We start from the raw sequence: 55557 nt of genomic DNA, 5'->3' as shown, positions 1-55557 counted from the left end.
TGCGGATCGAACCGGCCGCGCAGCGACATCGAGGGATGATGTCTATACCCGTCATCGACTGATGAATCTGATCGCGATCGTGCGTTCGATCCTGCGGCGTACGCAGGACAACGGTCATTCGATTGATGAATTCCTCGCGCATTTCGAAGGGCGCTTCACCGCGATCGCCCGCTATCAGGGGGTGATGTCGCAGGGCCGGGGGCGATCGGTCGATCTGGAGGAGATCGTCCGCGACGAACTGGTGACCAGCCAATGCCTCGACACCGGCCGCTGCGCGATCGCCGGGCCGCCCTGCTACATATGCGACGACAGCATCGAGGTGGTGGCGCTGGCCGTGCACGAGCTTGCCACCAACGCGGTCAAATATGGCGCGCTCAGCCAGTCGCGCGGCATACTCCAGGTGGGGTGGACACGGGGCAAGGACGGCGCGCTCCACTTCGCCTGGAGCGAGGGCGGCGTGTCGATGGTCGCGGGCGCGCAACAGGTGCGCGGCTTCGGTCGCCATTATGTCGAGGAGGGCCTGGCCTATCAGCTCGGCGCGACGACTGCCTTCACCTACCGGCCAGGCGGCATATTGTGCGAGATGCACTTGCCCGCACCCTGTTTCCGGATCGCCCCGTGGGTTGCGGAACAGGACGACGCTGCGGACTGACCCGACGCGGCCGCTGGATTCCGCCTGAAAAGCGCAGGCAGGTGTTGGCTTCCGGCCGCTGCTTTGATAGCGGACGTCCAGGGCCGGTTTAGCTCAGTTGGTAGAGCAATGCTTTTGTAAAGCGGAGGTCGCGGGTTCGAGTCCTGCAACCGGCACCACTCTCATGAAATCGCACCTCATAGAGGACAAATGCCGGCACCAGCGCGCGGGGTTGTCGTATCGCCAGCTCGACTTTCTGTTGAGTGTTCTACATATGTTCTACCTTGCAATGTCAAGGCGGGGCAGCATGATCAAAACCTCTGGCGGCAAGCAATCGAGCGCTTTTTCATGGTGGCTGCGAACCGGCAAGCTGCCGCCTGCGCTCAGTCCTGACGGTCTCGAACTCAAATTCAATCCGTGGCACGATCCGGAGGACGGCCGGTTCACATTTGCTGGCGCGGGACGCCATTATGGTGCGAGCGGGACCGACGCGGTTAGCAGTGAGAAACGCCGGGCTCTGAACAGTTCTAATCCCGCCCCTGTTCTATGGGATCGTAGCAAGTCGAGGAATTCAGCATTGCCGAAGGCCGGAACGTCACGTGCCGAAACGGCGGCGGAAGATGGCCAGCGGCCGGTGAATCGTGCGTCGCCCAAAGTAAAGCCCGAGCCCGTTGAGGGATCGCGGCCCGGCAACCAGCCGAACCCTGTCACCGAATTCGTCGGTGGCGTAGGCGAAGGACTTTACGACGTTGGGATGCAAACGGTGGCAGGAGTCCGCGCTGCGCTGACGACGAATCCGGTCGCCACCGTTCGCAACGCCGGTCGCGGTATCGCGGGTATGATTGATGCTGCGATCGCTGCCGAGGATACGCCCGCCCGTATCCAGGCTTCGCGTGCGGCAAGCGCCGTCGCCAATGCGTCGGCGCGGGATATCGGTCGTGTAACGGGGACAGTTGCCGGGAACGTTGCGCTGGCGGCAGCGCCGGGGGCGGCGCTCTCGAAGGCGGCTGTATTGCGTCGACTACGCATGGCGAGGCCGCGCACGACCTTTGATCCGCCGCAGATCGGCTGGGTAACGGAGACGACCAAGTCGCAAAAGCCCTGGAAGGCTTGCAACGACGCTGCGACGGGTGCCCAGCCCGGTCGGGCGACGACGCTGATGCGAACTATGGCGGACGGTTCGAAGCGGCCAGTCAAGTTCGACGGCATTCAGGGCGATTACGTGATCGACCGGAAATGGAAGGTGGTCGATGCTCCCCACGCCCGAGCCCAGCTCTTGCGACAATCGGAGGTGCTGGCAGAACATCGCCTGATAGGTACGTGGGAGGTTCCTACTCCTGTTCAGAAAGCCAAGGCACTGAAGTTGTTCAAGAAGATGAAAGTCGCCAATATTCACGTGAAGGTAGTCAAGCCGTGATTGCTATGCAGGTTGCGAGTTTGATCGCAGAACATTATGTGTTCTTGACGTTGACTGGTGAGGAGGAACTCAATCTCGACACTGCCGTGAAGATGACCGAATCGCTCGCCGGCCATCTGGAAGAGATGGACAAAGGATTTCTCCGCGAGCTGGTGGATGCGTTTCCGATTATAGCAGAGGGATACAGTGGCGAAGCGCAGGAGGTGGTGCGCAATATCGCCCATAGCTTGTATCTTGAAGAGGCGCTGGCAGCTGACGATCCCGTCAAACTGGCCGAGTTGGAAGCGCTGCGCGACGCGAGGGACTGAGCGCCGGCTGGAGTTGTAAAACAGCGTGATCATGGCCTCCTTCATTTCTATTACCGGCGACTGATCGAAATTTTTCCAATGATCTAAGTGCCAAGTTTTGTCCCCCGTGGGGCACCACCCTTCGCAAGTGGCTGTTTCGGCTGCGGAAAGCACAGAAAACAGCCATCTGATGCGGTTGTCTGCTGCAAATGTGGCAAGGACGAAGGCATGGGCACGCACCTATATCGGCGCGAAGGCGGCACCTATTATTTCCGTCGAGTCATTCCGGCGAGGGAGCGAAATCGATTCGCCGGTAAGCGTGAGTGGATAGAGTCGCCCTGTTGTCGAGGGTCGGCGTTGAGAATGTCGTGATCGCGGCGACGGTGGCGGACGCCTTTGAACGGATACGAACCTGCGCCCCCGCCTTGGCGATCCTGGACGTCGCTATCGGGGAGGCCGACAGCCTTCCGATCGCCGATCATCTGCTGAGGAACGGCATCCCCTTCATGTTTGCGACAAGTTATGGCGAGCAGCTTCGCCTCCCCGAGCGGCACGCCCATGTCCCGGTCCTCCAAAAGCCTTACGGTGAAGCCGCGTTGATCTCGGCGCTCATCGCAGTCTTTCCGGGCGATCGGCAGGTGCCCGGGCAACATGTCGATCCCTCGTATTAATTCCTGGCTTTCAGCCATGGCGAAACGTCGGCCTCATCGCCGCCGGCATCGACCGGCACGCCAGCGATGAAGGGGGCCGGGCTCCTTCTCAATCGTTCACCCAATCGGCCGTGATCCCGCCCCTATGCCCCTCCGGCGCCAGTGCGGCGCGGAGGGCGTCCAGTAGCGGTGGCAGCTCTTGAGTGAAGGCATAAGGCGGATTGACGATGAAAAGCCCCGCACCGTTATAGAGGCCGGGCCGATCGGCATCATAGAGCCAGTGCTCGACCGACAGGAATTTCGGAATGCCGAGCCGTCGCAGATCGTCCTTCCACCGCCGATGCGTCGCCCGGTCTTTCAGCGGGTACCAAATGACCGTCACGCCATGCGCCCATTTGCGGTGCGCCGCCGCGAGGGTGGCGGTGATGCGGTCGCGTTCATCGGTCTGCTCATAGGGCGGATCGACCACCACCACGCCGCGACCGGTGCGGGTCGGCAGCATCGCCAGCCAAAGCTCATAGGCATCGCGCTCATGCACGGCCGCCGGCGTGCCGCGCATCGCGCCGCGCAGGGCGTACACGTCCTCGGGATGCTTCTCATTGAGGATCAGCACGTCCTGCGTGCGCAGGAGCTGTGCCAGGAACCGCGGCGAGCCGGGATAGAGGCGTGGCTCCGCCCCGACATTCACCGCCCGGACCGCGGCACGATAGTCGTCCAGCAAAGGGTTCGGGTCGGCAAAGGCGCGCACCACGCCCTGTGCGGCTTCGCCGGTGCGTTGGGCCTGCTCGCCGCCCAGGTCGTAGAGCCCGCAACCGGCATGGGTGTCGATCAGGGTCAAAGCGCCCTGTTTCTGCTGCAAGGCCCGGACGAGGGCGATCAGCAGGCTGTGCTTCACGACATCGGCGCTGTTGCCGGCATGGAAGGAATGGCGATAGTTCATGGAAATCCGAAACCCTGCCTAATGGCCTTTGTGCACGCGAGGGGGCGGGAAAGCCGATTGCGAGACGCTGCAAGCGTCCCGTCCGAAGCGACGCCTCAAACCAGCTTTCGCGGTCGGCGGCAATCGGCGGTGGGGACGGTTCGGATCTACATGCCCGCCAGCCCTTTTCCCTCTACCCGCCGGACAGCGTCTCGAACCGGCCCGGCGCGATCCCGGCGACGGACCAGTCGCCGATCGACCAGCGGACGAGCCTCAGCGTGGGCAGGCCGACCGCCGCCGTCATGCGGCGCACTTGCCGGTTGCGGCCTTCGCGGATCGTAATCTTCAGCCAGCAGTCGGGGATGAGCTTGCGCTGGCGGATCGGCGGATCGCGCGTCCACAGGTCCGGCGCGTCGATACGGGCGACATCGGCCGGCAGGGTCATGCCGTCCTTGAGCCGGACACCCTGGCGCAAGCGTTCCAGTTCCGGTTCCTGTGGATCACCTTCGACCTGCACGAGATAGGTCTTGGGCATCTTGAAGCGTGGATCCGCGATCCGCGCCTGCAACCGCCCGTCATCACATAATAGCAACAGGCCCTCGCTGTCCCGATCGAGCCTTCCGGCCGGGTAGACGCCCTTCACGTCGATGAAGTCGGACAAGGTCGACCGAACCGTCGGCGATCCGCGATCCGTGAATTGCGACAAGACCCCGAAGGGTTTGTTGAACAGTAGCAGACGGGCCATGCCGCGCTCATATCGTCCGGCTGCGTCCATGTCTTCTGGTGCTTGTCCCCGCCGCAGGGCCATCAAGATCATAGCGTGGCGCTACGTCCACCTGACGCAGGGCCCAATCAATCCCGGATCATCATCCTCGGCGAGGACGGTGGGACGATTAAAGCCGGCGTGGCGACCGATGACCTTGCTGTTCCGGCCTCTGATCGGGCCTTGCGGAACGCGATCGTCAACGGCGCGTGCAGGCGAGGACGATCCATCGCCCCGTCTGCCGGACGATCCTGATCCGCCACGGCCGGCCCGTCTGCGCCAGGAAGATGCGGTGCAAGTCGGCGGCATGTTGGACGAAATCGTGGAAATCGACGCGATGATGCGCCAGCACGAGCGTGCCGCCGCATCGCAGCGCGCGGCCGGTGTCACGCGCCGTCCGGCGCATCGCTTCCGGCGACAGATAATAGAGCAGTTCCGCGATCACGATCGCGTCATACCGGGATCGGGGGAAGCGGCCCGGCACCGTCAGCCGGATCGCATGCGCGCGACGGGAGGGGGACAGGGCCGCCTCCACCAGCCGGATACCGGCGGCGGTGGCCTCGGTCGCGTCGAGGCGGAGGGATCGCGTCGCGAGCATCCGGCTGTTCGAGCCATTGCCCGCCGCGATTTCCAGCATGCGGCCGTGCCGCGCGGGGCCGATCGCATGGCGGATGGCACGCCGCTTGCGCGCTTCATCGTCGCTCGTGAAGGTCCGCCACGGATCGGGATCGGCCGCGAACACCCGCTCGAAACCGTCCAGGGCGATCGGCTTCATCGGCCGACCCTGGGAGCGAACACTTCCTGTGGACGCGAGAAGGCGGCGATCTGCCGGGGGGACATGGCGAAACCGCTCGGATCGTCGGTGATCCGCCCGCATTGCGTCCGATAGCTACGGATCGCCTGACGTTTGGCGAGGCGTTCCTGCGCGGAGAGCGGCAATGACCGCGCGCCGTGCAGGCGCTGGCCCGCCGGCCAGACCGGATAGGTCCACCATGCGATGCCCGCCTGACGCCGCGCCGCCGCCGCGACGACGCGATGGTCGGGATGCGCGTCGCTGGGGGAGGGGGTGAGCGCCAGCACCGGCGCGGGCAGGGCGCGCGCCGCTCGGCCGATGTGACGCCGGACCGCGTCCGCATGGTCGAACAACCGGCTGTCCGGCAGGTCGAGAAAGCGGATCGCCGCCGCGTGGACGCCGATCCGTCCCATCGCGCGACGCGTCTCGCGCCGTCGTTCCCGGACGAGCCGATCGCGCGGCCACATAGGGCTGCTGGGATGCGATGCAGCGCCGTCGCTGACCACGATCACCCGTGTCAGGACGCCGCGTCGGCGCAGCCTGGACAGGAGTGTGTAGGCCGCGATGGTCTCGTCATCGGCATGCGGCGCCACAACCAGCAGCGATCGCGGCGACCGTGCGCGCGGGATCACAGCGCCACCCGCAGGATCCCCGCCGCCACCGCCGCGCCGACCTGCATACGCTGCGCATCGGGTCCGGGTTGCCGCAGGTACATCGACAGATCGGTGATGGTCGCGGCGAGGGGGTGGTCGAGGAACAGCGACTGGACCCCGATGGCCTCCTGTACCAGGATCAGCGCCTCGCCGCCGGCGGCATAGACGGCGGCCCGCGCGGCGGCGACGCGCGGCAACCGGGCGTCGGCGTCGGTGAACCAGTTTTCGGCCGCCGCCCGCACCGCCGCCGTCGCCGCCTCCGCCAGCGCGTAGAGACGGGCCAGGCGTCCGGCCTGATGTGGATCGTCGGCCCGTCCCATCGCGACCAGATGATCCCGCGTGCCGTCGACCAGCCGCGCGATGCCACCCGCCTGTACGCTGGCGAAGCGCAGCGCGCCGCCGCTGAACCAAGGCTCGCGCACATAGTCGCCGGGCGCGCCCACCAGGGCGTCGTCTGCGACCGGAACGTCGCTCCAGCGGACCAGATGGGTCTCGGATCGCTGCATGCCCACGACCCGCCAGATGCTGCGATCGATCACCGGCGGCGTGGTGGCGAGATCGAGCAGCAGGAGCTGTCGACCTCCGGGCCGGTCGATGGTGACAAGCACGTGGCTGATCACCCCGGCACCGGAGGCGAAGCTCTTGCCGCCGTTCAGGCGTCCATCCACCAGCCGCATCGGCTCGCCCGGCAGGTCGGCATTCCACATGCCGAGCACCGCGCCATGGGCGACCGCGTCGACCAGCCAGGCCCGCTGTGCCGCCGTGCCATAGCGACTGACGATCTGGGCGGCATCGACATGCCCCTCGAACAAGCGGCCGAGCGGCAGATCCTCGCGCCCGACCTGGTAGAGCGTGCGCAGCAGGTCCAGCAGCGACGCGGCATCGCGTGGATCGGCGAGGTCGGATCGTTGCTGCGCCAGCGCCGCGATCCGTGCGCGCATCTCGGTCATGCCGCCCGCGCCGGCGGGGCGGTCGCGCACAAGGCGGCAAGCGCCGTCTCCGCGACGGCCAGGGGCACCTGTCGCATCCCGCCCGGCGGTATAGGGACGGCGCGCATGGCAAAGGCTTCGGCATTCGGACAATCCCGCGCAACGCCGAGCAGATGGTCCGGCGTCAGTCCGACCGCGTTCGATACTTCCATCATGCTCCCGGTGTCGAAGGCGAGGCGGGCAAGCGCATGTGCCCGATATTGCCAGGCCTGGTCGACCGGGTGCGCGACGCGAATGCCGTCGAGCCCGTCGCGATCGCGCAGGCGCAGATTGGCGGCGAGGCCGTCCTGCGCGCGCCCATGGCGCCGCGCCGAGGTATGGACCACGCTCGCGGCATCGTGGCGGACGCGAAAACCCGCTCGGGCGGCGTCGTCGACCAGCCGCGCGTCCTCGCCACTGGCCAAGGGGGGAAAGCCGCCGAGCGCCGCATAGACTTGGGTCCGCATCGCCATGTTCGCGCCGCTGGCGTGATGATGCATGTGCGCGGCTTCCCATGCCACCGGATCGCAACGCCGCCGGAAGGCGAACAATCGCGCATAATAGAGCTCGACCCGGTCCTGCCCGTTATCGATAGCGTGGCCGCCACGGACCACGTCGCCGACGATCAGGTCGGCATGGTGGAGCGCGGCCATCGTCGCCCCCAGCCAGTCGCTCTGTGGCCAGCTATCGGCATCGGTGGTCAGCAATACGCCACCGCCATCGCCCAGCACCGTGGCGCCGAGCTGCATCGCGCGATGCCGGGCGATACCCGCATTCGCGTCGCATCGCTCGACCATGGCGATATGGATGTCATGCCGGCTGCGACGGGCGTAATCGTCGGCGACCGCCGCACTTGCATCGGTGCATCCATCGAGCAGCAGGCACAAGGACAATGCCGTACCAGGAGGAAGCAGAAGCCCCTCGATCGCATCGAACAGTCTTGGCAGCCGATCGCTCTCGTCACGGGCCGGAACGCAGATCGCGATCCCGGTAAGGCCGTCGCCCGATCCTGTCGATGCGATCAAGCGCGGATCTCGCCTTCGTCGCCGCCGTCCCAATAGCGGATTCGCTCTGCCTCGACCTTGATCATCACCACGCCCGGCGTGTCGATCCCCTCGGGGAAGTAGCGATCGAGATCCTTGGTCCAATGGGCCTCGAACTGCGCCTTGTCGTCGATCAGCACTGCGCGCCCGTCGACCGAAACGAAGAGCGGCGGACCGCCCAGCATTCCCGCCGCACCGGTGTAGCTCAGGACGACTTGGGGCCGCGCCGCGATGTCGTCCACCTTGCGCGAGTTCCGATAGGCGAAGAAATAGCTGTCGCCATGATATTCGACATCGCCATTGTTGCTCATCGGGCGCGCCGTCATCGTGCCATCGGCGGCTTGGGTCGCCAGCATGGCGAAATCCAGCTTGGCCATTTTCTTGGACAATGCGGGCAGGTCCATTTCGGCCATGGGGTGATCCTTGATGAGGGGAAGCGCCGGAGCGACCGCCTAAAGGCAAATGTCAGTCGTCTTCGGGCCGAACGGTCGCTTACTATATCAGTTCAACGTTGCCGATTGTGGCGAGCCCTTGCGAAAAAAGGCCGCCGGTTTCCCGGCAGCCTCCTGTCTTCGACCAGCGAACGCGTTCAGGCGTAGCGGACGTTGGTCGAGCGCTTGCGATAGCGTGCCGCCGCACCGACCATGACGAAGCCGACCATCATCATCGCCCAGGTGGCGGGCTCCGGGATCGTCGGCACGAAGCTGGCCTGGCCGCCATAGGCACCGTTGCCACGCGAGAAGCCGGTGACGGTGATCGTGTTGAGCTGCCCGGCCGTGATCGGGATCAGGTTCTGATAGGCGGACTCGAACACGCCGCCGCCGGCGGTGAACAGTTCCGCTTCCACGCCGTTGATCAGAACGGAGGTGAAGTCGAGATCGTTGGCGCTGCCCAGGAAGTTGGCGCTCGTCGTCACCGTGCCGCTGCCGAAACCGTCCGTCGGCAGGGTGAAGGTGAAGGTGTCGGTGAACGTACCCGCCGCGATGCCGGTGTTGAAGAAGGCGCCGGCGAAGGTGCCGTTCGGGCCGGGCGACGCGGTGAAGTTGGGGCTACCGACCGGGAAGGTCGCCGCCTGGGCAGACGGTGCAAGAGCGAAACCCAGGGCCGCGACCCCAGCGGCGAACAAAGCGTTCTTCATACAGACCTCCCTGTTGGCGGTTGTTGCCGCCATGATGGTGAATGCGGAACGCGACGCCCGGCCAACGGGTCCACGAGATTAACCCTATGTTAACAAGTTTTTTTCCGGAGTGCATTTTCTTGGCTGAGAGGGCGCTCGCCGATCTTGCGCAGCGATGACGGACGCGACGGAACCCGACGCCCGAGGGACGGCGAGGGGACATGATCCGCGACCGTGAAGCGCTCGTTCCCAAGCCGCAGCTCGGTGCGATCGAGCCGGGAATAGATGTCGTCCTCTTCCTGCGGACGGAAGAAGAAGGGGTAGAGCGATCGGACCGAATGCGACGACCCACCATGCGCCAGATCGTCGATCGATCGCCGGATCGCGCTGATCGGCAGGTGCATCAACTGCGCCGGCGCATCGACGCCTTCATGATGCCGGATCTCGCCGACTGCTTCGAAGCCGAGCATCGCCTGGTAGAAACGCCGGTGTCTGGGATTCACTTCGATGAACAGGTCCGTGCAGCGATAGCGTCGATAGCCGTAGATGAAGACGCTGTGGAACAGGGCGGCGAGCAGTGCCTGGGAGGAGTCCGGTACGTCGAAGGCCAGCTTGGTCAATTCGCAGATGCGGGCGTTCGTGCGGGACCGATAATGGTCGAGCTGGTCGCGGAACAGCGTGTCGGCCGCCAGTCGATTATGAGTGTCGACCGCCAGGGTGATCGTGCCGGCGGCCTGGCAGCAGAACAGCGCGTTGAACGTCACATGGTCGGGTGAGGATGGAATGACATGGTCGCTGCCATAGCCGCGCCAGGCATACATCCGGTTGATGAGGTCGGTCGCGGCCTTGCGCTGGTCGTCGGTCGCCGCGATCCGGATCGAGGCGCCGGCCGGAGCGCCGGAACAAAAGCCGTCGCCGCCCTTTGTGCGGCATGAGAAGGAGTGGCTTGCCCTCCCTGGATCGTAATGCGTGTGGGATTCCGGTAAAAAGCTATTCGGATGCGGTTGATACATAGCTGTCTAGTCCAGAATTCGATGCATGGGACACCGGTTGCCGGGCGATGGGGGTTTATGCCACCGTCCGCCTTATCAGCGGGTTAAGTCATTGAATTGACAAAGCGTGACCAGCTTTGTGCCTCGGCGGACCGCCGAGGTCGGATTCCCTTTCTCGCCCTGACGCGTCTTTTGTTTTGCCGGCCGCTTTTGCGGTTCCTGCTTCCTGATCAAGCTCTTGAAGGCTGTTCCTCAGCGAGTCCATAATTGGGACGGTGCAACGCGGCGAACCGGTGCCGGTGCAAGGCCATGTGTCTGCCCGCCCGTCACGGACCTGCTGGCAAAATCAATCGCTTATGCGCTGCGTGCGCGGCGCCTTTGTCATGCTGCATGATCGGCATCACGCTTTATGTCCTGAAATGAGACAGATCAGAAAACATGGTTAAATTGCCTTATTTGTTTCGTTTTAAGCGGTTATGAGCACTTCCTCAGGGCGGGGGCCATGACGAGGAATCAATGATGAAGCGTATTATCTTTTCGGCCGTGACGGCCATGGCGGCAATTGCTGCGGCGCCGAGCGCGCAGGCGGCGACCTTCCCGGTCGGTGGTTCGAACTTCACCGCCACGCCCGGTCCGAACGGCACCTTCTCCGGTGCGTTCTTCAACACCGGGATCGCCGCTGGCACGTTCACGGACGTCTTCACCTTCACGCTTCCCGCCAATGGCCTGGGCAGCGGCACGGTGACGACCAGCACCAATTTCGTCGGCGCGCCGAACGATCTGGATTTCACCTCGGTGCTGATCAACGACACGGCCGCTTCGATCACCCGTCTCGGTAACGGCGCGTTCGAGTTCGCCTTCACCAACATGGTTCCGATCATCGCCGGTCAGCTGAACACCATCACCGTCACCGGCCTGTCGCGCGGCAACGGCGCCTATGGCGGCCAGGCGTCGTTCATCCCGTCGGCGGTGCCGGAGCCGGCGACCTGGGCGCTGATGCTGGTCGGCTTCGCGATGGTCGGTGCGACCGCGCGCTTCCGTCGTCGCTCGACCAAGGTCGTCTACGCCTAATCGACCGCTCGCCGCCCTGGTCCTCGTGGCGCAAGAAGCGCTCGCGGGCGGGGGCGGTACGGTTCGTCATGATGGGCCGCCGGCGTCTCGCCGGCGGCTTTTTCATGGGCGGTAGTCACGCGTCGGTGTCGTGCCGCCAGCGCTCGACGGCGCGGTTATATCGGGCTTGCGCCACGTCCAGCGCGGCTTGAAGGTTCTTGGCCTCCCGGTCATGTTCGCGTTGCAATTCTCGCCGCCGACGCTCCGCCTCGGCGACGCGCGCCTTGGCCACCGCATCGTCGTGGCGATGGCGCTTGATGGCGGTGTCCAGAGCAGCCTTGGCTTCGTCCAGCGCGTGTGGCGACGGGCGAGGCTGCGGCTCGGGTGGCGGCTGGCGCGCGATCCGTTTGCGGTTCGCCGGGGCTGTTTCCCCGTCGGAGAGCGCCGCGAACTGTTCCGCCGCCGTGCCGCGCGACCGACGGATCACCGTACCCGGTTCGGCCAGCGGTGCGCGGGTCAGCGCCGGATCGGTCACCTCGCGCGCCATTTCCCGGGCGAACAGGTCGCGATCACTGCCCCAGGCCCGCAAGGCCGCCGCCCGGCTGGGCGCCGCGACATAAACGTCGTGAAACCCGATCGGGGTGGTGAACACCTTCAGCTTCGCCATGCTCGTCTCCCGCCGCCATGAACCCGCCAAGGGGCTCGCACGTTGCTGATCCAGCAGGGAGAATGTGACATGGCCGCGCGCGCCTATTGGCAGGGACAGATCAGGCTCGCTCTGGTGAGCATCCCCGTGGAGATCTATTCCGCCACCCGATCCGGCGCGACGGTCGCGTTCAAGCAGATCCACGAGCCCAGCGGCCAGCCAATCCATTACGAAAAGGTCGTCACCGGCATCGGTCCCGTCGACAAGGACGAGATCATGAAGGGCTATGAGGTCAAGAAGGGCGAATATGTCCTGCTCGAACAGGATGAGATCGACGCGGTCAAGCTGGAGTCGAAGAAGACGCTGGAGCTGACCCAGTTCGTCGATGCCGATGCGATCGATGTCCTCTACTATGAAAAGCCCTATTTCGTGGTGCCCGCCGACGATCTGGCGAACGAGGCGTTCATCGTGCTGCGCGAGGCGTTGAAGCGGACCAAGAAGGTCGGGCTGGGCCAATTGGCGCTCAGGGGCCGCGAATATATCGTCAGTCTCAAGCCGTCCGGGCGGGGCATGGTGCTGGAGACGCTGCGCTATGCCGACGAGATGGAGAAGGCGCAGGGCTATTTCCGGGAAATCCCGGACGAGGAGCCCGAAGCGGAATTGCTCGACCTGGCGGAGGCACTGATTGATCGGAAAAGCGGGCCTTTCCATCCCCAGGAATTTCACGACCGCTATGTCGATGCCTTGAAGGATCTGATCGAGCGCAAGCGCAAGTCGCGCGGCAAGACGCTGGTCGCGCAGGATGACGCGGCGGGTGCGCCCGCTGCGTCCAACGTGGTCGACCTGATGGCGGCCCTGCGGCAGTCGATGGATGGGAAGGGCAAGGGGGGCGGCAAGCGCGGGGCCAAGTCCGCCTCGATCAAGGCACCTGCGGCCCGCAAGCCCGCGACGAAGAAACGTGCCTGACAGGCCCGGAAGCAAGGCCGGCGATCCGCTGGCCACCTACAATGCCAAGCGCGATTTCGCACGCACGCCCGAGCCGGCCGGATCGAGGGTATCCGGCCAGACTTCCCGTTTCATGGTCCAGAAGCACGACGCCACGCGCCTCCACTGGGACTTCCGGCTGGAGGTCGACGGCGTGCTGAAAAGCTGGGCGGTGACGCGCGGGCCCAGCCTGGACCCGGACGAGAAGCGGCTGGCGGTTCGGACCGAGGACCATCCGCTTGCCTATGCGACGTTCGAGGGGGTGATCCCCAAGGGCGAATATGGCGGCGGCACGGTGATGCTATGGGACCGGGGCACATGGTCGCCGGTCGCGGGCAAGTCGGCCACCGATCTCGAACGGGGGCATCTCCACTTTCGCCTCGATGGCGAGCGGATGCGGGGCGAGTGGATGCTGATCCGGCTGAAGCCTCGCGGGCGGGAAACGCGCGAGAACTGGCTGCTGCGCAAGGTGCGCGACGATCAGGCCGGCGCGACCGACGCCCTGGCGGAGGGGGCGTTGACCAGCGTCGCGACCGGCCGGACCATGGCCGAGATCGCCGAGGGCAAGCCCGCACGGACGCGCCCTGCACCGGCGAGGCGCAAGCCGGTACGAACCGGACGGTCTCGGGTGGAGGCCGTGCCGGCGTTCCGGGCGCCGCAGCTATGTACCTTGCAGGACGTGGCGCCGACCGGCGGCGCATGGCTGCATGAGATCAAGTTCGACGGCTACCGCGTACTGGTGGCCGTCGGCGGCGGCAGGGCCAGGGTTTTCACGCGCACCGGACTCGATTGGACGGATTCTTTCCCGATCATCGCCGAGGCGGCGTCGGCCTTGCCCGGCTATGCCCTGATCGATGGCGAGGTGGTGGCGTTTCGTGACGGCCGGCCCGACTTCTCGACGCTCAAGGCTGCGATCGCCCAGGGTGGCGACATGGCGCTGATGGCGTTCGACTTGATCGAGCAGGACGGCGAAGACCTGACCGCCCTTTCGACGCTCGACCGCAAGAAAAGGCTGCGCGCCCTGTTGCGGCACGCGCCCGAGCCGATCCGTTTCTCCGAGCATGTCGTCGGGCAGGGCGAGGCGCTCCTCGAACAGATGTGCCGCGACGGGCTGGAGGGCGTGGTCTCCAAGCGGGCCGACGCGCCGTACCGGTCCGGGCGTACCCGCGCCTGGATCAAGGTGAAGTGCGTCCGGCGCGGCCGGTTCCGGATCGTCGGCTGGCTGGCGTCGGACAAGCGTCGCGGCTTTCGCTCGCTGCTGCTGGGGCAGGAGGGGGCGGACGGCCTTGTCTATGCCGGTAAGGTGGGCACCGGCTTCGATCAGGCGATGATGGAGGGGCTGCGCACCAGGCTGGAGCGGTTGGCGCGCAAGACGCCGACGGTCGCGGCACCGCGCGCCATGGTGCGTGACGCGCATTGGGTGACGCCCAGCCTGTCGGCGGAGGTCGCCTATGCGGAAACGACGCCCGACGGGCTGTTGCGGCACGCCAGCTTTCTGGGTCTGGTCGATGGCGAACGGCAACAGGAACCCGTCGTGCCATCGGTCAGCGCGGTCAGCGTGACGCACCGCAGCCGGGTCATCTTTCCCGACAGCGACCGCACCAAGGGTGACCTTGCCGATTATTATATGGCCGTGGCCCCGCTGATGCTGCGCTTCGCGGCGAACCGGCCGGTGAGCCTGGTTCGCTGTCCGCAAGGGCGGGCGCGGCGTTGCTTCTTCCAGAAACATGATGCCGGCAGCTTCGGCGATCATGTCCACCGCATCGCCATCCGCGACACGGCGGGGCAGAGCGACGACTATCTCTATGTCGACGATGCGGATGGGCTGATCGCCTGCGTGCAGATGGGGGCGATCGAGTTTCACGGCTGGGGATCGTCGGTCGCGGCGATCGAGACGCCCGACCGGATGGTCTTCGATCTCGATCCGGACGAAGCACTGGCCTTTCGCGACACCTGCAAGGCGGCCGAGCATCTGAAGGAGCAGCTCGCGGAGATCGGACTGACCAGCTTCCCGCTCCTGTCAGGCGGCAAGGGCATCCATGTCGTGGTGCCGCTGCGACCGCAGGCGGACTGGGCGACCGTCAAGCATTTCGCCGAGCGGTTCGCGCGCGCCCTGGCGACGATGGAGCCCGACCGGTTCGTCCCGACCATGGGTAAGGCGCGGCGCGGCGGCCGCATCTTCATCGACTGGTTGCGCAACCAGCGGGGCAGCACGGCGGTGATGCCCTATTCCGCCCGAGCCCGGTCCGGCGCACCCATCGCGGCCCCGCTGTCCTGGTCGGAACTGCGCGATATCGACACCGCCGCTCCGTTCGGGATCGGAGATGCTTCCCTTCTGGCCGAGCGGGCCGGCAGCCCGGCGCTGGCGGGCTGGGGGATCGCCGACCAGGGTCTGCCGGACCTTTGACGGCTTCCCGACGCCCCGACTGGTCTGGCAGCAAGCTTGTCATACCTCCGCCAATGAATTAGCCCCGTGCGATAGGACCAATTAAGGACCGGGGAGGTCGAGCGATGCGACAGGGCGGCAGATTGAAGGCCTTGGGCCTTTCCATGGCGAGCGTCGTGTCGCTCTCCGCCCCGGCCGGTGCGGACATGGTCGCGCGACCAACGCTGTTCCCGGAACCCGCCGCGCTCGACCTGGGGCACGGCGCGGTCGCACTGGGGCGGTCCGTGACCCTGATCGTCGCGCCGGGCACCGAGCCCGGCACCGTGGCGCTGGTCCGCCAGATCCTGACGGCGTCGGGCGTGACCGCCATCGCCGAGACGAAGCGCCTGCCTGCGATCCCCGACCGCGCCACGATCGTGCTCGGTCGCGACAACAGTGCCGTGGTGCGCCAGGCGCTGGCCCGCGCCAAGGCCATGGCGGACGGTCATGCCGAGGGCTATGCGATCGCCAGCCAGGCGATCGGCGGGACAGGGGTGATCACGCTGGCCGGGCATGACGCGGACGGGGTGTTCCATGCCGCCCAGACCCTTCGCCAACTGGCCCGGACGGGCACGATCCCGGCGCTGACCATCCGCGACCATCCGGCGATGCCGATCCGGGGGACGATCGAGGGCTTCTATGGCAAGCCATGGACGCATGACGACCGGATCAGGCACCTCGACTTCCTCGCCACGATGAAGGCGAACACCTATGTCTACAGCCCGAAGGACGATCCTTATGCACGCGCGCGGTGGCGGGACCCTTACCCCGCCGCCACGCTAGCCGAGCTCGGCACGCTGGCCGCGCGTGCGCGGGGCGACCATGTCGACTTCGTCTATGCGATCTCGCCGGGACCGACCGTCTGCTTCTCCAGCCCGGCCGATGTGCAGGCGTTGCAGCGCAAGTTCGACGCGTTGCGCGGGATCGGCGTCCACAGCTTCTATGTCGCGCTCGACGACATCGAATATACCAAGTGGAATTGCGATGCGGACAAGGCGGCATTCGGTCCCCCGGGCGCCCAGGCGGCGGGCGTGGCGCAGTCGCGCTTCCTCAATGCGGTGCAGGCCAGCCTGCTGGCGCGCGATCCGTCGGCACGACCGCTCATCATGGTGCCGACCGAATATTACGACGCCAAGGAAACGCCCTACAAGGCGGCGTTGCGGTCCGATCTCAACCCGCGCATCGTCGTGCAATGGACGGGCACCGATGTCGTGCCGCCCGCCATCTCCATCCCCGATGCCAAGGCGGCGGCCAAGGCATTCGGACGCAAGACGCTGTTGTGGGACAATTATCCCGTCAACGACTATGCCCAGACCACCGGCCGGCTGCTGCTCGCTCCCTATGCCCGGCGCGAGGCGGGGCTGTCGGGCGAGTTGAGCGGCATCCTGTCCAATCCGATGAACCAGGAAGCCCCCAGTCGGGTCGCGGTGACGGGCGTCGCCGCCTTTGCCTGGAACGATCGCGGCTATGATCCGGATCGCACCTGGCTGGCGGCCGCTCGCGCACTGGCGGGTGACGACGACCGGGCCACGCAGGCCCTGCTTCGCTTCTTCGACACGCAGCATATGGCCCCGACCTTCGGCACCCAGCCGTGGCAGCCACAGGCTCCCCGGCTGAAGGCGGAACTGGATGCGGTGCGCGACGCCCTGGCCCGCGGCGATGCGGCGGAGCGCGGGGCCGCGCTCGCCAGCCTGACGACCACGGCGGACGAACTCGCGGACGCGCCCGACATCATCCGGTCCGGGGTCGCCGATCCCGCCTTCGCGGCGCAATCCGCGCCTTGGCTTGACGCGATGCGGCTCTGGGGCCGGGCGTTGCGGCTGAGTGCAGCCGGACTGTCCGCGGCCGAGCAGGGCCAGGACGCCGCACCCCGCTATTTCGCCGAGGCCAAGCGGCTGGCGGCGGAAGCGGCGGCCGTCCAGTCGATCCCCGGTGCGACTCGATTCGACGGCCCGATCAAGATCGCCGACGGGGTGCTCGACCGCTTCGTCGCGGACGCGCCGGGGCTGATCGCCCAAGCGAACTGACCGTCGGGCACCATCCCCTCATGCCAGTTGGTATGAAAGAGGTATTTCATAGACCTGAAACAAAAACCGTTGCACCGCTAAAGCTTAGGTATTAACCCGGTCAGCTATTAGGACATATTGGTCCTATTGGTTGACCGGCGGATCGACATGCCGGGTCTAGAGGGGAACATGATGCTCGTTCACTCGGTATCGCGGATTGCACTGCTCGGCGCGCTGGGCGTCCTTGCCGTTCCGGCCGTCGCGCAGGAGGTTCCCGCGACGCAGGATTCCGCCGCTGCCGCACCGGTCCAGGCCGATCCGTCCGTCACCGCCGATCCCGCCGCGCAGGCCGATGTCGCCTCCGAGCAGCGGTCCGCCGCGATCACGGGCCAGCCGGCCGCCAGCCCCGGCGGCGACATCGTCGTGACGGGCACGCGCATCAACCGCCCCAACGTCACTTCCGCCGCGCCGATCACCTCGGTGACGCGTCAGGACATCCAGGCGCAGGCGGCGGTCAATGTCGAGGACGTGCTGAACCGCCTGCCGCAGATCGCCCCTGACAACCAGCAGACCTATAATGACTCCGACGGTCGCCAGCGCATCAAGCTGCGCAGCCTGGGGTTCGAGCGCACGCTGGTGCTGATCGACGGCAAGCGGCTGGGCACGCAGAACGGCCAGGACGTGGGCATCATCCCGACCTCGCTCCTAGAGCGGGTCGACGTGCTGACCGGCGGCGCATCGTCCGTGTATGGCTCGGACGCGATCGCGGGCGTCGTCAACTTCGTCCTCCGCAAGGATTTCGAAGGGCTTCAGCTCGACGCCAATTACAATTTCTACAATCACAACAACAAGGACACGATCGTGTCGCCGCTGGCGCGCGCCGCCGGCTTCGGTAGCCAGACCGGCCTGACCAATGACGGTGGCCGCGCCGACATCACGCTGACCGCCGGCAAGAAGCTGTTCGACGGCGCGCTCAGCGTCAACGGCTTCGTCAACTATCGCAAGACCGAGGAAGTCGGCCTGACCGACCGCTCCAATTCGGGCTGCTACCTGACCCAGTTGCAGCGCAACGGGCCGCTGTCCTGCGGCCTGACGCCGAGCAGCTCGACCAGCGGCCTGATCACGCCGCAGAGCGGGGCCAATCAGGGCGCGCAATATGTCAACAACCCGGACGGGTCGCGCAACTTCGTGCCGTTCGGCGCGGGGGCGGGCAATGCGTCCAACTATTTCAGCGGCTATGCCTATCAGCGGCCATCGGAGCGGGTGAATGCCGGCGGCTTCGTCACGCTGAAGCTGGCGCCCGAAGCCGAGATCTATGGCTCGGGCATCTGGTTCCGCGACAAGTCGTACAACAATTATCCGACGATCGCGGGCGGGTCGGTGCAGGTCAACTGCAACAACCCCTTCCTGTCGGCGAGCCAGGCGACCGCGATCTGCGGCGCGGCGGCGGGCACGGCGGCGCTGGCGCCGATCGACCTGCGCTATCGCCTGGGCGAGAATTCGGACCGGCCGGATCGCTATCTCAACACCGGCGTCCGCCTGACCGGCGGCGTGCGGGGCAAGGTGGGTGACGCCTGGACCTATGATGTCGGCGGTGTCTATGCGCGCAACCGCCAGGATTATACGCCGAGCTTCGGCATCCCCGGCCGGTTGCAGAACGCGATCAATGTCGGCGGCACCCGCGCCGCGCCCACCTGCGCGACCACGAGCGATCCGGCCTGCGTCCCCTTCGACGCGTTCAGCGCCGGCAACACCGACCCGGCGCTCATCAACTATCTGTTCGGCTCCGGCACCTCGGCGACGCGCGGCACGCTCTATGACGTGCTGGCGAACGTCAGCGGCGACTTGGGCAAGTACGGCATCACCTCGCCGTTCGCCGAGCAGGGCGTGGCGATCGCGCTGGGCACCGAATATCGCAAGGACACGCTCCAGTCCTTCGCGGACAGCGCGTATCGCGCGGCGCTGGGCGGCAGCGACATCGATCTGAGCCAGGATGTCTGGGAAGCGAACGTCGAGGTGCAGGTGCCGCTGGTCGAGCACAAGCCGTTCGTCGACCTGCTCCAGGCCAATGGCGGCTATCGCGTGTCGAAGTACAGCAGCAATCCGAAGTCGTTCAACACCTGGAAGGCGGAGGGCATCTACGCGCCGATCCCCGACCTGACCTTCCGCGCCTCGTTCAACAAGGCGCAGCGCGCGCCGACCGTGATCGAGATCCGCCAGGCCACCAACATCGAATTCGCGCGCGGCGGCAGCGGCACGTTCAACGATTTCTGCGCTCCCACCGTCACCACCAACCCCAATGGCGGCGTGACCTATGGCACGCCGATCGCGTCGCGTGACGTGTGCCGCGCCACGGGACTGGCGGACTCGCTCTATGGCAGCCCGTCGCTGATCTGTCCGGGCGACGGCACCACCGGGGCGACCGGTTGCACCGTCCGGTCGGGCGGCTTCGTCGCCGATCCGGAGACGGCCTATACCCAGACCTATGGCCTGGTGGTGAAGCCCCGCTTCGTGCGCGGCCTGATCTTCTCGGTCGACCGCTACCGGATCAAGATCGACAACTCGCTCGGCTATAACGACTTCAGCTATTATACCGATGGCTGCCTCCGTTCGAACGGCGACCAGTTCTTCTGCCAGGGCCTGGTCCGCAATCCGGGCACGGGCACGCTCTATTCCAACGCGAGCGCCAACCCGACGACCGGCTTCATCCGCCAGGGCACGACCAACTACTACACCTCGATCGCGCGCGGCTGGGACTTCCAGGCGCAATATGCGCTCGACCTGGCGGCGGCGGGCCGTATCGACCTGGGCTTCAACGGCTCGATCACCGACTTCATCGGCGGCCAGGACTCGCCGGTGCAGCCGCAGCGCAACTGCGCGGGCTATTACGGCAATGGCTGCGGCCAGTTGATCCCGAAGTGGAGCCATGGTCTGCGCACGACCTACACGACCGCGGACAAGGGGTTCAGCGCGTCGTTCAACTGGCGCTATATCGGCTCCCTGACCAATGCCGACAATTCGGGCGACGCGGCGATCGGCGGCACGCCGGATCGGGTGCGGACCAGCTTCTATCGCATCGCGCCGACCAGCTATTTCGACCTGGCGCTCAACTTCGCCATCGCCAAGCAGTTCTCGCTGCGCCTGATCGCGAACAACCTGTTCGACAAGACCCCGCCGATCGTGCCGGATTCGTACAATATCAGCCTGGCACGCAGCAACACCATTCCCCAGCGCTACGACTCGCTGGGTCGCAACATCGCGATCGGCACGACGATCAACTTCTGATCCTCGGCAAACCGCGCTAGGATCGGGCGGTGAACAACCTCCTGATCCTGGCCGCCGCCGTTTCCGGCGCGGCGCAAGCGGCGCCACCCGGCGATGGCGTCATCACGCTCCGCAACGCGAACGGCATGACCGTCCGACTGGTGCGGCAGGGGGCGATCGTCATGGCGATCGAGGCACCCGACCGGCAGGGCCGGATGGCCAATGTCGTCCTCGGCTATCCCCAAGCCACCGATTATCGCACCAAGGTGAAGAAGAACGGGTTCGGCGCGACCATCGGGCGCTATGCCGGGCGAGTCGCGAACGCGCGCTTTGCCATCGATGGGAAGACGGTGGCACTGGTCGCGAATGACGGCCGCAACGCGCTGCACGGCGGCGGCCGCGAAGGCTTCGACACGGTCGACTGGCGGGTGTCGCGAACCAGTGACGGCCGTGCCGCGACCTTCACCCTGGTCAGTCCCGATGGATTCCAGAACTTCCCTGGCCGGCTGACCGTCTCGGTCACCTATCGGCTGGCGGCCGACAATGCGTTGCATATCGACTATCGCGCGCGCACCACCGCGGCGACCGCGATCAACCTCACCAACCACAGCTATTTCAACATGGCGGGGGAGGCGAGCGGCTCCGTCTACGGTCAGTGGCTGCAACTCGCCGCCGCGCGCGCCATCGTCACCGATCCGGGCGGCATCCCCACCGGTGCGCTGGCCCCGGTGGCAGGGACGGCGCTCGACTTCCGCTGCCCGCGCCGGATCGGTGAGGGGCTGGCCGACCCCAGGCCGCCGGTGACGGCGCGCGGCTATAACCACGCATGGCTGTTCGACAAGCCGGCGGGGCGGTTGGCGAAGGTCGCACGGCTGGTCGATCCGGTATCCGGGCGGACGCTGACGATCGAGACGACCGAACCGTCGATGCAGGTCTATACCGGCGGCTATATCGATGGGCAGGATGCCGGGCCGGGCGGCCATGTCTATCAGCCGGGCGACGGGATCGCGCTGGAGTCGCAGCATGTCTCCGACTCGCCGAACCAGCCGCGCTTTCCGACCACCATCCTGCGGCCGGGCCAGGTCTATCGCCAGACGACGATCTGGCGGTTCGGGACGGATGGGGCTGCCATGCCGCGATGTTCCCGATTGCGATAGGAGATCCATGCGGCGGACCATGCGTCCCCGACGCCATGTTCCGCTCTCGCATGATCTGGAGGCGCGACCGGGAATCGAACCCGGGTGCAAGGATTTGCAGTCCTCTGCGTCACCACTCCGCCATCGCGCCTCGATGCGGTGGAGGCGGGGCAATGGGCATGTTTTTCGCCCGCGTCAACCGGCGATGCGCGATTTTTCCATGCGTCGATCGCGTCGAGCGGGCCGGGTTCCCCTGAAAAGCCGCGCCCCTCTCAACGCTTGGCGGCGAAAGCGGCGCGCGGTAGAAAGCGAGCGCAACAAGTGTATTGCATGGGTACGACACCTGTGCGAAGGGATGATCATGGGTAGCGAAATTGGGGTGGGCACGGGGATGACCGATACGGCGGCGATGCGTCATGCGATGGTGGCGAGCCAGCTCCGCACGACGGGCGTGGACGATATTCGGGTGGTGGCGGCGATGGCCAGCGTGGCGCGCGAGGACTTCGTGCCGGCCGAGGCCCGCACGCTCGCCTATCGCGACACGCCGATCCCGCTGGGGCGCGGGCGGTATCTCAACAATCCGATGGCGACCGGCCGGCTGCTGACCGAGGCGGCGATCCTGCCCCAGGACCGCGTGCTGCTGATCGGCGCGGCCACCGGCTATACGGCGGCGGTGCTGGTCGAACTGGGCGCGACGGTGACGGCGGTCGAGAGCGACGCGGAACTGCTCGCCACCGCGCGCGCCGCCTTGCCCGGCGCGGCCGGCATCACCTGGATCGAAGGGCCGATGGCCGAGGGTCATGCGGCCGGTGCGCCCTATGACGTGCTGCTGGTCGACGGTTCGGTCGAGGAACTGCCCGCCGCGCTCGTCGCGCAGCTGCGGGTCGAGGGCCGCATCGCCGCCGGCATCGTCGACAAGAACGTCACCCGCCTGACCAGCGGTCGCCGGACCGAGGGCGGCGTGGGCGTCATGCCGTTCGTCGATGCCGAATGCGTGGTGCTGCCCGGCTTCGCCAAGCCCACCGCCTTCCGGTTCTGATCCCATGCGCCCGTCCCGCGTCGCCGGCGCTGCGTTCGCCGGCCTGGCCCTGGCTGCGCCCGTGTCGGCGGAAACGCTGCGCGATGCGCTGCTCAAGGCCTATCAGACCAACCCGACGATCACGGGACAGCGCGCCAACCTGCGCGCGGTGGACGAGAATGTGCCGCTGGCGCGCGCGAACGGCCTGCCCAGCGTCTCCGCGACGGGCGGCTATACCGAGAATGTGCTGGTCCCCAATGCATCGAGCAGCAACACTCTGAGCAATCCGGCGCGGCTGGCGCAGGGCACGACGCAGCTCTCCGTGCCGATCTTCCAGGGCGGCGCGGTGCGCAACGCGGTGCGTGGGGCGGAGACGCGGGTCGAGGCGGGGCAGGCGCAGCTTCGCGGCACCGAGGCGCAATTGTTCACCAGCGTCGTCGGCGCCTATATGGACGTGATCCGCGACGAGGCGATCGTCGGGCTGAACGGCCAGAATGTCCGCGTGCTGGAGGTCAATCTGAACGCCAGCCGCGACCGGTTCCAGGTCGGCGACCTGACCCGGACCGACGTGGCGCAGTCCGAGGCGCGGCTGGCGCAGGCGCGCGCGCAGCTCCAGTCGGCGGAGGCGCAGCTCATCTCCAGCCGCGAGAATTATATCCGCTTCGTGGGCGACGCGCCGACCGACCTCCAGCCGCCGCCGCCGCTGCCGAACCTTCCCAAATCGCCCGCCGATGCGGTGGCCGAGGCGCTTCGGGAAAATCCGACCTTGCTGGCCGCCGGCAAGCAGCGCGACGCGACGCGGTTCGACATCGACGTCGCCCGGGCCAGCCGGCTGCCGCGGCTGAACGTCGTGGTCGGCGGCAACTACTTCAACTATCTGGGCGCGCTCGGCGCGGGCACCAATATCAAGCCGGGCCAGTCGGGCCAGTCCGCCAATGTCGGTCTGGCGCTGACCGTGCCGCTGTTCCAGGGCGGGCGTCCCGCCGCGCAGGTCCGCCAGGCCGAGGCGCTGCGCAGCCAGGCGATCGAGAACGTCACCGCCGCCGAACGGCAGGTGATCGCGCAGACCCGGTCCGCCTTCGCCATCTATCGCTCCTCGCAACAGGTGATCGCCTCGGCCGAAACGGCGGTCAGCGCCAACAAGTTGAGCCTGGAGGGCGTCCGCGCCGAGAATAGCGTCGGCACGCGCACGATCCTCGATATCCTCAATGCCGAGCAGGAACTGCTCAACAGCCAGGTGACGCTGGTGACGGCGCGGCGCGACGCCTATGTCGCCGGGTTCGCGCTGCTCGCGGCGATGGGCGATGCGGAGGCGCGCGACCTTAATCTGGAGGGGGCATCGCTCTACGATCCGACGCTGAACTTCAAGCGGGTCCGCAATCGCTTCAACGATTTCGGCGGCGATGGCGAGCCCGGTCCGGTGGCGACCAGCACCGCGCAGACGCCGGCGCAGGACGCCACGGTCCGGCGGCCGCTGGATCCGGTGCTGGAGTCTGGCGTTGACAGGAGCCCCGCTCTGACCACAGGTGCGTCGGCACCGAGCCGCCAATGACGGCGGCCGAACAGGGAATTGCGGTGATGGGGGACATGAGCGCCGAGCCGTCGATGGAAGAGATCCTCTCCTCGATCAAGCGGATCATCGCCGAAGAGGAAAGCGGCCCGACGCGGGGTCGTCGCATGGGCCGCGTCGTCCAGGCGCCGGTCGAGGAAGAAGAGGATGAGGATGAAGTGCTCGAACTCTCCGAACCGGTCGAGGCCGTCGCGCCGCAGCTGGAGCCTCAGCCCGAGCCGCAGCCGGCCGTCCAGCCGGAGCGTCGCCCCGAGCCGGTCGCCGTCGCGCCCGAGCCGGTCCGTGCGGAGTCGAAGCCGGTGAGCCAGCCCGTCACGCCGCCGCCGGCCCCCGCCGCCGTGCCCGAAGCGATCGTGTCCAGCCAGACCGTGGCCGCCAGCCGCGGCGCGCTCGACCAGCTCGCCCGCCTGATGGTGAAGCCGGAACCCGGCAGCGACGGCACGCTCGAAGGGCTGGTCCGCGAGATGCTACGGCCGGTCCTGCGCGAATGGCTGGATGCGAACCTGCCGGGCATGGTCGAGGCGATGGTCCAGAGCGAGATCAAGCGGATCACCGGCGGCCTGCGATAAGGCCGGACACCGGCCCTTATGGTCGGTCGGGCAATAGACGGTGACGGGACCGCATTGCGTCCCCATGGTCCGGCATCGTCACCGCGAGCGTAGCGAACCATCCAGAGCCGGCGCGCCGGAGTCTGGATGGTTCTCCGCGCTCGCGATGGCGCATCGATTCGAGCGTCCAGCATCGGGTTCCGATACGCGGCACCATCGGTGAGTCGGGCAGTTGAAGCGCCGCCGCGCATCTGCTCTACCCTGATCTGCATGAAGACTTTCCTGTTCGCGGGCGTCGCGCTCGCATCCGTCGCCGCGCCGGCCGCCGCCCGGCAGTTCACCATCCAGGACCTGACCACGCTGAGCCGCGTCGGCGCACCGACCGCGTCGAAGGACGGGCATTGGCTGGTCTGGGCACAGCGCGAGACCGATGTCGCGGCCGACAAGGGCCGCTACGATCTGTGGCGGCTGGACCTGAGCAAGCGCGGCGCGCAGCCGGAGAAGCTGGCGGCGGAGCCCAACGTCAACGAGAACGACCCGCAGATCGTCGGCGACACCGTCTATTTCACCTCCGACAAGGGCGGCGGCGACGGCGCGGTCTGGGCGATGCCGATCACCGGCGGCCCCGCCCGGCAAGTGACCCGGTTCGCGGGCGGGTTCAACGGCTTCAAGGTGTCGCCGGATGCCAGCAAGCTGCTGGTCTGGGCGGATCGCAAGCCCGGTGCGCCGAGCCTGGCGCCTGCCATGGAGAAGAAGGCGGAGGATGCCGGCTCCGGCCGCACCTATGACCAGCTCTTCGTGCGCCACTGGGACACATGGGCGGATGGCAATCGCTCGCAGCTCTTCGTCCTGCCGCTGACCCCGGATGGCGCGACCGGCGATGGCGTTCCGATCACCGGCACGCTGGTCGGCGATACGCCGTCCAAGCCGTTCGGCGGCGGGGAGGAAGTGGCATGGAGCCCCGACAGCCGCACCGTCTATTTCGCGTTGCGCGAGGCCGGACGGATCGAGGCGACCTCGACCAATCTCGACATCTTCGCCGCGCCGGCCGACGGATCGTCCGCGCCGGTCGACTTGACCCGGGGCAATCAGGCGACGGACAATCTGCCGACCGTCTCCCCCGATGGCCGCACGCTCGCCTATTTCGCGATGACGCGTCCCGGCTTCGAAGCCGATCGACAGGTGCTGATGGTCCGCGACCTGGCCAGTGGTCGGGTCCGTGCCCTGACCCAGGACTGGGACCGTTCGGTCGGTTCGATCGCCTGGGCGCCGGACGGCAAGTCGCTCTACGTCACCGCCGACGACACGCAGGAGACGCCGCTGTTCCGGGTCGATGCGACCAGCGGCAAGGTGACGCGCCTGACCGGGCAGGGCCATGTCTCGGCGGTCGCGGTGGTGCCCAAGGGCGCGGTCGTGGCGATGAACAGCCTGGTCGCGCCCGACGATTACTTCATGGTGTCGGGCAGGGGCGGCACGCCGACGCGCTTGACCAGCGTCAACGCGCAGAAGCTGGCCGGCATCGACATGCCGACCGTGTCACGCTTCAACTTCACCGGCGCGAACGGCGATACGGTCTGGGGCTATGCGGTGAAGCCGGCCGGGATGACGACGCCCGCGCCGATCGCCTTCATGGTGCATGGCGGGCCGCAGGGGTCGAGCAACAATAGCTGGTCCTATCGCTGGAACCCGGCGGTGTTCGCCGGCGGCGGCTATGCGACGGTGGCGGTCGATTTCCACGGCTCGACCGGATACGGCCAGCGCTTCACCGACTCGATCAGCAGCAATTGGGGCGGCTGGCCGCTGGAGGACCTGCAAAAGGGACTGGCGGCGGCGACCGCCAAGTTCGATTGGCTCGACAGCAACCGCGCCTGCGCGCTGGGCGCCTCCTATGGCGGCTATATGATGAACTGGATCGAGGGGAAGTGGCCCGACCGGTTCAAGTGCATCGTCCAGCATGACGGCGTGTTCGACGCCCGCGCCATGGCCTATGAGACCGAGGAGTTGTGGTTCGACGAGTGGGAACATGGCGGCAAGACCTATTATGAGGACCCCGCCGCGTTCGAGAAGTGGAACCCGGTCAACTTCGTCCAGAACTGGAAGACGCCGATGCTGGTCATCACCGGCGAAAAGGACTTCCGCATCCCCTATACGCAAGGGCTGGCGGCGTTCACCGCGCTGCAGCGGCGCGACATCCCGTCGCGGCTGGTCGTCTTCCCCAACGAGAACCACTGGGTCTTGAAGCCGCGCAACTCGCGCCAATGGTATGGCGAGGTATTGGGCTGGATGGATCGCTGGACCAAGTAAGGCTTTCGGTCAGCGACATATTCAGGGGCTGTCAGCGCGCGATCTTTTCATTAGGCGATCCTGATGGATGCATTCGAACGGATCGCCGCTGCCCTTGAACGCCTGTCGCCGCCGCCGCCGCCCGCGGCGGATGCGCGGGCGCATCCCGCCTATGTCTGGCGGGACGGCGTGCTGGCGGCGACCCGGGCCTTCGCGCCGCAGCCGCTCGACCGCCTGCTCGGCATCGAGCGGCAGAAGGCGGCGCTGGTCGACAATCTGGAACGGCTCGCCGGCGGTCGCGCGGCGCAGGACGTGCTGCTCTGGGGCGCGCGCGGCACCGGCAAGTCGGCGCTGGTGAAGAGCGCGGTGGGCGCGGTCCAGGCGGCGGGCGGCGACCTGGCGCTGGTCGAGGTGGCGACGCTCCATCAACTGCCTGCCTTGTTCGCGGTGCTCGCCCCGGTGCCGCGCGCCTTCGCGTTGTTCGTCGATGACCTCGGCGTCGACGATCCGGGCGAGGCGCGGCTGCTGCGTTCGATGCTGGAGGGCGGGGCGGAGGCGCGGCCGGCGAATGTCCGCCTGCTGGTCACCGCCAATCGCCGCCATATCGCCGCCCGCGACATCGCCGAGCAGGAAAGCGCGATCAATCCGCGCGACTCGATCGACGATCATCTGGCGCTTGCCGACCGGTTCGGCCTCAGCCTGGGCTTCCATGCCATCGACCAGGACCAGTATCTGGCGATCGTCGCCGGCTATGCCGGGGCATATGGCCTGTCTTACGACCCCGACCTGGCGGTTCGCTGGGCGACGCAGCGCGGCAGCCGGTCTGGCCGGGTGGCCTGGCACTATATCGTCGACCTGGCGGGGCGCGAGGGCGTGGCGCTGTGACCGCCGCCGCCCTGTTCGGGCGTGCGCGCCGCTTCCTGACCGAGGAGGACTGGACCTTCGCGCCGCACGAGCGGCCGGCCATGCCCGGTTCGCCCGGCTCGCCCGACCATCCGACCGGCCGGCGCATCGCCTATGGCGCGATCTCGATCCTGGTCGGGTTGACCGCCGGGCTCGGCAATGCGCTGGTCTCCGCCAACACCTATACGTTGCAGGGCGCGCTGGGGCTGGATCCGGCGGAGATCGCCTGGCTGCCGACCGTCTATGTGATGAGCAATGTCAGCATCAACCTGCTGCTCATCAAGTTCCGCCAGCAATTCGGGCTGCGGCCGTTCGCGCTGCTGTTCGTCGGCCTCTATGTCGCGCTGACGCTGGCGCATCTGTTCGTCCACGACTTCTGGTCGGCGATCGTGGTGCGGGCGTCGAGCGGCATGGCGGCGGCGGCGCTGTCGAGCCTGGGCCTCTATTACATGATGCAGGCGCTGCCGGCGAAATGGCGGTTGAAGGCGGTGGTGATCGGCATCGGCGTGCCGCAATGCGCGACGCCGCTCGCCCGGCTCTTTTCGCCCGAGCTGCTCGCCATGTCGCAGTGGCGGACGCTGTACCTGTTCGAGCTCGGCCTCGCGCTGCTGTCGCTGGCGGCGGTCGCCGCGCTGCGCCTGCCGCCGACCACGCGGCAACGTGCGTTCGAGCCGCTCGATTTCGTCACCTTCACCCTTTATGCGGGGGCGATGGCGTTGTTCTCGGCGGTGTTGGGGCTGGGCCGGATCGTCTGGTGGACCAATGCTGCGTGGATCGGCTGGTCGCTGATCGGCGCGATCCCCCTGCTGGCGGCGGCGCTGTGGATCGAGCATCACCGGGTCAATCCCCTGCTCAACACGCGCTGGCTGGCGAGCGCCGACATCGTCCGCTTCGCGATCGTCACGCTGATGGCGCGGATCGTGCTGGCGGAGCAGAGCTTCGCGGCGGTCGGATTGTTGACCACCCTGGGACAGAACAACGATCAGCTGGGGCCATTCTTCACGATCATCTTCCTCGCCTCGGTCGCCGGGGTGGTGCTGAGCGCGGTGACGCTCGACGTCGAGCGGCTGGCGCATCCGATCATGCTGGCGGTGGGCCTCGTCGCAGTGGCGGCGTGGATGGACGCGCAGTCGACCAGCCTGACGCGCGCGCCCGAACTCTATGTCACACAGGCGCTGATCGCCTTCTCCGCCACCTTTTTCCTGGGGCCGGCGTTGTTGTTCGGCATGACGCGCGCATTGAAGGAAGGGGCCGGCCACATCATCAGCTTCATCGCCTTGTTCGGCATCATCAACTCGGTCGGCAGCCTGGCCGGCAACGCCCTGCTCGGCACCTATCAGGTGGTCCGGGAGAAGGCGAACAGCGCCGCGATCGTCGATGCGGTCGACCCGACCAACCCGCTGGTGATGCAACGCCTCCAGGCCGGCGGCGCGGCGGTCGGCCAGGTGGTCGGCGACCCCGGTTTGCGCAGTGCGGAGGGCGGCGCGCTGCTGTCGCAGGCGGCGACGCGCGAGGCGAACGTGCTCGCTTATGACGATGTGTTCCGGCTCGTCGCGGTGATGGCGGCGGCGACGTTCCTGTACCTGCTGTTCCTGCTGCTGCGCCGGACGCGGCGGGCCAGGCAGGCGGCGCGTCTGGCGATGGAGCAGGGTGCATGACGGATGTTCGGACCCCCGTCGCCGCCGAGCCGGTGACCGAGGAACGCGCGGCGGAGGCCGCACCCCCGACGGCCGCCCCCACGGCCGGTTCGGGCTGGAAACCGCAGCGGCCCAGCGGCACGGCGACGATCGTGCTGCTGTTGCTGGCGATCGCGGGCGTGCTGGCGGTGCTGGCGGCGTGGCGGCTGCCGCCCTTCGCCACATCCTATGAATCGACCGACAATGCCTATGTGCGCGGCCGGACCACTGTGATCGCGCCGCAGGTATCGGGCTATGTCACGCGGGTGCTGGTCCGCGATTTCGAGGCGGTGCGCGCCGGGCAACCGCTGGTGACGATCGATGACCGCATCTATCGCCAGCGGGTCGAGCAGGCCGATGCGCAGGTCGCGGCGCAATCGGCGACGCTCGCCAACAGCGCCCAGGCACAGCGCAGCCGCGCCGCCAGCCTGGTCGCGCAGGATGCCGCCGTCGCCAATGCCGAGGCGCAGCTGATGCGCGCGCAGGCGGACATGAACCGGGTCGACGACCTGGTCCGCGACGGCTCGGTGTCGTTGCGCGAACAGGACCAGACGCTGGCGGCGTTGCGCCAGGCCCAGGCCGGGGTGAAGCAGGCGCGCGCCGCCCGTGAGATCGCGCGGCAGGACGTGCGGACGGTCGAGGTCGGTCGCGGCGGCCAGCAGGCGGGCGTCTCCGGCGCGGAGGCGGCACGGCGGCTGGCGCAGATCGACCTCAGCAACACATTGGTCCGTGCGCCGGAGGCGGGGCGGCTGTCCGAGGTCGGGGTGCGGGTCGGCCAATATGTCACGGCGGGCTCGCAGCTCATGTTCCTGGTGCCGCCCGAAACCTGGGTGATCGCCAATTTCAAGGAGGCGCAGACCGCGCGGATGCTGGTCGGCCAGCCGGCCAGCTTCACCGTTGACGCGCTGGCCAATGCCCGGCTGACCGGGCGGGTCGAACGCATCTCGCCGGCCGCGGGCAGCGAGTTCGCGGTGCTGAAGGCGGACAACGCCACCGGCAACTTCACCAAGGTGCCGCAGCGGATCGCGGTGCGCATCCGGATCGATCCGGGCCAGGCGCTGGCGCAGCGGCTGCGGCCCGGCATGTCGGTGCAGGCGCGCGTCGACACCAGCACCGGACCGCGCCTGCGGTGATGCGGCGGACGATCATCGGGGTCGCCGCGACCGTATCGCTGGCGGGATGCATCGGGCCGCGCCCGGAGGCGCCACCGGCCGCCACGGTCGCGCCGCCGCCCGGCTGGCGCACCGCGCTGGGGCCGGGGGCGCCGGTGCGGGCCGATTGGTGGCAGGGTTTCGGCGACCCGGTGCTGACCGGACTGGTCGAGCGGGCGCTGGCCGACAATGTCGACCTCGCCATCGCGGTGGCGCGGGTGGAGGAGGCGCGCGGTCAGTTCCGGCTGGCGCGGGCGCAGCGCACGCCGCAGGTCGGCGGTGCCTCTCCCGGCACGGCGGGGCAGAGCGTCAGCCCGTTCGGCACCGCGAGCGATGCGTTGGGCGCGCAGCCGGCGGTGCAGATCAGCTATGATCTCGACCTGTTCGGCCGGTTGCGCCAGGCGAGCCGCGCCGCGCAGGCGCAGCTGCTGGCCAGCGACGGCGCGCGCGATGCGGTGCGGCTGTCGGTCGCGAGCAGCGTCGCCACCGGCTATATCACGCTCCGCGCGCTCGACCGGCGGCTGGCGGTGGCGCGCGAGACCCTGGCGTCGCGCGCAGAGGCGCTGCGCATCGCGCGGCGGCGGGCGGAGACGGGCTATACGTCGAACCTGGAACTCCATCAGGCGGAGGGCGAATATCACGCCACCGAGCAACTGGTGCCCGCCGCCGAACTGGCGGTCGCGCGGCAGGAGAATGCGCTCAGCCTGTTGCTCGGCACATCCCCCGGCACGATCCCGCGCGGCGTGACGCTGGAACGGTTGCGCGCGCCGACCATTCCCGATGGCCTGCCCGCCGACCTGCTCCGCCGCCGGCCGGACCTGTACCAGGCCGAACAGACATTGGTCGCCACCGACCGCACGCTCGACAGCGCGCGGGCGGCGATACTGCCCAATCTGGCGCTGACCGGATCGGCGGGCGTGGCGCTGTCGACCGCATTGGCCAATCCGATCGGGGTGTTCTCGATCGGGGCGAGCATCCTGTCGCCGATCTTCGATGGCGGGCGCTTGGGTGCGCAGGCGGACATCGCCACCGCCCGGCGCGATCAGGCGGCCTATGCCTATCGCCGCGCGGCGTTGGTGGCGTTCCGCGAGGTGGACGACAGCCTGGTCGGCGTCCGCCGCTCGGGCGAGCAGGCGCAGGCCCTGGCGGCGCAGCGGGATGCCCTGGCGGCGGCGCTCCGCAATGCGTCGAACCGCTACCGCGCGGGCTATTCAGGCTATCTCGACCAGCTGGATTCGCAGCGCGGGCTGCTCAATGCCGAACTCACGCTGATCCAGGCGCGGGCCGATCGCCTCAACGCCTATGTCACGCTCTACCAGGCGATGGGCGGCGGCTGGTCGCCGCCCGACGTGGCGGCGGTCACGCGTCGCTGACCGGGCACGGTTAACCGCCACGCCTTTGTCCTACCTCTGTCTACGACCCCGGCTTCGCGGGACGGTCATAGGGCACGAACTTGCCGAACCGGCAGTAAGGCCCGGGGATGCTGGTGCCGGAGGTAAGCACGCGGAACCGGTCGTTCTCGCAGACGGTGTTGCCCGAATAGAGATCGAGGATCAGCGCATTGAAGGGCTGCAACTGTCCGCACCGGCCAATCGGCGTGGCGCGGTAGATGCGGCGGCCGGACTCGCGGAACAGGATCAGGTCGCGCTCGGCGATGGTCAGCCCCTCGGTCTGGCGCAGCGTGATGCAGCGCTGCGGCGTCCCGGCAACCCGGCCGGCGAGAGGGCTCTTGTCGGCCGCCGCCGCGGTCAGCGGCAGCGCCAGCACGGCAGCGATCAACGCGCGGGCTTTCACTTCGCCTTGCCCTGCCGGGTATAGGGCGTGAAGTCGCCATAGGCGCAACTACCGGTCGGAAAGCGGGAGACGGGGTTGACCAGCTGGATGATATCGCCCCGGCAGAAGCGGCCATAGCTGGTGCGCGAGATCATGATGTCGCCGCGCGCCAGACCCTCGCAGCCCGGTCCGACATTGGTGACGTATTTCTTGTCGCTGCTGTAGCGGTAGACCACCGTTTGGCCGAAGCTGTCGCTCGACGGCGTGCGGGTGAAGGGCAGGCAGTCGACCGGCTTGCCGGGGGTCAGTCCGGCCAGCGCCTGGTTCAGCGTCGTCTTGCTGTTGTAGGATCGCTGGTTGCCGTCCGGTTGCTCGGCCGCGAACACGGCGGCGCTCGCTCCGGCGATGCCGAGAAACAGGGCCAGAGGGATCGAACGACGCATCGCTTCACTCCTATTCCTGGAAGGACCGGTATCAACGGCCTATCCGCGAAAATTATCCTTCGCCTCGCGCAGACGGGCCAGCGCTTCGGCCGATCCGGCGCGCATGAAGGGGTTGGTGGCGCGTTCCCGGCCGATGCTGGTCGGCACCGTCGCCTCGCCGGCCGCGCGCAGCCGGTCGACCTCGGCACGGCGCGTGGCGATCACGTCATTGTCCGGTTCGGCGGTCACGGCGAAGGCGGCGTTGCCGGCGGTGTATTCATGGCCGCAATAGACGCGCGTGTCGTCGGGCATCGCGGCATAGCGTTCCATGTTCGCCCACATCTCTGCCGCCGTCCCTTCGAACAGGCGGCCGCATCCCATGGCGAACAAGGTGTCGCCGGTGAACAGCGCCTTGTCCTCGGCGAAGTGGAAGGCGAGGTGCCCGGCGGTGTGGCCGGGCACCGCGAGGACATGGCCGGTATGGCTGCCGATCCGCACCACGTCGCCCTCCGCCACCAGCGTGTCGAGCGTCGGGATGCGGTCGCGCTCGGCCCGCGGCCCGGTGATGGTCGCGCCCGCCGCCTTCATCGCCGCATTGCCGCCGGTGTGATCCGGATGCCAGTGCGTCGTCCACACCTGCGAGACGTGCCAGCCCCGCGCAGCGGCCGCCGCCAGCACCGGCTCCGCCTCCCCGGGATCGACCGCCGCCACCTCCTGGGTGAGGGGGTCGAACACCAGCCAGGCGTAATTGTCCGACAGGACCGGGACGCGGACGATTTCCAGTGCGGGGGCGGCCATCACCAGGTTCCGGTGTTCGGCATCGACGACCAGGGCTCGGCCGGGGCCAGCCGGGCGCCGCGCTGGAGCAGCTCGATCGAGATATCGTCCGGCGTCTTGATGAAGGCCATGTTGCCGTCGCGCGGCGGGCGGTTGATCGTGACGCCGCCGTCCATCAGCCGCTGGCACGTCTCGTAGATATCGTCGACCTCATAGGCGAGGTGGCCGAAATTGCGGCCACCGGAGTAGCTTTCCGGGTCCCAGTTATGGGTCAGCTCGACCTCGGCCTGGGCGCGCTCGCCGGGGCCGCGCATCTCCTCGGGCGTGGCGAGGAAGATCAGCGTGAAGCGGCCGGCCTCATTCTCCATGCGGCGGACCTCCTTCAGCCCGAGCAGTTCGAAAAAGGCGATCGTCGCATCGGGGTCGGTGACGCGGATCATGGTGTGCAGGTAACGCATGGAAGCTCCTTGGTCTGGTCGTGACAACCCGTCAGGCGGCCACAGGCTCCCCGGCATCGGCGATCGCGCCCAGCATCTGCGCCAGCGTCCCGATCAGCAGCGCGATGTCGCCGTCGCGCGACAGGCGATGGTCGCCGTCCTTGACCAGCGTCAGATGCACGTCGGGCGAGGCGATCAGCTCCGCCAGCCGGATCGATCGCACGAAGGGCACGTCCGGATCGGCCTGGCCATGCAGCAGCCGCACGGGGCCGGAAAAGGCGATGGGGCCGAACATCAGCCGGTTCGCCTCGCCCGAGGACCAGAAGGCGCGGGTATAGAGCGTCGGCTGCGGGCCATAGGGGTTGGCGCGCTCCAGCCGACCGGTCTGGAGGATCGTCATCTTCTCCTCGGTGGTGAAGCCCCAGTCGGTGAAGTCGGGCGCGGCGGCGATGCCCAGCATCCCGACCACCCGATCGGGCCGCGCGCGCGCCGCCAGCAGCATCAGCCAGCCGCCCATCGACGAGCCGACCAGCACCACCGGACCTTCGACCGCATGGTCGATCATCGCCAGCACGTCGTCGCGCCAACCGGCCAGCGTCTGGTCCGCGAACGCGCCCTCGCTTTGCCCGCAGCCGGCATAGTCGAAGCGCAGGAAGGCGAGGCCCCGGGCCCGCGCCCAGGCTTCGAGCGCCAGCGCCTTGCTGCCCTGCATGTCGCTGGCATAGCCGGGCAGGAAGAGGATGGTCGGGCCCTGGCCGGGCGAATGGTGGAAGGCGAGGCGGGGTCGGTCGGTCATGGGTGGCGCGCCTCCAGTCGCGCGAGGATATCGGCGGCGAGCAGGCTGAGCGTATCGTCGCGCGCGCCCATCACGACGATGCGGTCGCCCGGCCTCGCCCTGGACAGCAGGCGCCGGACGCCGGCCGCACGGTCGGCATCGTGATGCGCCCGTCCGTCGGCCTGCAGGATCCAGCCGACCAGATCGGCGCTGCCGACCTCGCGGGCCACCGTGCCGCCCTGATAGACGGGATCGGGAATGGTCAGCACATCGTCCGGCCGCAAGCGTTCGGCGAACACCTGCGCCAGCTCGCGCCCCATCATCCGCAACGGGCCATAGCCATGCGGCTGGAACAGCAGCAGCACCCGGCCGGGATGGGCGTGGAGCGTGTCGAGCGTCGCGGCGATCTTGTCGGGATTATGCCCGAAATCATCGATCACGGTGACGCCGCCGGCCTCGCCCACCCGGTCGAAACGTCGGCGCAGGCCGGTGAAGCCCGCGATCGCGCGCACCGCCTCGGCCAGCTTCACGCCCGCCGCCACCGCCGCGCCGATCGCGGCGAGCGCGTTGGAGACATTGTGGCGTCCGGGTACGTTCAATCGCACGCGATGCCGCTCGCCCAGCGCGATCAGGTCGAAACCGATCGCCCAGGCTTCCGGGACCAGCGCCTCCGCCCGGAAATCGGCCGGCGCCTCGATCGCGAAGGTGCGCGCCTGGGGCAGGGTGGCGATCAGCGCCGCCGTCTCCGCATCGCCGGCATTGGCGATGACATGCTCGGCGGAGCGGGCGAAGTCGCCGAACAGCCGGCGCAGTTCGTCCAGCCCCTTATGGTCGAGCGTGACGTTGTTGAGCACCGCGATGCGCGGGCGATAGAGCGCGATCGAACCGTCGCTTTCATCCACCTCGCTGACAAAGGCGTCGCCCGCGCCGACCAGCGCGCTGGCGAAGGGGGCATCGGCGGTCGCGAAGTTCTTCATCACCGCGCCGTTCATCACCGTGGGCCTATGACCACAGGCGTGGAGGATCCAGCCGATCATGCCGGTGACGGTCGACTTGCCGCTGGTTCCCGCGACCCCGATCGGCAGGACGGCGGCATTGAACAATTGGGCGAGCAGTTCGGCACGGGTCGACCGCTCGCAGCCCAGCCGGTCGGCGGCGACGATGTCGGGCACGCTCGGCTCGATCGCGGCGGAGGCGACGATGCGCTGGTCGGACGAGACGACGCCGCTGCCGTCCTGCGGGTGGAGCGCGATGCCGAGATGGCGCAGCGCATCGAACCGGGCCGGTGCGCGGCCCTGGTCCAGCCCGCGATCCGATCCGGCGACGATGCCGCCGCGCGCCTGCACGATCATCGCCAGCGGCATCATGCCGGACCCGCCGATGCCGACGAAGAATAGGGGTTTGCCGATCTCCATCCCCGCGCGCTATCGGCCTTTGCCCGTCCGGGCAAGCGAGCCAGCGGCGAACAGGGGGATCAGGTCCATGCGTATCGGTGTCGTCGCTCCCGCCCGGCCGATCGATCCGGTCGTCGCCGCGCGCGCCGGGGCCTTTGCCGCCATCGCCTATCCGGAGGTCGATCTGGTCTTCCACCCGCAATGTTTCGAAAAGGACGGGCATTTCGCCGGGTCGGACGCGGTGCGTGCCGCCGCCTTCCTCCGGATCGCGAACGATCCGGCGTTCGACGCGATCTGGTTCGCGCGTGGCGGCTATGGCTCCAACCGCATCCTGGACGCGGTGATGCCGCAGTTGAACGCGGCGGCCGCGCGCAAAGCCTATGCCGGCTATTCGGACATGGGGTTCGTGCTGGCGGCACTCTATGCCCGGCGGATCGGTCGGCCGATCCATGCGCCGATGGCGACCGACATCAACCGGGTGAAGGGGGACGAGACGGTGGCGCGCACGCTCGGCTGGCTGGTGCGCGGCGACCGGCAGGGGCTGGAGCCGGGGCTGGACGGCCGTCCGGCGGCGGCGTTCAACCTGTCGATCCTGACCGCGCTGATCGGCACGCCCTGGTTGCCCGACCTGACCGACCATGTGCTGGTGATCGAGGAGGTGTCGGAGCCGATGTACCGGATCGACCGGATGCTGTGGACGGTCGGCCATGCCACCCAGTTGCGCGGGCTGGCCGGGCTGCGGCTCGGTGTGGTCAACGACATCCAGGCGAACGAGCCCGCCTGGACCGAGCCGCTGGAGATCATGATCGCACGTACCGCCGCGTCGCTCGGCATCCCCTATCTCGGCCGGGCGGAGGTGGGGCACAGCCAGTCGAACCATGTGGTGCCGTTCGGCATCGCCTGACGAGCGGTTGGGAACAGGGGCATCGAACGAGCCGTTATCCCGCCCCAGCAGTATCAGGAGGTTCGTTCCATGGCAGCCAAGACTCCGCCCAAGAAGGGCCAGGCCGGGCCGCACGGCGATGCGAAGCCGGGCAAGCCGCATCCGCCCAAGGGCAAGGGCAAGGCGGCACACAAGCCCGACCATGACCGGACCCGCGTGATCGCGCTGGCGGCGGCGGGCGTGGCGGCGGTCGGATCGCTGGTCGCGGCGACGCTGCTCGCACGCCGGCCCAAGCGCAACCCGGCGGAACATGCCGCGCCCGATCTGGCGCCCGACGCGCCCGAGCCCGGCACCAACCGCGCACCCGAGGCGTTCCGCCCCGATCCGACCGCCATCCCGACCCCCGAGGAGCGCGAGTCGCTGCGCCCGGCCACCGGCCCCGCGCCGAGTTTCGCGGCCGATCGCGGTTCGTCGATCGGCTGATCCCTTTTCCGTTCCCTCCAAGAGTAAGGAAACATCCATGACCGTGCGCAAGGCGTCCGCGAAATATGAAGGCCTAGGCAAGTCGGGCAAGGGCCATGTCAGCCTGGGCTCGGGCGTGCTCAACGACCAGCCTTATGGCTTCAACACGCGGTTCGAGAATGAACCGGGCACCAATCCGGAGGAGCTGATCGCAGCGGCCCATGCCAGCTGCTTCACCATGGCCCTGAGCTTCGCCCTGGCGGGCGCCGGGCATAATGACGGCACGCTCGACACCGATGCCGCCGTCACGCTGGAAAAGGATGGCGACGGCTTCAAGGTGACCAAGTCCGCTCTGACGCTGCGCGCCACGGTGCCCGGCATCGATCAGGCCGAATTCGACCGGATCGCGCAGGAGGCCAAGGCGAACTGCCCCATCTCCAAGCTGCTCAACGCCGAAATTTCGCTGGACGCGACCTTGATGTGAAGCAACCGGCGAGGGTCGTCGCGCATTGACGCCGCATCATCATCATAGGAGAGATGTCGATGCGCATGATCCTCGCCGCCGCTGCCGCCGCCACCTTGCTGAGCGGTTGTTCCAGCTATGGCGGATATGGCAGCGATCCGCGCTATCGCACCTATGGCAATTACGACTATAATCGTGCCGATCCGTCCTATGGCGGCTATTATGCCGACCGCTATTATGTCGGCAACCCGCGCTATCGCGAACGTCGACTGTCGGCACGTGACCGGGTCTATCGCGGCCAGAATGGCAATTATTATTGTCGACGCAATGACGGCACGACGGGCTTGCTGGTCGGCGGCGCGGCGGGCGGCGTGCTCGGCAACATCATCGCACCGGGCGGATCGGAACTGCTCGGCACCGTATTGGGTGCGGCGGGCGGCGCGCTGGCGGGCCGCGCGATCGATCGCAACAATGTACGCTGCCGTTGAGGTATAGGCGAGCGGGCCGGTATCGGCCCGCCCGGATGCGGTCGGTACCCATGATTCGAACATAGACCGTGACGCACGCGTGAGGAGGGCGGGGCGATCCCTATCGCCCGGCCTGGATCAGGATCGCGTCCGACGGCAGAAGCCGGGCCAGAAAGGGCAGGATCGCGGCGCCGATGGCGGGCGCGTCCTGCGCCATGGCGGCGGGCAACACCGGGGTACGAACGGGCAATCGCGCGCTGGCCAGCCGTTCGGTCAGTCCCGTCGCCAGCCGCCCGATCAACGGCATCGGCAGGCGTCCGCCGATCAGCACGGCATCGGGATCGAACAGACAGGCGATCGCGATCACCGGTTGAACCAATGCCTCCGCCGAATCCGCCAACCATCGATCGATCACGTCTGCGGCGTCCTCCAATTCGGTCGCTGCCAATGTCGCCGGCAGTCCGGCGGTCTCCAGCCGCGCGAACAGCGCCGACAGCGATACGATGTCCTGCACCACCGCGCCCCGCCGATCGGCGGAGAGGTCAGGCATCAGGCCGATCTCGCCCGATCGCGCATGGGCCCCGCGATGATAGGTGCGGTCGATCACCAGCCCGCCACCCAGACCGGCGCTGATCAGAAGGTAGAAGAAGCTGGGCGCATCGAACGCGCCGCCATGCTGCGCCTCTCCCAGCGCGGCGGCGGCGGCGTCATTGTCGACATGGATCGGCCAGGGCAACAAAGGGGCAAGGTGCGCGGCGATGTCCAGCCCTGTCCAACGATCATAGTCGACGGGGCGATGCGGCAGGGCGATGCTGCCCAGATCGTCCGGCATGGCGATGCCGACGCCCAGCACCCGGTCGCGGCCGACTCCGCCCTCGGCGATCAACGGGGCGAGCGTCTCGGCTACGAAGGCGCTGACGTCGGACGGCGAGGCGAAGGCGATGTCCCGCGTGGCGCGGCTGCGCACCGTGCCGACCAGGTCCAGCGTGACCATGGTCAGATGATCGCGATCGATATTGAGGCCGATCGCAAAGGCCCCGTCGGCATTCACCTCCAGTTGCAGCGCGGGCTGGCCCCGACCGCCCTGGCGGCGACCGATGGTGTGGACCAGATCCATCTCCGACAGTCGCCCGGTGATATTGGCGATGGTCGGGGCGGTCAGGCCGGTCTGCGCGGCGATCGCGACGCGGGTCGTGCCGGGGTTGAGGCGGATCGCCTGCAAGACGGTGCGCAGATTATAGTCGCCGGCCCGCGCCAGGTTGGTGCCCGACAGGCTGCGGGACAAGCGTGTCTCATGCGGGGCGATGCTGTCCCCGATGCGACGGCGCGATCCCAGCTTGCCGAACATCACCACGCTCTCCCGCGTTGCCGACCGTTCGATAAGGGCGGCGATCCGGCCCGACTATCCCCGTGCTTCACGATCTGGGTCAAGCATTCTCCCTTAATTAATCCAATTTGACTTAATGTCGCACGGCGGGGCAGGGACCGCGTTCCGATACGGGCAGAGATGGGAGAGCGGGCGTGATCCAGATCGGGATCGATTTCGGCGGCACCAAGATCGAGGCAGCCGCGCTGGACGCGGACGGGGCGTTCCTGGCCCGGATGCGCGCGCCCAATCCCGGCGGCTATGAGGATGCGATCGCCACCATCGCCTCGCTGATCGGGCGGGTCGAGGCGGAATTGGGAATGCGCGGCACGATCGGCATCGGCGCGCCCGGATCGGTCAGCCCGCGCGACGGATTGATGCGCAACGCCAATGCCGTCTGGCTCAATGGTCGCCGGTTCCGCGAGGATATGACGGAAGCACTCGGCCGGCCGGTGCGGCTGGCGAACGATGCCAATTGCCTGGCGCTGTCCGAGGTCGTCGACGGCGCGGCGGCGGGTGCGGCCTCCGCCTTCGCGGTGATCGTCGGCACCGGCGTCGGCGGCGGCCTGGTGGTGGATGGCCGTATCGTCGAGGGCGCGAACGGCATGGGCGGCGAGTGGGGCCATGTGCCCTTGCCCTGGATGACCAAGGCGGAAGCGCCGGGACCGCTTTGCTGGTGCGGGCGGAACGGCTGTCTCGACATGCTGGTGTCCGGCACCGGCCTGCGATGCGACCATCAGCGGCGGACCGGCGAGCGCCTGGATGGCGAGGCGATTGTCGCCGCCGCCCGGGCCGGCGAGACGCAGGCGGTGGCGACGCTCGACGCCTATGTCGACCGGCTGGGCCGCGCCATGGCGATGGTCGCCAACATGATCGACCCCGACATATTCGTGCTGGGCGGCGGCATGTCCAATGTCGACGAACTCTACGAACGCCTGCCGGGCGTGGTCGCCGCCTATGCCTTTGGCGGCGACTGGCGGGCGACGATCGTGCCGGCGCGCTGGGGCGATTCCTCGGGCGTGCGCGGCGCGGCGCGCCTCTGGTCGCGCGAGGAGGCGGCTAGAGCGGTTTCCGATCAGGTTGGATCATCGGCACGGCGGTGATTTCGGTTCGGGGCAAGGCGCGCGAAGGGAGCGATGCCGAAGCATCGTGACCGACAAGCAACGCCGCCCCGGATCGAAAGCGCCCCGCCGCGAAGCGGTCGCCCACAGGGCGATGACGGTGGTTCAACCTGGTGGGAAGCCGCTCTAGCGTGCGGTGACGCGGGGGGCGGGGGCGGCGAGCGCCTGCGCCAGCGCCGCCTCCGCCACCGGGGCCATCGCCGCATAGCCGGCGGCATTGGGATGCACGCCGTCGATCGTGAAGGCGGCGCGCATCGCCTGGCCATCATGCAGCGCCGTCCAGTAATCGGCATAGGTCGCACCGACCGAGCGCGCATAGTCGCGCAGCCAGGCGTTCATCGCGGCGATCCGCGGCGCGGGCGCGATGCCGGGCCGCCACGGGAAACGATCGGTCGGCGGGATCGAAGCCAGGATCACGCGGATGCCATGCGCCTGGGCCAGTTCGGTCATCGACCGGATATTCGCCTGGCTCTGCGCGGCCGTCATCGGGCCGGTATTGCCGGCGATGTCGTTGGTGCCGCCCATGATCTGCACGACGGCGGGATGCAGGTCGATCACGTCCTGGCGGAAGCGGAGCAGCATCTGCGGCGTCGTCTGCCCGCTGATCCCGCGCCCGATCCGGCCGGGGGTGAAGAAACCGCCCGCCTTCTCCACCCACCCTTGCGTGATGGAATCGCCCAGGAAGACGATGCGCGGCGTGTCGGCCCGGGCGGCGGGCAGGGCCGCGTTCTCCGCCTGGTAGCGGCCCAGCCAGGCCCAATCCTCGTGCAGCCGCCGTTCGCGCTCCTGATCCGTCTGGGCGGAGGCAGCGAAGGGCTGGGCGATCATGGTAGCGGCGATCATCGACAAAGGGGCAGGGCGCATGGCCGTTACGCTGCCCGTCCGCGCCGGAAAAGGCAAAAGCCGAATATGCATTTGCGGATCAGCCACCTATGAAGGCGGCGAAGGCCGGGATGAACGGTCCGAGACGGGAGAGCGTGATGCGTGCAATGGGGCTTGGGACGACGGCGATACTGGCGCTGATAGCGGTATCGGGAGCCGGTTCGGCGCAACAGGCGACCGCGCCCTCCACAGCCAGCACTGCCCATCCGGCGAGCTGGCCAGTGCTCGCCCGGCCGCGCCAGCGCGATCCCAAGTTGGAGGCGCGGATCGACGCCCTGCTCCAGCGCATGTCGATCGAGGACAAGGTCGGCCAGCTCCTCCAGGTCGATATCGCCAGCATCACGCCCGCCGACCTGGAGACGTACAAGCTCGGCTCGGTCCTGAACGGCGGCAATTCCGCGCCGGGCGGCGACGAATATGCGCCGGCCGCCAAGTGGCTGGCCCTGTTCGACCAGTTCTATGACGCGTCGATGAAGCGGACGGACGGCCGGCCCGCCATCCCGGTGATCTGGGGCACCGACGCGGTGCATGGCGACAATAATATCGTCGGCGCGACGCTGTTCCCGCACAATATCGGCCTGGGTGCGATGCGCGATCCCGACCTGGTCGAGAAGATCGGGCGCGCGACCGCGCTGGAGACGGCGGCGACCGGCATCGACTGGAGCTTCGCGCCGACCGTGGCGGTGGTGCAGGATGATCGCTGGGGCCGGACCTATGAAAGCTATTCGGAGGACCCGGCCATCGTCGCCTCCTATGCCGGCCGCATGGTGCAGGGCATCCAGGGGCGGATCGGCCGGGACTTCATGGGCAAGGGCCATGTCATTTCCTCGGTGAAGCATTTCCTGGGCGATGGCGGCACCGGCGGCCGCGACCAGGGCGACACCCGCGTGTCCGAAGAGGGACTGCGCGACATCCATGCCGCCGGCTACACCACCGCGCTGCCGGCCGGCGCGCTGACCGTGATGCCCAGCTTCTCCAGCTGGAACGGGCAGAAGATGACCGGCAACAAGAGCCTGCTGACCGGCGTGCTCAAGGAGCGCTGGGGGTTCGACGGCTTCACGATCGGCGACTGGAACGCCCATGGCCAGGTGCCCGGCTGCACCAATGAGGATTGCCCGGCGGCGATCAATGCCGGGCTCGACATGTTCATGTATTCCGGCTCGAACTGGAAGCAGCTCTACGCCAACACGCTGGCCGAGGCGAAGGACGGCCGCATCCCGGCCGCGCGGCTGGACGATGCGGTCCGGCGTATCCTGCGGGTGAAGATGCTGGCCGGGACGTTCGAGGCGGGCCGCCCCTCGTCGCGACCGATGGCCGGCAAGTTCGAATTGCTCGGCGCGCCCGAGCACCGCGCCATCGCCCGCCAGGCGGTGCGCGAGTCGATGGTGCTGCTGAAGAATGACGGCAACCTCCTGCCGCTCAGGGCCAGCGCCAATATCCTGGTCGCCGGACGCGGGGCGGACAATATCGCGCAGCAGGCGGGCGGCTGGTCGATCACCTGGCAGGGAGCCGACGTGCCCAATGCCGCCTTCCCCAACGGTCAGTCGATCTGGAGCGGCATCGACCAGGCGACGCGCGCGGCGGGCGGCAAGGCGTCGCTGTCGGTCGAGGGCCGCTACACCGCCAAGCCGGATGCGGCGATCGTCGTCTTCGGGGAGACGCCCTATGCCGAGTTCACCGGCGACCGGCCGACGCTGGAATACAGCCCCGAGGACAAGAGCGACCTCGCCCTGCTCCAGCGGCTGAAGGCGGCGGGCATTCCGGTCGTCGCGGTGTTCCTGTCGGGCCGGCCGATGTGGGTAAACCCGGAGCTGAACGCGGCCGACGCCTTCGTCGCGGCCTTCCTGCCCGGCACCGAGGGCGGCGGGGTCGCCGACATGCTGCTGGCGGGCAAGGATGGCCGGCCGCAACAGGATTTCCGGGGCCGGCTCAGCTTTTCCTGGCCCAAGCGGCTCGACCAATATGTGCTCAACCGGCGCGATGCGCCTTACGACCCGCTCTTCCCGATCGGCTATGGCCTGACCTATGCGCAAAAGGGTGCGCCGCTTGGCCGACTGGACGAGAGCCGCCCGGCGACGGCGGCGGGCGACCGCAACGCGCTGTTCGTGCGCGGTCGGGTGGCGGCAGGGGACCGGCTGGCGAACGAGGGCCGCGTCGTCCAGACCCGCACCGATCGGGCGGCGCAGGAGGACAGCCTGAGGCTGGCCTTTGCCGGGGCGGGCATGACCCGGATCGAGGCGACCGCGCCGATGGACCTGACGCGGGAGGCCAATGGCCAGCTCAGCCTGGTGGTCGCGTATCGCGTGGTGACCAAGCCCATAGGCGCGGTGACCCTGGCCATGACCGGCGGCAAGACGGCGAGCGTGCCGGTCGACGGACTGCTTGATGCGAATGCGGGTGAATGGGGCATCTTCTCCGTACCGCTCAGCTGTTTCGCGCAGGGCGGGGTCGACATGACCCGGGTGACGGTGCCCTTCGCACTGTCGAGCAGTGCCGCGCTCGGCATCGACCTGTCCTCGATCCGCATCGCCAGCGCCCCGCCGGGCCCGGTCCGCTGCGGGGCGAAGTAAGCGGGCCGGTTTCCTCCCCGTCCGGGGGCGGAAACCGGCGCCCCGCCATGCATACGATTTCACGAACCTCACGGCCGGCACGGCTATGCGGCTATAGCCCGATCCCAGATGATTCGCGGGACAAGCGACGGGAGAGGGTATGAAAAAGGGATATTGGCTGCTGTCGGCGGTCGCCGTCGCGGCCCCGGCGGCGGCGCAGGTGTCGCCGGTCGCGGGCGGGGTCGAGGTGCGGAACGCCGTCGCCACGATGCAGGTGGTGGCGCTGACCCCGGAGACGCTCCGCATCCGCGTCGCCCGGGACGGCCGCTTCGCCGAGGATGCGAGCTGGGCCGTGGACAGCGAGACGCGCAGGCTGCGCGCCGCCGTCAAGCCGGGCGCGGACGGCTTCTCGACCAGCGCGCTGCGGGTGAAGGTCGATCCGCAGACGCTGGCGCTGACCGTCACCGACCGCGCCGGCAAGGTGATCGTCGCCGATGACGCGCAGCCGGTCGCGTTCGACGGCCGGGGCTTCACCCTGAGGAAGGCGATGCCGCAGGCGGCGCATTATTACGGGCTGGGCGACAAGACCGGGCCGCTCGACCGGCGCGGCGGCAGCTTCGTCGACTGGAACACCGATGCTTACGGCTTCGGCGTCGGCACCGACCCGATCTACAAGTCGGTCCCCTTCTTCGTCGCCACCGGCGGGGCGGGGGGCAGTTACGGCCTGTTCCTCGACAATAGCTGGCGGAGCTGGTTCGACTTCGGCCATCGCGAGGACAATGTGCTGGCGCTGGGCGCGCCGGACGGGCCGGTCGACTATTACGTCATCGCCGGGCCGAGCACCGCCGAGGTGGTGCGCCGCTATGGCGACCTGACCGGCCGGTCGCCGCTGATGCCACAATGGGCGCTCGGCTATCAGCAGTCGCGCTACAGCTATATGACCGCCCAGGAGACGCGCGCCATCGCCGATCGGCTGCGCCAGGACCGCGTGCCGACCGACGTGATCTGGCTGGACATCGACTGGCAGGATCGCAACCGCCCCTTCACCGTCGATACCAAGGCGTTTCCGGATATGGCCGGGCTGGTCCGCGATCTGGGGACGCAGGGCATCAAGCTGGTGACGATCACCGACCTGCACGTCGCCCGTGCGCCGGACCAGGGCTATGCCCCCTATGACAGCGGCGTGGCGGGCGACCAGTTCGTCCATGCCGCCGACGGCAAGACCTATGTCGCGCCGGTCTGGCCCGGCCCGTCGGTCTTTCCCGACTTCACCCGCAGATCGACGCGCGACTGGTATGGCACGCTGTTCCGCCAGCAGGTCGACTGGGGCATCGCCGGCGTATGGAACGACATGAACGAGCCGGCGATCTTCGAGACGCCGACCAAGACCATGCCGCTGGACACGGTCCATCGCATCGACAGCGACGGCTTCGCAGCCCGCACCGCGACCCATGCCGAGGTCCACAACATCTACGGGATGCAGAACACCCGCGCGACCTATGACGGGTTGCGCACGCTCCGCCCGAACGAGCGCGCCTTCGTGATGACGCGCGCCAGCTATGCCGGGGGGCAGAAATATGCGGTCACCTGGACCGGCGACAATGTGTCGAGCTGGGATCATCTGAAGCTGTCGGTGCAGCAATTGCTCAACCTGGGCCTGTCGGGCTTCGCCTATAGCGCGGCGGATGTCGGCGGCTTCACCGGGGGCCCCAGCGCCGACCTGCTGACCAAGTGGTTCGAGGTCGCCGCCTTCACCCCCGTGTTCCGCGATCATAGCGCCAAGAACACGCCGCGCGCCGAACCCTGGGTCGACGGGCCGGAGCATCTGGCGATCCGTCGCCGCTATGTGGAGGAACGCTACCGGCTGATGCCCTATCTCTATGGGCTGGCGGAACTGAACGCGCGCAGCGGCGACCCGATCATGCGGCCGGTCTTCTACGATTATCCGGCCGCCGCCTCGGCCAGTTGCGACCAGAGCATGGCCTGGACGCTGGGCGGCAAGCTGCTGGTTGCGGGCAATCCCCGGCCGGAAAGCCCGCAAGCCTATAGCATCTGCCTGCCGGCCGGCGGCTGGTATGACTATTGGTCGGGCCGGCCGGTGCAGGGCCAGATGCAGGGCGCCGACGGACCCGTCCAATCGGCCAGCCAGGCGACCGGGGCGGCGCGCACCGCCAGCCTGACGCTGATGGAGACGCCGACGCTCGACCGGATGCCGGTGTTCGTGCGCGCCGGCACCATCCTGCCGCGCCAGCCCCTGGTCCAGAGCACGTCGGAGCGCCCGCAGGGACCGCTGGAACTGCATGTCTATCCGGGGCCGGATTGCGCGGGCGACCTGTATTTCGACGACGGCCATTCGATGGGCTTCGCCAGTGGCGACTATCTGCGCCAGCATGTCAGCTGCCGCCTATCGGGCGACGGCCGGGTCACGATCGACTTCGCCCCGCGCGAGGGTCGCTATGCCCCGTGGTGGACCGCGATGACCGTCATCGTCCATGACCGGGTCCGCGAGGGCAAGGCGACGCTGGGCGGTCGCAGCCAGTCGGCGCGGTTCGATCCCGCGAACGGCACGGTGGCGGTGACGCTGCCCGACCAGCCGGGCGGCAGCCGGTTGATCGTGACGCGGTGATCGTCACGGATCAGGAGGCGCGGCCATCCAAGCCGCGCCTCGCGCTGTTCGCCTTCGGTGACTTCGCGTTCAACCTCTACTGGCAGAGCGCGCTGCTCTATCTGCTCTTCTATTATACCGAGGCGCTGGGCCTGGGGGTGGAGCGCGCCGCCGCGCTCTATCTGGCGGCGTCGATCTGGGACGGGATCGCCAATTTCGCGGTCGGCGCGCTGGTCGACCGCTATGGCGACGGCCGGCGCTGCCGCATCGCGATCATGGCCGGGGCAGTGCCGCTGGGGCTGAGCTTCGTCCTGGCCTATGCGCCGCCGCCGGTGACGGGCGGTTGGGCGAGCCTGTTCATCCTTGCGGGCCATTTGCTGTTCCGCACCGCCTATGCGGCGGTCAACGTGCCCTATCTGGCGCTGTCGGCGCGGGTCAGCCCGGACAGTCGCGACCGCGCCTTCGTCGCCGGCCTGCGGATGCTGGCGGGGACGGCGGCGGCGGTGACGGTGGCGCTGGGGACCGGCTGGCTCGGCACATGGCTGCTGGGCGCGGGGCCGCGCGCCTATTTCGGCGCCGCCTTGCTCTTCGCCGGCCTCGCCACCGCGATCCTGCTGGCGGTGGGCGGCACGACGCGGCTGGCGGTCCGGGAACCCGCCCCGGGCGATCGCCCGTCGATCGCGCGGTGCCTGGTCAGCCTGGCGCGCAACCGCGCCTTCGTCACCCTGTCGGCGGCGATGATGGCGATGATCGCGGCGACCACTATCCTCAACAAGTCGGTGCTCTATTATTTCAAGTACGTCTTCGGCAGCGAGGGCGCGGGGCAGGTCGCGCTGGCGGCGATGCTGGCGGTCAGCGCCGCGGCGGTGCCGGTGTGGATGACCCTGGCCCATGCCACCGGCACCCGGCGGGCCTGGTTCGTCGCGATCGGCCTGTGCGTCGCGGCGCTGGCCGGGTTCGCGATCATCGGGATCGACCGGATCGCGCCGATGCAGGGCTTCCTGATCTTCATGCAGGCCGCGACGGTGGGGCTGCACTTCGCCTATTGGGCGCTGCTGCCCGACACGATCGACTATGGCGAGCGGACCACCGGCGTCCGGGTCGAGGGGATCGTGTTCGGGCTGGCGGCGCTGCTGCAACGCGTCGCGATCGGTCTGGCGACGGCGATCCTGGGCCTCAGCTTCGGCAAGGCGGGCTATGTCGCCAATGTCGCGCAATCGGCGGAGACGCTGGCCGACATTCGCTGGACCGTGGCACTGGTGCCGCTCGGCTTCTTTCTGCTGTCGGGCGTGGTGATGGCGTTCAACCCGCTGCGGGCGGGGGAGTAGCGGCCTGGAACATGCCTCGATCCCGATCACTATGGCAGGATCGCTGGGAGGGGTCGGCTTATGGTTCTGCTGCATATCCTCTGGCCGGGCTTCGCGCTGGCGACGCTGATGCTGGGGCTCTGGTCCGCGCTGCTGGTGCGGCGGACGCGGGGGGCGGGCGGCACCGATGCAGCGGGCATGTTTGTGCCGCCGATGCTGGTGCTGGGACTGATCCCGCTGCTGATGCTCGCACGGCAGGCGGGGGTGGCGCAGGTGCTCCTGGCCTGGATCTTCGTCGTCGTGCGCATCGGCCATGCGGCGGCATGGCTGCGCGAGGGCGAGGGGCGGCGCGCGTGGCGGCTCGACCTGGCATCGCTCGCCATCGTCTCGGCGATGTGGATCGGCTTCCTGGTCGACTTCGTCCGGGCGGCGGTCGTCTATCAGCGGGCGATCGCGGCGCTGCTCACCGTCTGACCGCAACCGTCCCGGGGCCAGGGCGTTGGCGGTGACGGACAGAGGAGCAGCATATGGCCGAGATCGATCACGATCAGGTGTGGAAGGAGTTCAGCGAGGCGGTCAACATGACCCCGTCCGAACTGGAAAAATGGCTGAAGACCGAGGAGAGCAAGGATTCCGGCACCGGCGTCGGCCATGACTCGGGCGAGCGAATCGTCGCGATCAAGCACAAGAAGAAGGCCGACCTGACCGACGACGACTATGCGCACATGCAGAAGGTGGTCGGCTATGTGCACCGCCACCTGGCGCAGGGTGGTCCGGACGAGAAGAAGGACAAGGACGATTCCACCTGGCGCTATTCGCTGATGAATTGGGGGCACGATCCGCTGAAATAGGCGGACGGCCTCTCAGCGGATGTCGGACCCTGTCGGACCCTGTCAGACTATCGAACTTCGCTGTCACCACGCACCATCCCGGCCCTGGCCGGGATGGTGCGATCCATGACGGTGCGCTGGCGATCACCCCGACCTGCCGCCCTCAGGCGGCGATGTCGTAGGGCTTGATCTCGCCCGCCAGATAGAGGTTGCGCGCCTTGGCCCGGCTCAGCTTGCCCGAGGAAGTGCGGGGCAGCGTTCGCGGCGGGATCAGCTCGATCACGCAGTTCATGCCGGTCACCGAGCGCACCCGCTCGCGGATCGCGTCGCGCAACCGGCCGCGCTCGGCCTCGTCGCTGCTGCGGCACTGGACCAGCACCGCCGGCGTCTCCTCGCCACCCGGCGTGGTGATCGCGAAGGCGGCGATGTCGCCGGCCTTGAAGCCCGGCAGCTGCTCCACCGCCCATTCGATGTCCTGCGGCCAGTGATTCTTGCCGTTGACGATGATCATGTCCTTGGCGCGACCGACGATGTAGATATAGCCGTCCGACATATAGCCCATGTCGCCGGTATCCAGCCAGCCATCGGCCATGCACGCCTCGGTCGCGGCGGGGTCGCGGAAATAGCCGACCATCACCGACGGCCCCTTGCACCAGACCTTGCCGATCGCCCGCTCGGGCAGCGGCGTGCCGTCCTCCTCGCGGATCTCGACCGTCATGTCGCGCACCGGCTTGCCGCAATTGACGATCGCGCGGAACCGCTGCGGCCGGTTGCCGTCGCGATCGGCGCCCGACAATTCGGTCTCCTCGACCAGCTCGACGCGGATCCCCTCGCCCGGCGGCATCAGCGACACGGCCAGCGTCGCCTCGGCAAGACCATAGGAGGGCAGGAAGGCGCTAGCCTGGAAGCCGGCATCGGCAAAGGCGTCGACGAACTTCTGCATCACGTCGGGGCGGATCATGTCCGCGCCATTGCCCGCGACGCGCCAGCGCGACAGGTCGAACCGGTCCGATGCCTTGGTCTGCGACGACATGCGGCGCGCGCAGATGTCATAGCCGAAGGTCGGCGAATAGGACAGGGTCGTGCCCTGGTTGCGGCTGATCAGGTCGAGCCAGGCGAGCGGGCGACGCGCGAAATCCTCGGTCTTCAGATAGTCGGTCGACACCTGGTTGGCGACCGGCGACAGGAAGCAGCCGACCAGGCCCATGTCGTGATACCAGGGCAGCCAGGAGACGCAGCGATCGGTCGGGCCGATCGCCATGCCATGGCTGTGCGCCGCCAGATTGTTGAGCAATGCCTCGTGCGTGATCGCGACGCCGTGGGGGAAGCGGGTCGAACCGCTGGAATATTGGAGATAGGCGATCTGGTCCGACGTCGCCTCGGGCAGCGCGACATCCGGCGCGGGCTGTTCGGCGAAGCTGGCCCAGTCAGTGCCCTCGACGCCGCAGGCCTCCGCCGCCGCCTTGGCCATGTCGGCGAGTTCGGGCGGATAGATCAGCATCCTGGGGTCGCAGCTGCCGAGCTGGACGCGCAGCTGGTCGATGTACGAATCCCGCCCGCCGAACGAGGTCGGCAGCGGCAGCGGCACCGGCCAGGCGCCGGCATAGACCACGCCGAAGAACAGGGCGGCGAATTCGGCCGAGGTCTCGGCGACCAGCGCGATGCGATCCTCGGGCGCCACGCCCGCCGCGATCAGCCGTCGCGCCGTGGTCAGCGCATCGTCGCGCAGCTCGGCAAAGCCATAGGGACGGACCAGCGTGCCGCGCGCATCGTGGAAATTCAGCCCGCGCACGCCCGTGGCGGCATAGTCCAGCGCCTCGCCCAGCGTCGCGAAATTCGCATAGCGACGCGGCAGCGCGTCCTCGGTCGGCGTCGCAATCGGCGCGGACTGGGGGGTGGGAGCGGTCGTCATCTAGGCCAAGGTCCTTCGGGGGCAATTCGTCACGCTATCTCTTCCTTAGGCTATGTGGCACAAACAAGGCGAATGTCGCCCAGAGGCTCCCGAACGCGTACGCCGCCCCCCGCGCTCGACGCGGCTGCGCTCGATCGCCTCGCGCTCCGCTATGTCGAGCGTTTCGCCACCACCCGCGGAAAACTGACCGATTACCTGCGGCGCAAGATCCGCGAGCGGGGCTGGGAGGGCGACCCGGTCGACCCGGCGGCGGTCGCCGAGCGGATGGCGGGCCTGGGCTATATCGACGATCGTTTCTATGCCGAGAACAAGGCCATGTCGTTGACCAGGCGGGGTTTCGGCGCGAGTCGCGTCGCCGATGCGCTACGCCAGGCGCGGGTCGACGACGCGGATGCCGTGCCGGCGCGGACCATCGCCGCCCAGGGGGAGGGGGCTAGTGCGCTGGCCTTTGCCAAGCGCAAGCGGATCGGGCCGTTCGCCACCGAGCCGGCCGATCCCGCCCGCCGGCAGAAGCAGATCGCGGCGATGGTGCGGGCGGGGCATGGCTTCGCCGTGGCGCGCCGGATCGTCGAGGCCGGGCCGGGCGATGTCCCGGAATTTAACGATGCGGTAACGCTTGAGCATTGCGACGAGGGCGATCCATGGTAGCAAGGCCCCGTCAGGGGTGACTTATGCAATTGGACACGCAAGGTGGGAGCGTGCCCGACAGGGGCAGCGTAACCAACGGGGGATCGGGCGGCGGTTCGGTCGAAGATGGTGAGATCGCGATCAGCGGCGTCATCAAATGGTTCGATGTGACGCGCGGGTTCGGTTTCGCCGTGTCCGACGATCCGTCCATCGGCGACGTTCTGGTGCATTTCAGCGTCTTGCAATCGCATGGCCGCCGCAGCCTGCCCGAGGGGGCGCGGGTCGAGGCGCGGGCAGTCCAGCGCGGGCGCGGCTATCAGGCGCGCGAGGTGCTGACGATCGACCTGTCGGAGGCGGTGGAGGAACCCACCGCGCCCCGGCCGCGCCTGGGGGCGGATCGGGTCGATCCGGTCGGCCTGATCGATCGTGCCGGGCCCTTCGAGCCGACCGTGGTGAAATGGTTCAACCGGCTGAAGGGCTATGGCTTCCTGGTCCGCGACAGCGACGGGGCGGACGTCTTTGTGCATATGGAGACGTTGCGGCGCGGCGGCGTGATGACGGTGGAGCCGGACCAGCCATTGCGCGCCCGCGTCGTGGACGGCCGCAAGGGGCCGCTCGCCGTGCTGGTCGAGCCAGCCGAGGCATGATTCGCCATCGCCTGCTCCGACTGGCGCTCGCGGCGGCGCTGGTCGGTCCCTCCGCCTGCCGGGGCAGCGCGGGCGGGCAGGATGAGGCGGTCGCCACGATCCCCGTCACGCTCACGGGAGCAAGTGGACGCCATGTCTTCCAGGCCGAACTCGCCCGCACGGCGGCGCAGCAGGAAAAGGGGCTGATGTACCGCACCGGCCTGGGCCCGGATTTCGCGATGCTGTTCGCGCCCTATCCGCCGGATGGCGGCCCGCCGGTCGCGACCAGCTTCTGGATGAGGAACACCCCGTCTTCGCTGGATATCGTGTTCATCCGGCCGGACGGCACCATCGCCCGGATCGCGGAAAACACGGTCCCGCTCGACGAGACGCCGCTCTCCTCGGGCGAGCCGGTGGCGGCGGTGCTGGAGGTGCGCGGTGGCCGCATGGCGGAACTTGGCCTGGGTGAGGGCGACCGGGTAGAGTGGACGTTGCCCGACGGCCCCCATGCTGGTGGTTGAAGCGCGGCGCGGGTCGCGGTAAGCGCTGGTCCATGGGCATCAACCTCAATCCCTTCACCTGGTGGAACGGCGCCTCCTGGGGCACCATGCTGTACGGCCTGCGCGGCAAGGCGCGCGTCGGCGAGGACGAGCTGGGCAACGTCTATTATGAAGGCGGCACCGACACCGCCGGCAACCCGCGCCGCTGGGTGATCTACCAGGGCTCCAACGATGCCAGCCGGGTGCCGCCCGACTGGTTCAGCTGGCTGCACCACCAGATCGACGACGTGCCGTCCAAGGCGCTGCCCCCGGTCCGGCCGTGGCAGAAGCCGGCCCTGCCGAACCTGACCGGCACGCCGCTGGCCTATCGCCCGTCCGGCGCGCTGGAGAAGGGGGGCGTCCGCGCCGCCGCCACCGGCGATTACGAAGCCTGGACGCCGGAGGGATGATTCGCTGGATCGCCGCGGCCCTGGTGGCCGTGGCGCTGGCGATTGGCGGCTGGTTCGGCTGGCGCGCCTATCAGGACCGCCGCACGCCGCTGGCCGGCGGTCACCGGATCGAGCAGATCCTGCCCGAATCGACGCGCAGCGACATCGAGACGGTCGACGCGAACGGCACTGTCGCCGCCGCATCAAGCGTGACGCCGATGGCGCAACGCGTCGCGGTGATCGGCCTGCTCAACAAGCGCAATGGCGAAAGCCGCGACGTGACGATGCGACCGGGCGACGCCAAGCGCACCGGTGACGTGGTGCTGCGCCTGCGCGCCTGCGAACGCACCGCCCCCTGGGAGCAGGATCAACTGACCGGCGCGTTCATGCAGGTGGACGTGCGCGGTGCCGACAGGATCTGGCGTCGGCATTTCTCCGGCTGGCTGTTCAAGGAGCGGCCGGGGCTCAACGTCGTCCAGCACCCCGTCTACGACGTGTGGGTCAAGAGCTGCACGATGTCCTTCCCCGATACCGGTCCCGCCACGGAAACGCTGGCCGCGCCGGCCAAGCGGTCGAGCGCCGCGAAATCGCCGCCGCCCGCCGCCGAGCCGGACGAGTCGGCCGGCGAGGATGCGGCGCCGTCGCCCAGCGCCGCGCCCAGCAACGCCATATAGTCGGACCGATCGATCTCCACCGCGCCCATCGTGGCGAGGTGGGCGGTCTGGAACTGGCAGTCGAGCAGGGTGAAGCCGCCCACCCGCAGCCGCGCGACGAGCCAGGCGAGCGCGACCTTGGACGCGTCGGTGGCGCGGCTGACCATGCTCTCGCCGAAAAAGGCGCGGCCCAGTGCCAGGCCGTAGAGGCCGCCGACCAGTTGATCGTCCAGCCAGCATTCGACCGAATGCGCCAGCCCGCGCTGATGCAGATCGAGGAACACCTGCTCGATGGGATGGCTGATCCAGGTCTCGGGACGATCCTCGGCGCTTTCGGCGCAGAGCCGGATCGTGCGCTCGAAGGCGGTGTCCGCGGTGACGCGGAACCGGTCCTGCGCGATGACCTTGCGGAGCGAGCGGGAGAGGTGGAAGCCGTCGAGCGGCAGGATGGCGCGCCGCTTGGGCTCGACCCAATAGCATTGGTCCGCCTCGCGATCGTCTGCCATCGGGAAGACGCCCACCGCATAGGCGCTGAGCACGAGAAGCGGGTCGAGGCGGTCCATGGTCGTCCCCATGGTGGGGCCAACCATCGGGTCTTGCAAGCATCCGAACGGCATAGATCCGGTCGCGGAGGGAAAGACCGGACAGCAAAAGGCCGGCGGTTCGCACCGCCGGCCCTGAGAGGATCGACGTCAGGCCGACCTTAGACGTGGCAGGACAGGGCCTTCTTACCTGGTGCGGTGACCGTGACATTCTTCTCGTCGCCGCTCAGCGTCCAGCCGCCCTCGGCGGTGTAGGGCTTGCCGGCCTCGGGCGCGGTCAGGCGGACGGCCGTCGCGGTCGACGGCGCGCGCACCAGCACCTGCTTGTCGCCCTGGAAGAAGGTGACGCCGACCAGCGAGCTGTCCGAGCAGCGGAAGGTCTTGTCGGCGCGGATCGCCGGCGGCAGCTCGACGGGCGCGGCGTTGGCGATCTGGTTGGCCATGGGATCGGGATTGGCATCGACCACTTCCGGCGTGGACGGCTGCGAGTTGCAGGCGGCGAGAGCCATCAGCGGGGCGGCGAGCAGGGGAAGGAAGCTTTTCATAGCGACCTGCGCTTCGCGAATGCAGCACGACGCGTCAAGTATTGTTGCGTCGGCAATCGTTATTCCTGGGGCGATCCGAGCCTCGCCCGGTCGGCATTGAGGCGGCGGCCGGCGGCATTAGCCGGGCTTGTCCGGGGCAAAGCGACCCTCGCTTGGCCCGGCGGCGTGGCGGGCGTATGGCGCGGCATGGCCATCATCCCCGACACGCTGTCCCTAATCGGCAATACCCCGCTCGTCCGGCTCAAGGGGCCGAGCGAGGCGGCCGGCGGCGATATCTTCGGCAAGTGCGAATATGCGAATCCCGGCGCGTCGGTGAAG

54 protein-coding genes, 2 tRNA genes and 1 pseudogene (1 of these 57 running past the window's edge) are annotated in these 55557 nt (G+C 68.2%); 35 read left to right on the top strand and 22 right to left on the bottom strand.

Annotated elements, in window-relative coordinates; genetic code table 11:
- Nucleotides 1-61: 61 nt before the first annotated feature.
- From BRX43_RS06125 to BRX43_RS06105, 5 genes are all read left to right on the top strand, one after another.
- The gene (locus BRX43_RS06125) at nt 62-652 is read left to right on the top strand and encodes a sensor histidine kinase (protein ID WP_164523547.1); all 591 of its coding nucleotides are present in this window, start codon (nt 62-64) and stop codon (nt 650-652) included.
- Nucleotides 653-734: 82 nt separating this feature from the next.
- Nucleotides 735-810, top strand: a tRNA-Thr gene (locus tag BRX43_RS06120).
- 128 nt (nt 811-938) lie between these two features.
- Nucleotides 939-2048, top strand: a complete 1110-nt coding sequence (locus BRX43_RS06115; protein ID WP_125993967.1) for a hypothetical protein — start codon at nt 939-941, stop codon at nt 2046-2048.
- Nucleotides 2049-2053: 5 nt separating this feature from the next.
- Nucleotides 2054-2356 carry a hypothetical protein gene (locus BRX43_RS06110; protein WP_241214810.1) on the top strand — a complete coding sequence of 101 codons (303 nt, stop codon included), beginning with the start codon at nt 2054-2056 and terminating at the stop codon, nt 2354-2356.
- A gap of 347 nt (nt 2357-2703) precedes the next feature.
- Complete coding sequence (locus BRX43_RS06105) at nt 2704-3006, top strand: hypothetical protein (RefSeq protein WP_125993965.1); 303 nt, start codon at nt 2704-2706, stop codon at nt 3004-3006.
- Between the two features lie 88 nt (nt 3007-3094).
- Here the strand turns inward: BRX43_RS06105 and rlmJ are convergent, their stop codons facing one another.
- The 9 genes from rlmJ to BRX43_RS06065 all read right to left on the bottom strand — a co-directional run bounded on the left by rlmJ (nt 3095) and on the right by BRX43_RS06065 (nt 10254).
- Entirely contained in the window at nt 3095-3925 is an 831-nt protein-coding gene (rlmJ, locus tag BRX43_RS06100; RefSeq protein WP_125993964.1) for a 23S rRNA (adenine(2030)-N(6))-methyltransferase RlmJ, read from the bottom strand.
- 172 nt (nt 3926-4097) lie between these two features.
- Nucleotides 4098-4649, bottom strand: a complete 552-nt coding sequence (locus BRX43_RS06095) for a pseudouridine synthase (protein WP_125993963.1) — start codon at nt 4647-4649, stop codon at nt 4098-4100.
- Between the two features lie 217 nt (nt 4650-4866).
- On the bottom strand, nt 4867-5442 hold the full coding sequence (locus tag BRX43_RS06090; protein ID WP_125993962.1) for an SAM-dependent methyltransferase: 576 nt from the start codon (nt 5440-5442) through the stop codon (nt 4867-4869).
- Nucleotides 5439-6053, bottom strand: a complete 615-nt coding sequence (locus BRX43_RS20230) for a PIG-L family deacetylase (protein ID WP_164523546.1) — start codon at nt 6051-6053, stop codon at nt 5439-5441. Before BRX43_RS20230 ends, BRX43_RS06090 begins: the two co-directional genes overlap by 4 nt.
- A 35-nt stretch (nt 6054-6088) precedes the next feature.
- Nucleotides 6089-7063, bottom strand: coding sequence for an acyl-CoA dehydrogenase (locus BRX43_RS20225; RefSeq protein ID WP_206433124.1), 975 nt, complete (start codon nt 7061-7063; stop codon nt 6089-6091).
- Nucleotides 7060-8106 (bottom strand): glycosyltransferase, encoded by a 1047-nt coding sequence (locus tag BRX43_RS06080; protein ID WP_164523544.1) that lies wholly within the window; start codon nt 8104-8106, stop codon nt 7060-7062. Before BRX43_RS06080 ends, BRX43_RS20225 begins: the two co-directional genes overlap by 4 nt.
- Complete coding sequence (locus tag BRX43_RS06075; RefSeq protein WP_125993959.1) at nt 8103-8537, bottom strand: pyridoxamine 5'-phosphate oxidase family protein; 435 nt, start codon at nt 8535-8537, stop codon at nt 8103-8105. Before BRX43_RS06075 ends, BRX43_RS06080 begins: the two co-directional genes overlap by 4 nt.
- A gap of 176 nt (nt 8538-8713) precedes the next feature.
- Nucleotides 8714-9262: an FxDxF family PEP-CTERM protein gene (locus tag BRX43_RS06070; RefSeq protein ID WP_125993958.1), complete on the bottom strand. Its 549-nt coding sequence runs from the start codon at nt 9260-9262 to the stop codon at nt 8714-8716.
- An 89-nt stretch (nt 9263-9351) separates the two neighbouring features.
- Complete coding sequence (locus BRX43_RS06065; protein WP_125993957.1) at nt 9352-10254, bottom strand: hypothetical protein; 903 nt, start codon at nt 10252-10254, stop codon at nt 9352-9354.
- Nucleotides 10255-10752: 498 nt separating this feature from the next.
- Between BRX43_RS06065 and BRX43_RS06060 the strand changes: the two genes are divergently transcribed.
- Nucleotides 10753-11304, top strand: coding sequence for an FxDxF family PEP-CTERM protein (locus BRX43_RS06060; RefSeq protein ID WP_125993956.1), 552 nt, complete (start codon nt 10753-10755; stop codon nt 11302-11304).
- 115 nt (nt 11305-11419) lie between these two features.
- On the opposite strand, the gene BRX43_RS06055 is transcribed toward BRX43_RS06060, so the two are convergent.
- Entirely contained in the window at nt 11420-11950 is a 531-nt protein-coding gene (locus tag BRX43_RS06055) for a hypothetical protein (RefSeq protein WP_125993955.1), read from the bottom strand.
- A gap of 69 nt (nt 11951-12019) precedes the next feature.
- Here BRX43_RS06055 and BRX43_RS06050 point away from each other — a divergent pair, with 69 nt between their 5' ends.
- From BRX43_RS06050 to BRX43_RS06030, 5 genes are all read left to right on the top strand, one after another.
- Nucleotides 12020-12895 carry a Ku protein gene (locus BRX43_RS06050; protein ID WP_125993954.1) on the top strand — a complete coding sequence of 292 codons (876 nt, stop codon included), beginning with the start codon at nt 12020-12022 and terminating at the stop codon, nt 12893-12895.
- Nucleotides 12888-15320 carry a DNA ligase D gene (gene ligD / locus BRX43_RS06045; RefSeq protein ID WP_241214802.1) on the top strand — a complete coding sequence of 811 codons (2433 nt, stop codon included), beginning with the start codon at nt 12888-12890 and terminating at the stop codon, nt 15318-15320. Before BRX43_RS06050 ends, ligD begins: the two co-directional genes overlap by 8 nt.
- Nucleotides 15321-15475: 155 nt before the next feature.
- Nucleotides 15476-17365: a beta-N-acetylglucosaminidase domain-containing protein gene (locus tag BRX43_RS06040; RefSeq protein WP_241214801.1), complete on the top strand. Its 1890-nt coding sequence runs from the start codon at nt 15476-15478 to the stop codon at nt 17363-17365.
- Between the two features lie 171 nt (nt 17366-17536).
- Nucleotides 17537-20629, top strand: coding sequence for a TonB-dependent receptor (locus BRX43_RS06035; protein WP_346962851.1), 3093 nt, complete (start codon nt 17537-17539; stop codon nt 20627-20629).
- 29 nt (nt 20630-20658) lie between these two features.
- Nucleotides 20659-21765 (top strand): aldose epimerase family protein, encoded by a 1107-nt coding sequence (locus BRX43_RS06030; RefSeq protein WP_206433123.1) that lies wholly within the window; start codon nt 20659-20661, stop codon nt 21763-21765.
- A 56-nt stretch (nt 21766-21821) separates the two neighbouring features.
- On the opposite strand, the gene BRX43_RS06025 is transcribed toward BRX43_RS06030, so the two are convergent.
- Nucleotides 21822-21895 (bottom strand) — tRNA-Cys (locus BRX43_RS06025).
- Nucleotides 21896-22105: 210 nt separating this feature from the next.
- Between BRX43_RS06025 and BRX43_RS06020 the strand changes: the two genes are divergently transcribed.
- From BRX43_RS06020 to BRX43_RS05985, 8 genes are all read left to right on the top strand, one after another.
- The gene (locus BRX43_RS06020) at nt 22106-22783 is read left to right on the top strand and encodes a protein-L-isoaspartate O-methyltransferase (RefSeq protein WP_241214800.1); all 678 of its coding nucleotides are present in this window, start codon (nt 22106-22108) and stop codon (nt 22781-22783) included.
- A 4-nt stretch (nt 22784-22787) separates the two neighbouring features.
- Nucleotides 22788-24314, top strand: a complete 1527-nt coding sequence (locus BRX43_RS06015; protein WP_206433122.1) for a TolC family outer membrane protein — start codon at nt 22788-22790, stop codon at nt 24312-24314.
- Nucleotides 24311-24901 carry a DUF2497 domain-containing protein gene (locus BRX43_RS06010; RefSeq protein WP_346962850.1) on the top strand — a complete coding sequence of 197 codons (591 nt, stop codon included), beginning with the start codon at nt 24311-24313 and terminating at the stop codon, nt 24899-24901. Before BRX43_RS06015 ends, BRX43_RS06010 begins: the two co-directional genes overlap by 4 nt.
- A gap of 249 nt (nt 24902-25150) precedes the next feature.
- Nucleotides 25151-27184: a S9 family peptidase gene (locus BRX43_RS06005; protein WP_125993949.1), complete on the top strand. Its 2034-nt coding sequence runs from the start codon at nt 25151-25153 to the stop codon at nt 27182-27184.
- A 63-nt stretch (nt 27185-27247) separates the two neighbouring features.
- Entirely contained in the window at nt 27248-28048 is an 801-nt protein-coding gene (locus BRX43_RS06000) for a DUF815 domain-containing protein (protein ID WP_125993948.1), read from the top strand.
- Nucleotides 28045-29724, top strand: a complete 1680-nt coding sequence (locus BRX43_RS05995; RefSeq protein ID WP_241214799.1) for an MFS transporter — start codon at nt 28045-28047, stop codon at nt 29722-29724. The genes BRX43_RS06000 and BRX43_RS05995 overlap by 4 nt, the downstream gene beginning before the upstream one ends.
- Nucleotides 29721-30875: an HlyD family secretion protein gene (locus BRX43_RS05990; RefSeq protein ID WP_125993947.1), complete on the top strand. Its 1155-nt coding sequence runs from the start codon at nt 29721-29723 to the stop codon at nt 30873-30875. Before BRX43_RS05995 ends, BRX43_RS05990 begins: the two co-directional genes overlap by 4 nt.
- Nucleotides 30875-32266 (top strand): efflux transporter outer membrane subunit, encoded by a 1392-nt coding sequence (locus BRX43_RS05985; RefSeq protein WP_125993946.1) that lies wholly within the window; start codon nt 30875-30877, stop codon nt 32264-32266. Before BRX43_RS05990 ends, BRX43_RS05985 begins: the two co-directional genes overlap by 1 nt.
- A 40-nt stretch (nt 32267-32306) precedes the next feature.
- On the opposite strand, the gene BRX43_RS05980 is transcribed toward BRX43_RS05985, so the two are convergent.
- Genes BRX43_RS05980 through BRX43_RS05955 form a run of 6 tightly spaced genes read right to left on the bottom strand, consistent with a single transcriptional unit; the run spans nt 32307 to nt 36492 of the window.
- Nucleotides 32307-32672: a hypothetical protein gene (locus tag BRX43_RS05980; RefSeq protein WP_241214798.1), complete on the bottom strand. Its 366-nt coding sequence runs from the start codon at nt 32670-32672 to the stop codon at nt 32307-32309.
- An 11-nt stretch (nt 32673-32683) separates the two neighbouring features.
- Entirely contained in the window at nt 32684-33109 is a 426-nt protein-coding gene (locus BRX43_RS05975) for a hypothetical protein (RefSeq protein ID WP_125993944.1), read from the bottom strand.
- A 39-nt stretch (nt 33110-33148) separates the two neighbouring features.
- Nucleotides 33149-33886: a hydroxyacylglutathione hydrolase gene (gloB, locus tag BRX43_RS05970; RefSeq protein WP_125993943.1), complete on the bottom strand. Its 738-nt coding sequence runs from the start codon at nt 33884-33886 to the stop codon at nt 33149-33151.
- Complete coding sequence (locus BRX43_RS05965) at nt 33886-34323, bottom strand: VOC family protein (protein WP_125993942.1); 438 nt, start codon at nt 34321-34323, stop codon at nt 33886-33888. Before BRX43_RS05965 ends, gloB begins: the two co-directional genes overlap by 1 nt.
- Nucleotides 34324-34354: 31 nt before the next feature.
- Nucleotides 34355-35098: an alpha/beta hydrolase gene (locus BRX43_RS05960; RefSeq protein WP_125993941.1), complete on the bottom strand. Its 744-nt coding sequence runs from the start codon at nt 35096-35098 to the stop codon at nt 34355-34357.
- Entirely contained in the window at nt 35095-36492 is a 1398-nt protein-coding gene (locus tag BRX43_RS05955) for a Mur ligase family protein (RefSeq protein ID WP_125993940.1), read from the bottom strand. The genes BRX43_RS05960 and BRX43_RS05955 overlap by 4 nt, the downstream gene beginning before the upstream one ends.
- A gap of 67 nt (nt 36493-36559) precedes the next feature.
- On the opposite strand from BRX43_RS05955, the gene BRX43_RS05950 reads away from it, so the two are divergent.
- The 4 genes from BRX43_RS05950 to BRX43_RS05935 all read left to right on the top strand — a co-directional run bounded on the left by BRX43_RS05950 (nt 36560) and on the right by BRX43_RS05935 (nt 38767).
- On the top strand, nt 36560-37375 hold the full coding sequence (locus BRX43_RS05950) for an LD-carboxypeptidase (RefSeq protein ID WP_125993939.1): 816 nt from the start codon (nt 36560-36562) through the stop codon (nt 37373-37375).
- Between the two features lie 69 nt (nt 37376-37444).
- A complete protein-coding gene (locus BRX43_RS05945; RefSeq protein ID WP_125993938.1) occupies nt 37445-37837 on the top strand; it encodes a hypothetical protein in 393 nt (130 codons plus the stop codon).
- Between the two features lie 37 nt (nt 37838-37874).
- Nucleotides 37875-38300 carry an OsmC family protein gene (locus BRX43_RS05940; protein WP_125993937.1) on the top strand — a complete coding sequence of 142 codons (426 nt, stop codon included), beginning with the start codon at nt 37875-37877 and terminating at the stop codon, nt 38298-38300.
- Between the two features lie 59 nt (nt 38301-38359).
- Nucleotides 38360-38767, top strand: coding sequence for a glycine zipper 2TM domain-containing protein (locus tag BRX43_RS05935; protein ID WP_125993936.1), 408 nt, complete (start codon nt 38360-38362; stop codon nt 38765-38767).
- Nucleotides 38768-38867: 100 nt separating this feature from the next.
- Here the strand turns inward: BRX43_RS05935 and BRX43_RS05930 are convergent, their stop codons facing one another.
- Complete coding sequence (locus tag BRX43_RS05930) at nt 38868-40094, bottom strand: ROK family transcriptional regulator (RefSeq protein WP_125993935.1); 1227 nt, start codon at nt 40092-40094, stop codon at nt 38868-38870.
- Between the two features lie 173 nt (nt 40095-40267).
- Here BRX43_RS05930 and BRX43_RS05925 point away from each other — a divergent pair, with 173 nt between their 5' ends.
- Entirely contained in the window at nt 40268-41215 is a 948-nt protein-coding gene (locus BRX43_RS05925; RefSeq protein WP_125993934.1) for an ROK family protein, read from the top strand.
- 144 nt (nt 41216-41359) lie between these two features.
- Here the strand turns inward: BRX43_RS05925 and BRX43_RS05920 are convergent, their stop codons facing one another.
- Nucleotides 41360-42061, bottom strand: coding sequence for an SGNH/GDSL hydrolase family protein (locus BRX43_RS05920; protein ID WP_241214797.1), 702 nt, complete (start codon nt 42059-42061; stop codon nt 41360-41362).
- Between the two features lie 152 nt (nt 42062-42213).
- On the opposite strand from BRX43_RS05920, the gene BRX43_RS05915 reads away from it, so the two are divergent.
- The 5 genes from BRX43_RS05915 (at nt 42214) to BRX43_RS05895 (ending at nt 49427) form a co-directional block, all read left to right on the top strand.
- A complete protein-coding gene (locus BRX43_RS05915; protein WP_125994011.1) occupies nt 42214-44685 on the top strand; it encodes a glycoside hydrolase family 3 protein in 2472 nt (823 codons plus the stop codon).
- Between the two features lie 139 nt (nt 44686-44824).
- Nucleotides 44825-47290, top strand: a complete 2466-nt coding sequence (locus tag BRX43_RS05910) for a TIM-barrel domain-containing protein (RefSeq protein ID WP_125993932.1) — start codon at nt 44825-44827, stop codon at nt 47288-47290.
- The gene (locus BRX43_RS05905; protein ID WP_125993931.1) at nt 47287-48597 is read left to right on the top strand and encodes an MFS transporter; all 1311 of its coding nucleotides are present in this window, start codon (nt 47287-47289) and stop codon (nt 48595-48597) included. Before BRX43_RS05910 ends, BRX43_RS05905 begins: the two co-directional genes overlap by 4 nt.
- 60 nt (nt 48598-48657) lie before the next feature.
- Entirely contained in the window at nt 48658-49050 is a 393-nt protein-coding gene (locus tag BRX43_RS05900) for a hypothetical protein (protein WP_125993930.1), read from the top strand.
- Nucleotides 49051-49103: 53 nt separating this feature from the next.
- The gene (locus tag BRX43_RS05895; protein ID WP_125993929.1) at nt 49104-49427 is read left to right on the top strand and encodes a DUF3140 domain-containing protein; all 324 of its coding nucleotides are present in this window, start codon (nt 49104-49106) and stop codon (nt 49425-49427) included.
- Between the two features lie 142 nt (nt 49428-49569).
- Here the strand turns inward: BRX43_RS05895 and BRX43_RS05890 are convergent, their stop codons facing one another.
- The gene (locus BRX43_RS05890) at nt 49570-51318 is read right to left on the bottom strand and encodes a fatty acyl-AMP ligase (protein ID WP_125993928.1); all 1749 of its coding nucleotides are present in this window, start codon (nt 51316-51318) and stop codon (nt 49570-49572) included.
- Nucleotides 51319-51390: 72 nt separating this feature from the next.
- Here BRX43_RS05890 and BRX43_RS05885 point away from each other — a divergent pair, with 72 nt between their 5' ends.
- From BRX43_RS05885 to BRX43_RS05865, 5 genes and pseudogenes are all read left to right on the top strand, one after another.
- A complete protein-coding gene (locus BRX43_RS05885; RefSeq protein ID WP_125993927.1) occupies nt 51391-51966 on the top strand; it encodes a RecX family transcriptional regulator in 576 nt (191 codons plus the stop codon).
- A 50-nt stretch (nt 51967-52016) separates the two neighbouring features.
- A complete protein-coding gene (locus tag BRX43_RS05880) occupies nt 52017-52592 on the top strand; it encodes a cold shock protein (RefSeq protein ID WP_241214796.1) in 576 nt (191 codons plus the stop codon).
- On the top strand, nt 52589-53092 hold the full coding sequence (locus tag BRX43_RS05875; protein ID WP_125993925.1) for a DUF192 domain-containing protein: 504 nt from the start codon (nt 52589-52591) through the stop codon (nt 53090-53092). Before BRX43_RS05880 ends, BRX43_RS05875 begins: the two co-directional genes overlap by 4 nt.
- A 32-nt stretch (nt 53093-53124) precedes the next feature.
- The gene (locus BRX43_RS05870) at nt 53125-53520 is read left to right on the top strand and encodes an NADH:ubiquinone oxidoreductase subunit NDUFA12 (RefSeq protein ID WP_125993924.1); all 396 of its coding nucleotides are present in this window, start codon (nt 53125-53127) and stop codon (nt 53518-53520) included.
- Nucleotides 53517-54044, top strand: a pseudogene (locus BRX43_RS05865) (DUF2155 domain-containing protein); the annotation flags it as partial. The gene BRX43_RS05870 and the pseudogene BRX43_RS05865, both read left to right, overlap by 4 nt.
- Here BRX43_RS05865 and aat read toward each other — a convergent pair.
- Nucleotides 53987-54715, bottom strand: coding sequence for a leucyl/phenylalanyl-tRNA--protein transferase (gene aat, locus BRX43_RS05860; RefSeq protein ID WP_125993923.1), 729 nt, complete (start codon nt 54713-54715; stop codon nt 53987-53989). The pseudogene BRX43_RS05865 and the gene aat overlap by 58 nt on opposite strands.
- Nucleotides 54716-54855: 140 nt before the next feature.
- Nucleotides 54856-55239: a hypothetical protein gene (locus BRX43_RS05855; protein WP_125993922.1), complete on the bottom strand. Its 384-nt coding sequence runs from the start codon at nt 55237-55239 to the stop codon at nt 54856-54858.
- Between the two features lie 186 nt (nt 55240-55425).
- On the opposite strand from BRX43_RS05855, the gene BRX43_RS05850 reads away from it, so the two are divergent.
- On the top strand, nt 55426-55557 hold the start of the coding sequence (locus BRX43_RS05850) for a cysteine synthase A (protein WP_125993921.1). 837 nt of this gene lie beyond the right edge of the window; 132 of the gene's 969 nt are visible here — the first part of the coding sequence; the start codon lies at nt 55426-55428; the stop codon falls past the right edge of the window.

Origin of the sequence: Sphingomonas sp. S-NIH.Pt15_0812 (genome assembly GCF_003951315.1) — a bacterium.
GTDB lineage: Bacteria > Pseudomonadota > Alphaproteobacteria > Sphingomonadales > Sphingomonadaceae > Sphingomonas.
This window is presented reverse-complemented; position numbering and strand designations above follow the sequence as displayed.

What these genes read in the sequence shown, in the direction of transcription:
- BRX43_RS05990 (WP_125993947.1), top strand. Translation starts at nt 29,721, where the DNA reads ATGACGGATGTTCGGACCCCCGTCGCCGCCGAGCCGGTGACCGAGGAA.
- BRX43_RS05965 (WP_125993942.1), bottom strand. Translation starts at nt 34,323, where the DNA reads ATGCGTTACCTGCACACCATGATCCGCGTCACCGACCCCGATGCGACG.
- BRX43_RS06115 (WP_125993967.1), top strand. Translation starts at nt 939, where the DNA reads ATGATCAAAACCTCTGGCGGCAAGCAATCGAGCGCTTTTTCATGGTGG.
- BRX43_RS05885 (WP_125993927.1), top strand. Translation starts at nt 51,391, where the DNA reads ATGTCGCCCAGAGGCTCCCGAACGCGTACGCCGCCCCCCGCGCTCGAC.
- BRX43_RS05940 (WP_125993937.1), top strand. Translation starts at nt 37,875, where the DNA reads ATGACCGTGCGCAAGGCGTCCGCGAAATATGAAGGCCTAGGCAAGTCG.
- BRX43_RS05985 (WP_125993946.1), top strand. Translation starts at nt 30,875, where the DNA reads ATGCGGCGGACGATCATCGGGGTCGCCGCGACCGTATCGCTGGCGGGA.
- BRX43_RS05895 (WP_125993929.1), top strand. Translation starts at nt 49,104, where the DNA reads ATGGCCGAGATCGATCACGATCAGGTGTGGAAGGAGTTCAGCGAGGCG.
- BRX43_RS05910 (WP_125993932.1), top strand. Translation starts at nt 44,825, where the DNA reads ATGAAAAAGGGATATTGGCTGCTGTCGGCGGTCGCCGTCGCGGCCCCG.
- BRX43_RS06095 (WP_125993963.1), bottom strand. Translation starts at nt 4,649, where the DNA reads ATGGCCCGTCTGCTACTGTTCAACAAACCCTTCGGGGTCTTGTCGCAA.
- BRX43_RS05945 (WP_125993938.1), top strand. Translation starts at nt 37,445, where the DNA reads ATGGCAGCCAAGACTCCGCCCAAGAAGGGCCAGGCCGGGCCGCACGGC.
- BRX43_RS05955 (WP_125993940.1), bottom strand. Translation starts at nt 36,492, where the DNA reads ATGGAGATCGGCAAACCCCTATTCTTCGTCGGCATCGGCGGGTCCGGC.
- BRX43_RS05960 (WP_125993941.1), bottom strand. Translation starts at nt 35,098, where the DNA reads ATGACCGACCGACCCCGCCTCGCCTTCCACCATTCGCCCGGCCAGGGC.
- BRX43_RS05915 (WP_125994011.1), top strand. Translation starts at nt 42,214, where the DNA reads ATGCGTGCAATGGGGCTTGGGACGACGGCGATACTGGCGCTGATAGCG.
- BRX43_RS06055 (WP_125993955.1), bottom strand. Translation starts at nt 11,950, where the DNA reads ATGGCGAAGCTGAAGGTGTTCACCACCCCGATCGGGTTTCACGACGTT.
- BRX43_RS06065 (WP_125993957.1), bottom strand. Translation starts at nt 10,254, where the DNA reads ATGTATCAACCGCATCCGAATAGCTTTTTACCGGAATCCCACACGCAT.
- BRX43_RS05890 (WP_125993928.1), bottom strand. Translation starts at nt 51,318, where the DNA reads ATGACGACCGCTCCCACCCCCCAGTCCGCGCCGATTGCGACGCCGACC.
- BRX43_RS05900 (WP_125993930.1), top strand. Translation starts at nt 48,658, where the DNA reads ATGGTTCTGCTGCATATCCTCTGGCCGGGCTTCGCGCTGGCGACGCTG.
- BRX43_RS06090 (WP_125993962.1), bottom strand. Translation starts at nt 5,442, where the DNA reads ATGAAGCCGATCGCCCTGGACGGTTTCGAGCGGGTGTTCGCGGCCGAT.
- BRX43_RS05875 (WP_125993925.1), top strand. Translation starts at nt 52,589, where the DNA reads ATGATTCGCCATCGCCTGCTCCGACTGGCGCTCGCGGCGGCGCTGGTC.
- BRX43_RS05935 (WP_125993936.1), top strand. Translation starts at nt 38,360, where the DNA reads ATGCGCATGATCCTCGCCGCCGCTGCCGCCGCCACCTTGCTGAGCGGT.
- BRX43_RS06000 (WP_125993948.1), top strand. Translation starts at nt 27,248, where the DNA reads ATGGATGCATTCGAACGGATCGCCGCTGCCCTTGAACGCCTGTCGCCG.
- BRX43_RS05975 (WP_125993944.1), bottom strand. Translation starts at nt 33,109, where the DNA reads ATGCGTCGTTCGATCCCTCTGGCCCTGTTTCTCGGCATCGCCGGAGCG.
- gloB (WP_125993943.1), bottom strand. Translation starts at nt 33,886, where the DNA reads ATGGCCGCCCCCGCACTGGAAATCGTCCGCGTCCCGGTCCTGTCGGAC.
- BRX43_RS06010 (WP_346962850.1), top strand. Translation starts at nt 24,311, where the DNA reads ATGACGGCGGCCGAACAGGGAATTGCGGTGATGGGGGACATGAGCGCC.
- BRX43_RS05950 (WP_125993939.1), top strand. Translation starts at nt 36,560, where the DNA reads ATGCGTATCGGTGTCGTCGCTCCCGCCCGGCCGATCGATCCGGTCGTC.
- BRX43_RS06075 (WP_125993959.1), bottom strand. Translation starts at nt 8,537, where the DNA reads ATGGCCGAAATGGACCTGCCCGCATTGTCCAAGAAAATGGCCAAGCTG.
- BRX43_RS05920 (WP_241214797.1), bottom strand. Translation starts at nt 42,061, where the DNA reads ATGATCGCCCAGCCCTTCGCTGCCTCCGCCCAGACGGATCAGGAGCGC.
- BRX43_RS05930 (WP_125993935.1), bottom strand. Translation starts at nt 40,094, where the DNA reads ATGTTCGGCAAGCTGGGATCGCGCCGTCGCATCGGGGACAGCATCGCC.
- BRX43_RS05855 (WP_125993922.1), bottom strand. Translation starts at nt 55,239, where the DNA reads ATGAAAAGCTTCCTTCCCCTGCTCGCCGCCCCGCTGATGGCTCTCGCC.
- BRX43_RS06020 (WP_241214800.1), top strand. Translation starts at nt 22,106, where the DNA reads ATGGGTAGCGAAATTGGGGTGGGCACGGGGATGACCGATACGGCGGCG.
- BRX43_RS06050 (WP_125993954.1), top strand. Translation starts at nt 12,020, where the DNA reads ATGGCCGCGCGCGCCTATTGGCAGGGACAGATCAGGCTCGCTCTGGTG.
- aat (WP_125993923.1), bottom strand. Translation starts at nt 54,715, where the DNA reads ATGGACCGCCTCGACCCGCTTCTCGTGCTCAGCGCCTATGCGGTGGGC.
- BRX43_RS06125 (WP_164523547.1), top strand. Translation starts at nt 62, where the DNA reads ATGAATCTGATCGCGATCGTGCGTTCGATCCTGCGGCGTACGCAGGAC.
- BRX43_RS06060 (WP_125993956.1), top strand. Translation starts at nt 10,753, where the DNA reads ATGAAGCGTATTATCTTTTCGGCCGTGACGGCCATGGCGGCAATTGCT.
- BRX43_RS06035 (WP_346962851.1), top strand. Translation starts at nt 17,537, where the DNA reads ATGCTCGTTCACTCGGTATCGCGGATTGCACTGCTCGGCGCGCTGGGC.
- BRX43_RS06110 (WP_241214810.1), top strand. Translation starts at nt 2,054, where the DNA reads ATGCAGGTTGCGAGTTTGATCGCAGAACATTATGTGTTCTTGACGTTG.
- BRX43_RS06015 (WP_206433122.1), top strand. Translation starts at nt 22,788, where the DNA reads ATGCGCCCGTCCCGCGTCGCCGGCGCTGCGTTCGCCGGCCTGGCCCTG.
- BRX43_RS06005 (WP_125993949.1), top strand. Translation starts at nt 25,151, where the DNA reads ATGAAGACTTTCCTGTTCGCGGGCGTCGCGCTCGCATCCGTCGCCGCG.
- BRX43_RS05870 (WP_125993924.1), top strand. Translation starts at nt 53,125, where the DNA reads ATGGGCATCAACCTCAATCCCTTCACCTGGTGGAACGGCGCCTCCTGG.
- BRX43_RS20225 (WP_206433124.1), bottom strand. Translation starts at nt 7,063, where the DNA reads ATGACCGAGATGCGCGCACGGATCGCGGCGCTGGCGCAGCAACGATCC.
- rlmJ (WP_125993964.1), bottom strand. Translation starts at nt 3,925, where the DNA reads ATGAACTATCGCCATTCCTTCCATGCCGGCAACAGCGCCGATGTCGTG.
- BRX43_RS06070 (WP_125993958.1), bottom strand. Translation starts at nt 9,262, where the DNA reads ATGAAGAACGCTTTGTTCGCCGCTGGGGTCGCGGCCCTGGGTTTCGCT.